Annotated in this window: 46 protein-coding genes and 3 pseudogenes (2 of these 49 only partly in view); 26 read left to right on the top strand and 23 right to left on the bottom strand. The window is 70.0% G+C overall.

From position 1 onward, the window contains the following. Positions 1 to 714 carry the 3' portion of an actin, cytoplasmic 2 gene (locus tag WME89_RS31255; protein WP_438003330.1) on the top strand. Its footprint begins 408 nt before the window's first position, so the window shows 714 of its 1,122 coding nt (coding positions 409-1,122); the start codon falls outside the window, past its left edge; it ends in the stop codon at positions 712 to 714. Positions 715 to 779: 65 nt separating this feature from the next. Here WME89_RS31255 and WME89_RS31250 read toward each other — a convergent pair whose 3' ends face one another. The 3 genes from WME89_RS31250 to WME89_RS31240 all read right to left on the bottom strand — a co-directional run bounded on the left by WME89_RS31250 (position 780) and on the right by WME89_RS31240 (position 4,906). Beyond that, positions 780 to 2,780 (bottom strand): hypothetical protein, encoded by a 2,001-nt coding sequence (locus WME89_RS31250; protein ID WP_438003329.1) that lies wholly within the window; start codon positions 2,778 to 2,780, stop codon positions 780 to 782. A 670-nt stretch (positions 2,781 to 3,450) separates the two neighbouring features. Further along, positions 3,451 to 3,840: a nuclear transport factor 2 family protein gene (locus WME89_RS31245; protein WP_438003328.1), complete on the bottom strand. Its 390-nt coding sequence runs from the start codon at positions 3,838 to 3,840 to the stop codon at positions 3,451 to 3,453. Between the two features lie 142 nt (positions 3,841 to 3,982). Further along, positions 3,983 to 4,906, bottom strand: a complete 924-nt coding sequence (locus tag WME89_RS31240) for a helix-turn-helix domain-containing protein (RefSeq protein ID WP_438003327.1) — start codon at positions 4,904 to 4,906, stop codon at positions 3,983 to 3,985. Between the two features lie 647 nt (positions 4,907 to 5,553). On the opposite strand from WME89_RS31240, the gene WME89_RS31235 reads away from it, so the two are divergent. Further along, entirely contained in the window at positions 5,554 to 6,552 is a 999-nt protein-coding gene (locus tag WME89_RS31235) for a hypothetical protein (RefSeq protein WP_438003326.1), read from the top strand. Positions 6,553 to 6,820: 268 nt separating this feature from the next. Here the strand turns inward: WME89_RS31235 and WME89_RS31230 are convergent, their stop codons facing one another. Beyond that, complete coding sequence (locus tag WME89_RS31230) at positions 6,821 to 9,313, bottom strand: MopE-related protein (RefSeq protein WP_438003325.1); 2,493 nt, start codon at positions 9,311 to 9,313, stop codon at positions 6,821 to 6,823. Positions 9,314 to 10,217: 904 nt separating this feature from the next. On the opposite strand from WME89_RS31230, the gene WME89_RS31225 reads away from it, so the two are divergent. Next, the gene (locus tag WME89_RS31225; RefSeq protein WP_438003324.1) at positions 10,218 to 11,000 is read left to right on the top strand and encodes a Kazal-type serine protease inhibitor family protein; all 783 of its coding nucleotides are present in this window, start codon (positions 10,218 to 10,220) and stop codon (positions 10,998 to 11,000) included. 297 nt (positions 11,001 to 11,297) lie between these two features. Here WME89_RS31225 and WME89_RS31220 read toward each other — a convergent pair whose 3' ends face one another. The 3 genes from WME89_RS31220 to WME89_RS31210 all read right to left on the bottom strand — a co-directional run bounded on the left by WME89_RS31220 (position 11,298) and on the right by WME89_RS31210 (position 13,446). After that, complete coding sequence (locus WME89_RS31220; protein WP_438003323.1) at positions 11,298 to 11,498, bottom strand: hypothetical protein; 201 nt, start codon at positions 11,496 to 11,498, stop codon at positions 11,298 to 11,300. 135 nt (positions 11,499 to 11,633) lie between these two features. Further along, the gene (locus WME89_RS31215; RefSeq protein ID WP_438003322.1) at positions 11,634 to 12,503 is read right to left on the bottom strand and encodes a formate/nitrite transporter family protein; all 870 of its coding nucleotides are present in this window, start codon (positions 12,501 to 12,503) and stop codon (positions 11,634 to 11,636) included. A 448-nt stretch (positions 12,504 to 12,951) separates the two neighbouring features. Continuing rightward, positions 12,952 to 13,446: a hypothetical protein gene (locus WME89_RS31210; RefSeq protein ID WP_438003321.1), complete on the bottom strand. Its 495-nt coding sequence runs from the start codon at positions 13,444 to 13,446 to the stop codon at positions 12,952 to 12,954. Positions 13,447 to 13,823: 377 nt separating this feature from the next. Here WME89_RS31210 and WME89_RS31205 point away from each other — a divergent pair, with 377 nt between their 5' ends. From WME89_RS31205 to WME89_RS31185, 5 genes are all read left to right on the top strand, one after another. Further along, entirely contained in the window at positions 13,824 to 14,792 is a 969-nt protein-coding gene (locus tag WME89_RS31205; protein ID WP_438003320.1) for a FecR domain-containing protein, read from the top strand. Between the two features lie 6 nt (positions 14,793 to 14,798). Then, positions 14,799 to 15,302: a VOC family protein gene (locus WME89_RS31200; RefSeq protein ID WP_438003319.1), complete on the top strand. Its 504-nt coding sequence runs from the start codon at positions 14,799 to 14,801 to the stop codon at positions 15,300 to 15,302. Between the two features lie 10 nt (positions 15,303 to 15,312). Continuing rightward, entirely contained in the window at positions 15,313 to 15,549 is a 237-nt protein-coding gene (locus WME89_RS31195) for a DUF433 domain-containing protein (RefSeq protein WP_438003318.1), read from the top strand. After that, the gene (locus tag WME89_RS31190; protein WP_438003317.1) at positions 15,549 to 15,773 is read left to right on the top strand and encodes a DUF5615 family PIN-like protein; all 225 of its coding nucleotides are present in this window, start codon (positions 15,549 to 15,551) and stop codon (positions 15,771 to 15,773) included. The genes WME89_RS31195 and WME89_RS31190 overlap by 1 nt, the downstream gene beginning before the upstream one ends. 344 nt (positions 15,774 to 16,117) lie before the next feature. After that, entirely contained in the window at positions 16,118 to 18,442 is a 2,325-nt protein-coding gene (locus tag WME89_RS31185) for a hypothetical protein (protein WP_438003316.1), read from the top strand. Positions 18,443 to 18,741: 299 nt separating this feature from the next. Here the strand turns inward: WME89_RS31185 and WME89_RS31180 are convergent, their stop codons facing one another. Then, positions 18,742 to 19,392, bottom strand: a complete 651-nt coding sequence (locus WME89_RS31180; protein ID WP_438003315.1) for a glycoside hydrolase family 11 protein — start codon at positions 19,390 to 19,392, stop codon at positions 18,742 to 18,744. 37 nt (positions 19,393 to 19,429) lie between these two features. Here WME89_RS31180 and WME89_RS31175 point away from each other — a divergent pair, with 37 nt between their 5' ends. Continuing rightward, positions 19,430 to 19,738 (top strand): hypothetical protein, encoded by a 309-nt coding sequence (locus tag WME89_RS31175; RefSeq protein WP_438003314.1) that lies wholly within the window; start codon positions 19,430 to 19,432, stop codon positions 19,736 to 19,738. Positions 19,739 to 19,848: 110 nt separating this feature from the next. On the opposite strand, the gene WME89_RS31170 is transcribed toward WME89_RS31175, so the two are convergent. Then, positions 19,849 to 20,538: a hypothetical protein gene (locus WME89_RS31170; protein ID WP_438003313.1), complete on the bottom strand. Its 690-nt coding sequence runs from the start codon at positions 20,536 to 20,538 to the stop codon at positions 19,849 to 19,851. 456 nt (positions 20,539 to 20,994) lie between these two features. Here WME89_RS31170 and WME89_RS31165 point away from each other — a divergent pair, with 456 nt between their 5' ends. Continuing rightward, positions 20,995 to 21,699: a hypothetical protein gene (locus WME89_RS31165; RefSeq protein ID WP_438003312.1), complete on the top strand. Its 705-nt coding sequence runs from the start codon at positions 20,995 to 20,997 to the stop codon at positions 21,697 to 21,699. A 300-nt stretch (positions 21,700 to 21,999) separates the two neighbouring features. Then, the gene (locus tag WME89_RS31160; protein WP_438003311.1) at positions 22,000 to 23,187 is read left to right on the top strand and encodes a hypothetical protein; all 1,188 of its coding nucleotides are present in this window, start codon (positions 22,000 to 22,002) and stop codon (positions 23,185 to 23,187) included. A gap of 70 nt (positions 23,188 to 23,257) precedes the next feature. Here the strand turns inward: WME89_RS31160 and WME89_RS31155 are convergent, their stop codons facing one another. Together WME89_RS31155 and WME89_RS31150 are read right to left on the bottom strand one after the other, a co-directional pair. Further along, entirely contained in the window at positions 23,258 to 23,458 is a 201-nt protein-coding gene (locus WME89_RS31155; RefSeq protein ID WP_438003310.1) for a hypothetical protein, read from the bottom strand. An 85-nt stretch (positions 23,459 to 23,543) separates the two neighbouring features. Beyond that, positions 23,544 to 24,518, bottom strand: a complete 975-nt coding sequence (locus WME89_RS31150; protein ID WP_438003309.1) for an aldo/keto reductase — start codon at positions 24,516 to 24,518, stop codon at positions 23,544 to 23,546. Positions 24,519 to 24,585: 67 nt separating this feature from the next. On the opposite strand from WME89_RS31150, the gene WME89_RS31145 reads away from it, so the two are divergent. Beyond that, the gene (locus WME89_RS31145) at positions 24,586 to 25,197 is read left to right on the top strand and encodes a TetR/AcrR family transcriptional regulator (RefSeq protein ID WP_438003308.1); all 612 of its coding nucleotides are present in this window, start codon (positions 24,586 to 24,588) and stop codon (positions 25,195 to 25,197) included. Positions 25,198 to 25,288: 91 nt separating this feature from the next. On the opposite strand, the gene WME89_RS31140 is transcribed toward WME89_RS31145, so the two are convergent. Beyond that, on the bottom strand, positions 25,289 to 26,260 hold the full coding sequence (locus WME89_RS31140; RefSeq protein WP_438003307.1) for a LysR family transcriptional regulator: 972 nt from the start codon (positions 26,258 to 26,260) through the stop codon (positions 25,289 to 25,291). A gap of 116 nt (positions 26,261 to 26,376) precedes the next feature. Here WME89_RS31140 and WME89_RS31135 point away from each other — a divergent pair, with 116 nt between their 5' ends. The 5 genes from WME89_RS31135 to WME89_RS31115 all read left to right on the top strand — a co-directional run bounded on the left by WME89_RS31135 (position 26,377) and on the right by WME89_RS31115 (position 30,107). Beyond that, positions 26,377 to 26,844, top strand: coding sequence for a DUF4260 domain-containing protein (locus WME89_RS31135; protein WP_438003306.1), 468 nt, complete (start codon positions 26,377 to 26,379; stop codon positions 26,842 to 26,844). 627 nt (positions 26,845 to 27,471) lie between these two features. Further along, on the top strand, positions 27,472 to 28,419 hold the full coding sequence (locus tag WME89_RS31130) for a cupin domain-containing protein (protein WP_438003305.1): 948 nt from the start codon (positions 27,472 to 27,474) through the stop codon (positions 28,417 to 28,419). An 88-nt stretch (positions 28,420 to 28,507) separates the two neighbouring features. Continuing rightward, on the top strand, positions 28,508 to 29,419 hold the full coding sequence (locus WME89_RS31125) for an SDR family oxidoreductase (RefSeq protein WP_438003304.1): 912 nt from the start codon (positions 28,508 to 28,510) through the stop codon (positions 29,417 to 29,419). Positions 29,420 to 29,602: 183 nt separating this feature from the next. Then, a complete protein-coding gene (locus WME89_RS31120) occupies positions 29,603 to 29,845 on the top strand; it encodes a hypothetical protein (RefSeq protein WP_438003303.1) in 243 nt (80 codons plus the stop codon). Positions 29,846 to 29,951: 106 nt separating this feature from the next. Continuing rightward, a complete protein-coding gene (locus WME89_RS31115) occupies positions 29,952 to 30,107 on the top strand; it encodes a hypothetical protein (RefSeq protein ID WP_438003302.1) in 156 nt (51 codons plus the stop codon). A gap of 249 nt (positions 30,108 to 30,356) precedes the next feature. Here WME89_RS31115 and WME89_RS31110 read toward each other — a convergent pair whose 3' ends face one another. The 3 genes from WME89_RS31110 to WME89_RS31100 all read right to left on the bottom strand — a co-directional run bounded on the left by WME89_RS31110 (position 30,357) and on the right by WME89_RS31100 (position 34,186). Continuing rightward, complete coding sequence (locus tag WME89_RS31110; RefSeq protein ID WP_438003301.1) at positions 30,357 to 31,904, bottom strand: hypothetical protein; 1,548 nt, start codon at positions 31,902 to 31,904, stop codon at positions 30,357 to 30,359. Between the two features lie 38 nt (positions 31,905 to 31,942). After that, positions 31,943 to 33,550, bottom strand: coding sequence for a hypothetical protein (locus tag WME89_RS31105; RefSeq protein WP_438003300.1), 1,608 nt, complete (start codon positions 33,548 to 33,550; stop codon positions 31,943 to 31,945). Positions 33,551 to 33,964: 414 nt separating this feature from the next. Further along, positions 33,965 to 34,186: a hypothetical protein gene (locus WME89_RS31100; protein WP_438012088.1), complete on the bottom strand. Its 222-nt coding sequence runs from the start codon at positions 34,184 to 34,186 to the stop codon at positions 33,965 to 33,967. Here WME89_RS31100 and WME89_RS31095 point away from each other — a divergent pair. After that, positions 34,086 to 34,394, top strand: a pseudogene (locus WME89_RS31095) (HNH endonuclease); the annotation flags it as partial. The gene WME89_RS31100 and the pseudogene WME89_RS31095 overlap by 101 nt on opposite strands. Positions 34,395 to 34,489: 95 nt before the next feature. Here the strand turns inward: WME89_RS31095 and WME89_RS31090 are convergent. From WME89_RS31090 to WME89_RS31075, 4 genes and pseudogenes are all read right to left on the bottom strand, one after another. After that, entirely contained in the window at positions 34,490 to 35,989 is a 1,500-nt protein-coding gene (locus tag WME89_RS31090; RefSeq protein ID WP_438003299.1) for a hypothetical protein, read from the bottom strand. 836 nt (positions 35,990 to 36,825) lie between these two features. After that, a pseudogene (locus tag WME89_RS31085) lies at positions 36,826 to 37,487 on the bottom strand (NAD(P)-dependent oxidoreductase). A 67-nt stretch (positions 37,488 to 37,554) separates the two neighbouring features. Beyond that, positions 37,555 to 38,028 carry an AtaL-like protein gene (locus WME89_RS31080; protein WP_438003298.1) on the bottom strand — a complete coding sequence of 158 codons (474 nt, stop codon included), beginning with the start codon at positions 38,026 to 38,028 and terminating at the stop codon, positions 37,555 to 37,557. A gap of 41 nt (positions 38,029 to 38,069) precedes the next feature. Continuing rightward, the gene (locus tag WME89_RS31075) at positions 38,070 to 38,939 is read right to left on the bottom strand and encodes an NmrA/HSCARG family protein (RefSeq protein WP_438011994.1); all 870 of its coding nucleotides are present in this window, start codon (positions 38,937 to 38,939) and stop codon (positions 38,070 to 38,072) included. 103 nt (positions 38,940 to 39,042) lie between these two features. Here WME89_RS31075 and WME89_RS31070 point away from each other — a divergent pair, with 103 nt between their 5' ends. The 4 genes and pseudogenes from WME89_RS31070 to WME89_RS31055 all read left to right on the top strand — a co-directional run bounded on the left by WME89_RS31070 (position 39,043) and on the right by WME89_RS31055 (position 43,347). Continuing rightward, the gene (locus tag WME89_RS31070; RefSeq protein WP_438003297.1) at positions 39,043 to 39,936 is read left to right on the top strand and encodes a LysR family transcriptional regulator; all 894 of its coding nucleotides are present in this window, start codon (positions 39,043 to 39,045) and stop codon (positions 39,934 to 39,936) included. Positions 39,937 to 40,009: 73 nt separating this feature from the next. Further along, positions 40,010 to 40,333, top strand: a pseudogene (locus WME89_RS31065) (VOC family protein); the annotation flags it as partial. 239 nt (positions 40,334 to 40,572) lie between these two features. Further along, the gene (locus WME89_RS31060; RefSeq protein WP_438003296.1) at positions 40,573 to 41,229 is read left to right on the top strand and encodes an MEDS domain-containing protein; all 657 of its coding nucleotides are present in this window, start codon (positions 40,573 to 40,575) and stop codon (positions 41,227 to 41,229) included. A gap of 273 nt (positions 41,230 to 41,502) precedes the next feature. Beyond that, complete coding sequence (locus WME89_RS31055; RefSeq protein ID WP_438003295.1) at positions 41,503 to 43,347, top strand: IgGFc-binding protein; 1,845 nt, start codon at positions 41,503 to 41,505, stop codon at positions 43,345 to 43,347. Between the two features lie 226 nt (positions 43,348 to 43,573). On the opposite strand, the gene WME89_RS31050 is transcribed toward WME89_RS31055, so the two are convergent. Further along, positions 43,574 to 43,735: a hypothetical protein gene (locus WME89_RS31050; RefSeq protein ID WP_438003294.1), complete on the bottom strand. Its 162-nt coding sequence runs from the start codon at positions 43,733 to 43,735 to the stop codon at positions 43,574 to 43,576. A gap of 175 nt (positions 43,736 to 43,910) precedes the next feature. Here WME89_RS31050 and WME89_RS31045 point away from each other — a divergent pair, with 175 nt between their 5' ends. The 3 genes from WME89_RS31045 to WME89_RS31035 all read left to right on the top strand — a co-directional run bounded on the left by WME89_RS31045 (position 43,911) and on the right by WME89_RS31035 (position 48,952). Beyond that, a complete protein-coding gene (locus WME89_RS31045; protein ID WP_438003293.1) occupies positions 43,911 to 47,306 on the top strand; it encodes a protein kinase domain-containing protein in 3,396 nt (1,131 codons plus the stop codon). Then, positions 47,306 to 47,668: a transposase gene (locus tag WME89_RS31040; protein ID WP_438003292.1), complete on the top strand. Its 363-nt coding sequence runs from the start codon at positions 47,306 to 47,308 to the stop codon at positions 47,666 to 47,668. The genes WME89_RS31045 and WME89_RS31040 overlap by 1 nt, the downstream gene beginning before the upstream one ends. Positions 47,669 to 48,013: 345 nt before the next feature. Next, complete coding sequence (locus WME89_RS31035) at positions 48,014 to 48,952, top strand: sterol desaturase family protein (protein WP_438003291.1); 939 nt, start codon at positions 48,014 to 48,016, stop codon at positions 48,950 to 48,952. Between the two features lie 55 nt (positions 48,953 to 49,007). Here WME89_RS31035 and WME89_RS31030 read toward each other — a convergent pair whose 3' ends face one another. Next, positions 49,008 to 49,895, bottom strand: a complete 888-nt coding sequence (locus WME89_RS31030) for an SDR family oxidoreductase (RefSeq protein WP_438003290.1) — start codon at positions 49,893 to 49,895, stop codon at positions 49,008 to 49,010. Between the two features lie 111 nt (positions 49,896 to 50,006). Here WME89_RS31030 and WME89_RS31025 point away from each other — a divergent pair, with 111 nt between their 5' ends. Next, positions 50,007 to 50,915, top strand: coding sequence for an AraC family transcriptional regulator N-terminal domain-containing protein (locus WME89_RS31025; RefSeq protein ID WP_438003289.1), 909 nt, complete (start codon positions 50,007 to 50,009; stop codon positions 50,913 to 50,915). A 21-nt stretch (positions 50,916 to 50,936) separates the two neighbouring features. On the opposite strand, the gene WME89_RS31020 is transcribed toward WME89_RS31025, so the two are convergent. After that, positions 50,937 to 57,011, bottom strand: coding sequence for an AAA family ATPase (locus WME89_RS31020; RefSeq protein ID WP_438003288.1), 6,075 nt, complete (start codon positions 57,009 to 57,011; stop codon positions 50,937 to 50,939). A 224-nt stretch (positions 57,012 to 57,235) separates the two neighbouring features. Continuing rightward, positions 57,236 to 57,671, bottom strand: partial view of a protein kinase domain-containing protein gene (locus WME89_RS31015; protein ID WP_438003287.1) — the 3' end only. It continues 2,867 nt past the right edge of the window; only the last 436 of its 3,303 coding nucleotides appear in the window; its start codon lies off the right edge, out of view; the stop codon is at positions 57,236 to 57,238.

Below are 57,671 nucleotides of genomic sequence, written 5' to 3'. Positions count from 1 at the left end.
ACGCTCGCGCTCTACGCGGCGGGGCGCACGACCGGGCTCGCGATCGACGTCGGCGAGTTCGTCTCGCAGATCGTTGCCGTCCACGAGGGCTTCGTGCTGCCGAAGGCGAGCGCGCGGCTGGCCTTCGCGGGGCACCTCGTCACCGACTACCTGACGAAGCTCATGGCCAGCTACGGCTACTCGATGACCACCACCGCGGAGCGCGAGATCGTGCGCGACATCAAGGAGAAGCTCGCCTACGTCGCCGAGGACTTCGACGCCGAGATGCAGAGGGCCGCGGCGTCGTCGGAGCTCGAAAGGAACTACGAGCTCCCCGAAGGGCAGGTGGTCACCCTCGGCGACGCGCGCTTCCAGTGCGCGGAGGTGCTGCTCAAGCCGTCGCTCTGCGGTCTCGAGCAGGACGGCCTGCACATCGACACGTACAACGCGATCGGGAAGGCCGGCCCCGAGCTGCGCGCGCAGCTCTACGGCAACATCGTGCTGACGGGCGGCACGTCGATGCTCCCGGGCCTCTGCGAGCGCCTGCAGAAGGACATCGCCTCGCTCGCGCCGTCGTCGGTGAAGGTGAAGGTGGTCGCGCCGGAGAACCGCAGGTACGGCGCCTTCGCCGGCGCCTCGGTGCTGGCGTCGCTGGAGACCTTCCAGTCGACGTGGGTCACGAGGGCGGAGTACGACGAGACCGGCCCCGCGATCGTCGACAAGAAGTGCATCTGAAGAGCCCATGAGCACGAGCGAAACCGAAGACGCCGCCACGCTGGTTGGCGTAGGTCCATGTCGGTTCAGTCGCGCGCCTTGCGGACGCGGGCGAGCTCCTCGAGGATCGAGAACCCCTCCACGCGAAAGGCGGCGCAGGCCGGATCGGTGACCGGACGAGCCACGTCCCCCACCACGCATCGAAGCTCGTCGCAGGCGCCGCCCGTGCACGCGAAACGACCGTCTCTCGCCTGCGCGAAGGCGCCGTCGTCGGGCGTGCCCAGGGTGACCACCAGGGTGCCATCGGGGGCGAAGACATCGATCGTGTCGTGATCGCGCCCGAACATGAAAAAACGACCCTCGGGATCGGCGCCGAAGTCCGGGTACCACCCCAGGGCGGCGAAGGAGTCGTAGCGCGGCGCGGCGCCGCCTTCGGGGATGGTCACCATGGTGACGGAGGCCCGACGGCTGTGCATCAGCATTCCCTCGATCCAGAACCGGCGCTCTTTCTCCACCCAGCCCATGGGCAAGTCCAGGGGGGCCGACGTATCCCAGTCCGGCGCCGGGAAGCTTCGCAGGATCTTTCCCGTGGAGAGCTCGATCTCGGCGAAGGAATTGTTGTACCTGATGCTCTGCAGGCCCAGGTGCATCGTGAAGGCCGTCTTGCGAGCGCTCGACATCACCAGCCCGCGGTAGTCCGTCTCGCCCTTGTCGCTGCAGCGGCCCGGCGGCTCGGCGCCGCCCCCGCAGCTCCGCAGGAGCATTTGCCCCGTCCGCGCGTCGATCCACTGCAGCCCCTCCTTCCCGCCGGCGATCAGGATCCGCGGGCGCCCCGCGTCCTCGAACGAGACGAAGTCAGGGGTGAACTGTGAGACGGCGGAGATCCGTTGCCAGGCGATTCCCTTGCCCGGCTGCCGCTTGCCCAGCAAGAGGCGGAACTTGCTAGCGTCGAGCCCCTGGTAGTTACCGGCCAGGAGGACATCGTCTCGCTGGTTCAGGACATAGCCCGGCGCCGGCGGCGCCGAATCGAGCACGAAGCCGGTCTCCTCCAGATGAAAGAAGCCCTTGTCCGCTTGCGCATACAGATCCGAGCCCGATCCGGAGAGCAGCACGCGCTTTCTCTCCATGCCGGGCGGCGCGGGCAGCGGCCCGGGGAGACCCACGCGGTCGACATCGAGGACGTGCGCCTTGGGCAGCTCGTCCCACTCGAGGCCGCGCTCCGAGCCGCGCTGGGTCAAAGAGCTCCAGACGATCCGGCGTCCCCCGCCGAGCCACCTGAAGCTGCTATGCCGCAGGCTCCGGCTGTTCAGGTGCTCCTCCGCTTCCTTCGATTCCTGCTGCAACTGGCAGGCGCTCGCGTCCTTGATCAGGTTGAAACGGCCGTAGAGGACGGCGTTTTTCTCGAGGGAGCTCTGCTCGTCGATCAGGATCGTGGGCCTCTCCTCCGGGCCGCCCTCCGCGAAGCGAGCGCACGACGCATTCACCCACGCGGCGCGTCGCCCTCGGTCATCGAAGATCAGGAAATAGGGAGAGCTGTTCGTACGACCATCGACGAGGGTGAAGCGCCGCCCTGCCGACGCCTGTTGAAATCGCCCCGTCCACGAGAACCAGGAGTCCGTGTACGAGAGCGTCTCCGTGGGCCCGAGCGCTCCCGTGCGCTCGTCGAGCGCGGCGACGAGGCATCGGGTGTCCCAGGCGGGAGCGCCCACCCTCATGCAGCGGGTCGCGTACAGGCCCTGTGGCCCCAGCGTCACCAGATCGGCGTGGGCCGACGAGTTGCCTCTTTCAGGCAGGTCCGGGAGCGTGCGCGACCAGCGCCGGGTGCGCGTGGCCAGGTTCCACCGCTCCACGACCCGGGTGTGCGGGAGATGCTCGATGCGCCCTTCCCAGGTGGAGGCGACGACCAAGGAGATCGCAATGGCGTCGGCGCCGTCGGGGGTGAGCACGATGCTCCGCGGATAGAGGTTGTTGATGGGGAGCGAGGCGATGGCCGAAGAGCGCCCTTGATCGGCGGACTCCGCCGACGTCTGGCGGCCGAAGAGGGTCAGGTAGTTCTCGTCGCTCCACCACACCTTCCGCTCCGGCAACGCCAGCAGGAATGCTAGCGTCGACCTCGGTTGAAACACGACGCTCACCGGAGGCGCGGCCGGTGGGGCCGGAGCGGTCACGGGAGCGCTCGGTCTGGCCGTCGGGCGGACGCTGCTGCAGCCGATGGCAAGAGCGCCGGCGAAGAGGCCAATCCAGGGCCGAGGGCCGCGAGCACGAAAGGATCGCATGCGATCGTAAACCATGGGGCCGCTGCGCCGGTCAAGGGCGCTTCCCAGCCTGATCCCTGCTGAAACCAGCGCCGGTCGACCCTCGAGCGCGCACCGAACGCCGTCGCGGAAAGAGGGTAGCTGGTAGAGGGTAGGAGGGGAGCGCTTCCAGACGCCTTACGGCGGTCCAGCGCTACCCTGCCCCACATGCCCGTCGACGTGATGCCCGGAGCGCGACGCCGTCTCGGTGCGCCGGAAACATGCACAAATTCGGCGAGTTGGCGGGGCCGATCGGGCCGAGAGGGCATCGGAGTGCGGGTCGCACGCGCAAAGAGAGCGCTCAAGCCCTTGACCTCAGGGCTGCCTCATCGTCGATGCGTAGATAGCAGTCGAGATCCTCTCCCGATGTGTAGCTCATCGGATCTCTGATCGACCTGCGGCTGAATCCACACCTGCACGTTCTCTTTCTGGACGGTGCCTATCAGGGGGCGAGGCGGCGCGCTCAGAACATGGCGCGGGGGTTCGGCGCGTCGGCCGGGATGTCCTGAAGTACGTCCCAGTGCTCGCAGAAGCGCCCGTCGTCGACGCGGAAGATGTCGACCACCGCGACGCCGCGCGGCCGCCGCGGGTTCACGAGCTTGTAGTGCACCACGGCGTAGTCGGCGTCGGCGATCATGCGCTGGATCTCGACCTGCGCGCCGTCGAGCGGCGTCTCGCCGTCGCGGAAATAGGCGATGAAGGCCTCGCAGCCGTTCGCCCCGGGCGCGGCGCGCGCGTCGGGGTTGTGGTCGACGAAGTCGGCGGTCAACAGCGCGCGGACGGCGTCCCAGTGCTTGCCGACCACGGCGTCGTACAGCTCGAGCAGCATCTGCTTGTTGCGTTCGGGGTTCATACGGAGGGGGCGTGCCTTTCTGCGCCGGGGGGCATGGTCGCTCGCCGGTGCGTGCTCACCCTCGCAGCGAAGCGCGCGGCGGGCTTGAATCTGCGCGCCAATCGTCGGCCGCAGCGCGCGCGCGCCGCGCCGTGGGCGCGTGCTAGCGCGTGCGCGCGACCGCGCGGTACGCGCTCGGCGGCAGGCCGGACGCGGCGCGGAACTCGCGCGCCAGGTGGGCCGCGTCGCTGAACCCGCACGCGTGCGCGATCTCGGTGAGCGGCCGAAGCGAGCCGGCGATCGCGACGGTGGCGTCGCGCATGCGCACGCGGCGCGCGAGCGCCGAGGCCGTGGTGCCGTGCGCCGCGAGCCGGCGTTGCAGCGTGCGGACCGACTGGCGCGTGGCGTGCGCGAGGCCCTGCGGCGTCCACGGCGCGTGCGGCTCGCGCGCGATCGCCGCGAGCGTGGCGGCGACCGGGTCGTCCGGGGCGCTCGGTGGGTGCAACGCCTGGCGCGCGGACGGCGCCGGCGCGGTCCGGCGCGACCACGCGAGGCGGAGCGCGACCGGCGGCTCGGCGAGCGACGCGGGCCCGAGCCAGCGGGCGTCGCAGGCGAGCTCGCGCCACGGTCCGCGCGCGGCGCGCGCCGCGACGACGAGCTCGCCGTGGCCCATCCGGCGCAGCAACGCGGCGAGCACCCCGGTGATCATCACGGTCTGGCTCGCGGGGGCGAGCGCGCCGGCGTACGGCTGCGCCGCGAGCTCCAGGGCGCCGGCGCCGTCGAGCGCGAACCGCGTCTGGTGGAGCACGCCCCACGCGCGCTCGAGCGCGCTCCAGCGATGCGCGAGCTGCGCCACGCTCGCGGCGCTCTCGAGCAGGTAGAGCGTCGGCGAGAAGGTCAGCGCGTCGAGCCCGTCGCCCAGCGCGAAGACGGCGCCGAGCCCACCGACGCGTGCGCGCTCCGCGACGAGCGCCCGCAGCGGCGCCGCGGGGCTGAGGGCCTGCAGGGCGGGGTCGGGCGCGTGCGCGTCGGGCGGGCGGACGCGCTGCGCGAGGTGGAGCAGCTGCAGGTTGACGTTCTGCGACACGGTGCGTGGGCGCAGCGACAGGCGTGTGGACGGCCGCGCGAGCTCGAACGCGAGTGTGGCACCTGCGCGCGTGGGCCGCCACGGTCGCGCGCGCGCCCGACCGTGACCCGCGAGGGCGAAGGGCGCGCACGCGCTCACCTCTCCCTCCAGGGCGATCTCTCGCCGCCCGAGCGCGATATCCCCTTCGGCGCGCTCGCGTCGTGGGCGGGTGGCCGGCGAGCAGCTTGTCATCGCTGCCGGCGGGGGCGAGCCCGTCGCCGCTGACTCGCCCTCTCGACCCGGCGCGCCTCGCTGAAGGTGCCAGCCGAACCCCCCCGCGAGGCGCCGGGCGTTGATGAATTCGATCGACGCTGCCCTCGATATGCGGCACGTTCACCGACGGTCGTCTGGGTCCGTCCTCCGGACTCCATGACCCTGAAGACGAGTGGCCCATGAGGGTGAGAACCGGCGTGCAACAGGCCGCGGGCTGCTCGGGCTGCAACTCCGATCACGAGCGACGCGACGTCCCCGAAAGCGAAGGAGATCTCATGAAGAGAGCGGCCAATCGTCCTGCAGCAGGCCTCGGACCCAGCTTGCCGGGGGTAGTCTTGCTGAGCGCCCTCCTCGCAGGGTGCGGTGACGGCGAGGTGAAGCCCAGCTCCTCATCCATGTCTTCAGGCACCGGAGGCAGCGGCGGCGGAGGCACGAGCGGCGGGAGCGGTGGTGGAGCAGGCGGCGGCGACGCGCCAAGCGCCAGGGGCTACCCCGATCGCTTCACCGTCGGCGCGCCCGGCGTGGGCACCTACGCCCAGTCCGATCCAAAGCTCCCGGTGCCGCCCGGGTACACGGAAGTGTGGCCCAGCGACGAACTGAGCAAAGAGTGGGATCTGTACGATTGCGACGGCACCGTCAATCTGGACCACATGTATTTCCACGCGTTCATTTACATCGGCACCGGCTGCCACGGCACGGTCAACATCACCAACTCGATCATCGCGCCGCCGCCCGGCTCCACGAACCGCAGCATTCTGGTCAACGCCGACGAGTCCGCGCCGCTCACGTTGAACATCAGCGATACCACCATTCGCCCCGAGCCGGTCGGTCTCGGCGGTACGAACGCCGCCCTCACCGAGCATGCCGTGAACGCCTGCGCGACGTGCACCATCCGCTTGACCCGGGTGGACGTCGCCAATACCGGTGGAATGTGCCTTTGCGGCCAGAACACCCTCATCGAGCAGAGCTGGTTGCACGACAACTACATCGCGCACCTGGCGGACCCCTCTCTCGCGCATACGGGCGGTGTCTTCCCGTACGGGGGCAGCGGGCCGCTCGAGATCGGCCACAACCGGCTCGAGCCGGGCGTCGACGCCGCCACGGGCAACGAGGTGCCGGACTACTGGCAGGCCATCACCGCCGTGCTCTTCACCCAGAGCGTCGATGGCTCGACGCTGCGGAACTACGATGTCCACGACAACTTCGTCTCGCTCGGCGCCTACGACTTCTACCCCGAGAACGGCGAGGACATGATCCTGCGCAACAACGTCTTCGGCCCGAGCCACTGGGGTTACACGACGTCGTGCGCGACGTGTACGTACGCTGATTGGTCCAACAACGTGGTCGGCGACATCGACGGCAACCCCACGAACGAGGTCGTCCCCCAGCCATGAGGCCGCGCTCCCGGCGCTGGTAGAGCGCTTCGGGGAGGGCGAGGGTGACGGTGGCGGCCAACATCGCGCTGGGGGGGACGCGGGAGGCTTCCGCCGTCTCGGCGCGGGCGTCCACGGGGGGCGCGGCTCACCGGGCTCATCGGGGCCACCTCCGGGCGCGGGGGAGGGGTCGGTCATCGGCGCACGACCCTGGAAGCCGCGCGCCGATGACGGTAGCAGGCATGTCACGCCCGGTAAGCGCCGGGCATCGCCGGCAGAGCGCCGGGCTTCAGGGCACGATGGTCCCGGTCACCGCGACGTCGTCGACCTGCGCGGTCCCGGTGAGTGAGCCGCTCGCCGACGTGGCCGCGACGCCCACGTACACCGTCGAGCTCATGCTGATGGTCGCGCTGCCCACCGAGGTCCAGCTCGCCCCGTCGGTCGAGCGATAGACCTGGAACGTGCTCCCGGTGCGCTGGACCTTCAGCCACCGCGGCGCGGTCTCGCTCTGGGTCGCGGTGGAGCTCGAGGTCGAGCCGCCGCTCGACGTCCTGCGCTGGAAGCGGATCGTGCTGCTCGGCGTCACGGCCACGGTCGCGTGCTTCGCGTTCGTGTTCAGCGTCTCCCGGATGGTCACCCCCGCGAGCGCCGAGGCGCTCGTGTTCTCGAGGCTCACCACGCGCGCGACGATCGTGGCGTCGCCGTTCACCTTGACCCACGAGAAGCGGAATGCGTCCGCCGTGCCCGTGATGCCCGCGCCCGAGCCCTCGATCGCGAAGTTGTCGACCCACCGGCTCGTGCTGCCGGGCGCCGCCGGGGCGCCGACGTCCTGAGAGGTCCACGACAGCGCAGAGACGTTCCGGTGCTGGCTCAGCGGCCACACCGGGAGGACCGATGACGACACGAACTGGGAGCGATACACGAGCTCCTGCGGATCGGTCCCGGCCGGCGCGGACCACGTGAACGAGGTGCCTGCCCCCGTCGTGCCGACCCAGCCGTAACCCGACACCCAGTGCCGCACCTGGAGGCCAGGCACACTCGCGAGCGCCCCGGGCACGGACTGCGCGGGGAACACGTACTGGTTCGCGGACGGGTTCGACACGGCGTCAGGCGTCCAGCTGATCGGCCAGAGGTCGGGGACCGTGACCGGGAACGTCGCGTCCGGCTGCACGATCAGCTCGTAGTTCCCCGCGTCCGCGCCCCAGACGGAGAACTTCCACGTCCCGGGGCCGAGCGTGACCTTCGACACGTTCACGTCGCCGGACCAGATCCAGAACGCGTCCAGCGAGCCGGGGGCGCTCTGGTTGTAGACGTCGAACCAGGCGGCGTACGTGTCCAGGGAGCGGAGCTGGAACCGCACGGTCGTCGTGGAGGCCAGGTTGATCGAGAAGTGATCCCAGTCGTCGCCGCCCGAGGAGCCCCGGATGCGCGCCGGAAACCCGACCGCCTGCGCCGCGGACTGGTCGTTCGGGAAGTCGCCGCTCTCCTGGACGAGCACATCGTCCTTCACGCCGTTGCAGTTGTCGTCGACGTTGTTGACCGTCTCGACGGCGCTCGGCTTGATCGCCGCGTTCGTGTCGTTGCAGTCGCCCTTCTGCCTCGTGAAGCCGTCGGCGTCGGCGTCGCTGCAGTACGGGTTCGTGGCGCCGAACTGGGCCGTCAAGCTCGCCCGCAGGGTCGTGGAGACGGGCCAGTTCCAGGCGTCGTAGAAGCAGGACAGGTTCGCCTGCACGCCCAGGCTGAGCGTCTCCAGCAGGAACTCGCGGCGCTGCTCGGGGGTGAAGCTGTCCCACACATAGCCGCGGCTCTGGACCAGCGATCGCGCCTGCTGCACCCAGGTCCTGAGCGGCTGCTTGACGCCGAACAGCTCGAAGACCCGGAGCGCGATGCCGGACTGCGTGTGCACGGAGAGGCTCTGCGCCGACCAGCCGCCGGCCGGGTCGCAGGCCTGGTTCGCGATGCACGTCTGCCAGCTCGCGCCGGGGAACTCCTCGTAGGGATTCAGCCGCTCCTTGCGCTTGAACGTCATGAACTCGGGGTTCGTCAGCGCCTGCCCGTTGCCGCGCGGGCTGCCGCCGCGCTCCAGGTAGACGTGGGTGGGGTCGTCCAGGACCTCGGTCCAGGCGTGCGCCGAGTCCGCGTTGGTGAACAGGAAGGGGCTCAGCGAGTCGAAGTTGTGGTTCAGCTCGTGGTTGATGACGTTGATGCCGCTCTCGCCCCTCACCGCGTCGGGGACGATCTCGATGCCCTTCGCGTTCACGTACCCGCAGCCGTAACCGCACGTGACGTCGACGACGGCGATCCTCAAGAGCCCTGTCCCGGGGGGCTCTGCGCCCGTGATCTCGGCCTTGGTCTTGTAGAGCAGGTCGGCGTCGTCGATGATCTGCCGGACCCGCGCGAGCCCGATCTCGTCGAGCAGGGCCTGCGACAGGAGCAGCGCGGTGTGCTTGCCGTTGAACTGCCGCAGCGAGTACGAAGCGGAGTCGAAGGCCACATACGTGACGGTGGTCCCGTCGGGGAGGTCCCGCAGGAGGGCGTACGGCGAGGGACCGCCGTCCTCCGGCGGCATGAGGTAGTCCCGGGTGAGGCCGAGCTCCGAGGGGGCGGGCACCGCGCGCTCGGAGGGATCGGCCGGCAGCGACGAGACCTGCTCCTCGGCCGGCGCGGCGCTCCGGTCGGCGCCTGGCTCGCTGATCTCGACGGCGCAGCCGCCGAGCACCAGCAGCCCCGCCGAGAGCGCGGCGCCCCGAGAGGCGATGCTCGCCCACCAGCTGCGCGTCATTTCGCGATTCTGTCGGTTACTATTGGACATTCTGTGACTCCGGTACGTCATGGAGACGCGCGGACGCCGGCGGCGGTGATCGTCGATCCTCGATCGTCGCGCACCGGCCACCGCGCATCGGCTCTACGCAGAGCGACAGGACACATAGAATGCGCGCCTGTTAAGTAGGGTTAAGTAACGTTCAGAAGTGGAGACGCGCGGCTCCTGTGAGCCGGCGCGGACGCGGATACGAACCCTCTTCTATGCTCATTCACAGACTCTCGCCTGTGTCGGCGACCGGGGCGGCGGTGATCGCTCACATGCTGGGCGTGACGCGCTCGACGCCGCTCAAGCCCGAGCAGGCGGCGCGGCTGCGCAAGGGGTTGCCCGGTCATGCGGACATCCTGGGCACCGGGCCCGCCGGGCCCCTTCGTCCCACCTCATGCCGCCCGGGGCGCGCCCTCGTGTCCCGCCTCCACCCGGGCTGGAAGCGACCTGACTGTGCAGGCGCGGAGTGCGGGGCGGGTCAGGTGGCGCCCACGAAGGCTCGGGCGGCGCGCGTGCCCAGCGGCATGACAGGAGCGAGAGCTCTGCGGCTCCCGACGCGCCGTCGATCCCGACAGGTGAATCTCCGCGCACGCCTTGCAAAGTTGAAATATCTCTACGGATGAACAAAAGAAAACTACCGTCCCTCTGGACAGAGGACATTACGTGTCCCACATTGTAACTCAAGGATCCTTTCGCGCTGATTCTTTCCAGAGCGACTGAAAGGCCTTTCTCCGCGTGCTCGCGTGCTCCCATGCCGCGCGTACGGAAGGTCGCTGGGCAGACGTGCGCCACGGACACGTCTTGCTCACCAACCCGCTGGCGTCGACGCACCGCGAGGGTGCAGTCTTTCTCAACAACCGAGGTATCCACACTCGATATGATGTATGTCACGAACAGATCGATCCGGTTCTTTTCATCGCTCTTTCTCGTTGGCGCTGTCGCCCTGAGCGGCTGCGCAGTCGATACCGGCGAGAGCGACGACGCCTCGCAGGTCGAGATGACGACCCAGGCCCTGCATGGATCGAGCATCGGTCCGCAGCTGATCGGCGCCTGGCAGGACAGCGACAGGGCGTTCCCCACGCTGCAGCTCGACGCCGACGGTTCGTATGCGCTCGATACGGGCATCCGCTGCATCAGGACGCCCTGCCCGTCGGGCGAGTCGGGCGTCTGGTTCCTCTACCGCGCAGGCGCTCAATACTATGTCTCGCTGCTCTCCGACGCGTACGACGTGAGCTGGTACCGCGTTCGCCTGGAGCACGGAGCGCCGACGAACCTTGTGGGAGCGTTTGGAACCAGCGGCACCTTCTCGAAGGCGAAGACGTTCTGCGTCGAGTTTCAGACCACCGACGAGACCGGCACCCCGTACCCGTCGTTCTTTGCTCAAAACGTGAAGACCTACGAAGAGGGCAGCGCGATCCTCGCCCCGATCGCGCCTTATCTGATCAATGAAGCCATCCGCGAGGGGACTTGCGTCGATCAGCCCCAGATTTGCACGAGGCAGTACGCGCCCGTCTGCGGCCAGGTCTTCACCGATCCCGAGGAGACGTACGGTAACCTGTGCGAGCTGAAGGTGGCCGTCCGCGGAAGGGCCGGCGTCGATGGGTTTGCCAAGAGTCGCTGGATCGACGGCGCCTGCGCCGCCCCCACCGCGCCGTTCTGAGGCGGCATTGCGGGCGTCGCGTGCCCGGGCCTCGGCTCCTGCGGCGGGTCGGGGGGAGGGGGTACGCCATGATCGACGATGCGAGGAGCGAGCGCGAAGGTGGCCGCTATGTCCCTGCGCACGATGCTCCTGACGCTTGCGGCTTCTTCGCCCTCAGCATGACGATCTCGGCGCGCACGTCGAGGAGACGGTCCACGGCCGGCTGATCGGGCTCACGCCTCGCGGCTGGTTTCACATCCAGCGCCTTCACCTCAACCGCCCGTAGCTCGTCGAGCGGCGCCATCTGCACCGCGTCCTTCAGGCGCAGAAAGCCGATCTCTCGCGGTCGCGGGAGGCGGAGGCGCGTCTGCGGCGGGAGATTGAGGCGCTCCAAGGGGTGACGATGACGTGGGCCGTGAGCGGGACGTGCAGCTCCGAGCCGAGGTGGCGTAGCTCCAGGGTCATCGCTTCGTGCTCGCGGGTCGGCGTCGGGCCGTAGGCATGCTCGCCGATGAGCATGCAGGCGGCCTGCTCGCTGGGCTTTGCCGCCGGGGCCCAGCCGCCGTCGGACGCACGGCCTGTGCTGCCAAGGGCTGCGGACGTGGATTCTGGAGGTGCGCAGCGCCGGGGGCGGGCCGCTTGCTTGCGGGCGCGTCAGGAGGCGGAGCTGGCGGAGGCGCGGAGCGGCTCGGCGGAGAGCTCGCGCTCCCTGGCGGCGGGGACGTGCTTGGGGGCGGTCTTGAGGTGGGTGGCGTACAGGGTGAGGCCCGTGAAGGTGATGCCGCCGAGCATGTTGCCGACGACGGTCGGGATCTCGTTCCACACGATGTAGTCCACGACCGAGAAGTTGCCGCCCATGAGCATGGCCGACGGGAACAGGAACATGTTCACCACGGAGTGCTCGAACGTCATCGCGAAGAACAGCATGATGGGCATCCACATCGCCGTCACCTTGCCGCCGACGGTGTTGGAGATCATCGCGCCGACCACGCCGGTCGAGACCATCCAGTTACAGAGCACGCCGCGCACGAAGAGCGTCAGCATGCCGGCGGCGCCATACTCCTTGTAGCCGAGCGTGCGCGCCTCGCCGATGCCGGAGATGGCCTTGCCGACGGCGTTCGGCTCCGTGGAGAAGCCGAAGGTGAAGACGACCGCCATCATCACGGCGACGGTGACGGCGCCGGCGAAGTTGCCCGTGAAGACCAGGCCCCAGTTGCGCAGGACGCCGCCCAGGGTGACGCCCTTGCGGCGATCGATCAGCGCCAGCGGCGACAGCACGAACACGCCCGTGAGCAGATCGAAGCCCAGCAGGTACAGCATGCAGAAGCCGACCGGGAACAGCATCGCGCCGATGATCGGGTAGCCCGTCTGCTGGGTGACCATCACCGCGAAGACGGCGGCGAGCGCGAGCAGCGCGCCGGCCATGTAGGCTCGGATCAACGTGTCCCGGGTCGACATGAAGACCTTGGACTCGCCCGCATCGACCATCTTGGTGACAAATTCTGTCGGCGCCAAATAGGACATAAGCTTGGCTTTCCTCCGTGAAGACGTGACTGGCGACTGGCGATAGGACTCGAGCTTGGCGCGCCCGCCCCTGGCAGGCCGCGCCGCGCTGGCCGGCGCGGCCTGGGCGGCAGCGCGCACGGATCGCCCCGGCGTGTGCCGGAGCGATCGAGCTCCCACGACGTCACCGCGGAATGTAGACGGGGCTTCGTTTCGTCAATGTTTCCGTTGACGATCGATATAGGATTTATCGAGAAGCGAGGCTTGGGGCCGGCGCCGGGATCCCCTTCCACGCCGCCCCAGGTGGACCAGCCGAAGCGCGTCTGCCCTGTCCTGTCCTGCGAATCGGAATCGTGGATGAAGGGTCCCAGAGGTGGGACTAGACGTCACCGAAACATCTGGACTTCCTCCTCCCCCAGGCGGGAGGGCTGCCGAGGCTCATGAGAAGGGTTCCCGCCGGCCGCGCCGTCTACGGCACGGGCTCGACGTCGAACGTCGCCGTCGAGACCCCCTGTCCGTCATACGAATCGCCGATGACGCGCAGGCGGTAGAGCGCCGTGTGGTCCGCGTTCCACACGAGGAGGCCGAGCCCGATGACGGACGACTGCTCGGTCGTGTGCGTCGTCGCCCCGCTCAGGTACGTCCTCTGCTCCCAGCTGCCCGTGAGCCCCGCCGGGCAGGTGTCGACCTCCGTCGGGACGTCGCCCAGCGCGCTGAAGATCCCCTTCGCGCAGAGGGAGCCCGGCGTGGGCGAGGAGAGCGAGAGCACCATCGCCTGATAGAGGCTCAGGTCGCCGCCGCCCGCGACGATGGCGCCGTCGGCGAGCCGCACGCCGTCGCTCTCGGTCGCGGCCGACGGCGTCACGAGCGTCACCCGCCTCGGTCCCGTCGATTCCTCCGGGACGGCTTCCGTACCACCGCACCCGCCGACGAACAGCAACGACAACGACAGCCATGCGCGCATCGAACGCCTCTCCATGCGATGACCAGCGGAGGAAAGGGGCCCCCGGACAGCCAGGCTAACACGGCGCGCGGCGCGCATGGCGAGCCGCCGGCAGCGGGGCGCTGAGCGCGCTGCCCGAACAGGTCTCGCTGCTCTGGTTCCTCTTCTATCTATGCTCCGCGGGTGGCTCCGCGGCGCTCGACGAAGAAGCGCCCGAAAGACACGCCGGCCGGCCTGGTTTCAGGCCGACCGGCTACAGGAGAGTGCATGGAAACCGTCGAGCGTGCCTCGATCAGCGAGCCCCCGGCTCCGGCTCCTCTCCGCCCCCGGCACCGAACAACCCGCGCCGGCCACCGACGAGGAGAGCCTCCCCACGCCGCTCGACCGCAGGAGCTGCGATGAAGCACGGCGACGTTCACCCCGCCGCGGCGAGCGCGGCCGCGACACCCGAGGTGGCGGCGCTCCTGCAGGCGCTGCTGGCGCAGCCGGTGCCGCCGCTGTCCTGGGCGCAGGAGATGCACCTCCAGCGGCGCGTCGCCTCCCGCATCGATCAGCTCGCCGCCGAGGCCGCGGGGCGTGGTGCCCGCGCCGCCCGACGGCCGCCTCTCCGCGGCCCCGCGACCGCGCTCGCCGCGGTGCTGGCCGCGGTCGTCCTCAGCGAGGTTGTCGTGCTTCGGGCGCGCCCTCCGGCCCCTGCGGCCGCGCGGGTGACCGCCCTCCAGGGCTCGGTCGAGATTGCCTCCGGCGGCGCGACGCGCTCGCCGCCGTCGCTCGCCTTGGTACCGCTCGCGAGCGAGGACGAGCTGCGGACCGGCGAGCAGGCGACGGCGAGCGCGTCGCTGGCGACGGGCGCGACGATCGAGGTCGGGCCTTCGACCCGCGTGAGGTTCACGTCGACGGGCGCCGGGCAGGACCGCTCCGACGACGTCGTCGCCCTGGAGCGCGGCCTGGTCTCGGTCGCGGTGCCGCCGCTCGCGGCGGGCATGACGCTGTCGGTCCGCACCCCGGACACCACCATCACGGTCCACGGCACGCGGTTCTCGGTCGAGCGGCTGGTCGGCCCGGCGGGCGAGCCTGCAGAGACCCGCGTCTCGGTGGTGGAGGGGCGGGTCGCCGTGCGCGACGGCGCGGTCGAGCGCTTCGTCGGCCGGGGCGAGACGTGGTCGTCCCGCGGCGCGGAGCCCGGGGTGGCGCCGCCGGCAGGCGGCGCGGCGAGCGACGGGCAGGCGCCGCCGCGAGGGGCCGAGCCGCAATGGGCCGATCGGGACCAGCCCGCCCGCAACGAGGCCGCGGCGGGCGCGTCGAGCGCCCCGCGCGACCCGCCCGAGGCCCCGGCGGACGCCTCGCTGTCCGCACAGAACCATTAGCGTGTAATGCGTTTCATGACGTTTGCCGCCGTGACCGACAGTTCAGCCGAATCCTCCGCGGGCGTCGTCTGGCATCAGCTCGAACCGCGCGATCCGGACACCGCCGCCATGAACGATTCGGCCCTCTTAGACCGGTCTTTCACCGAGAAAGTCGATCTGGGCCAGCTCCGCCACCACCAACGCTTCGCGTTCGGCGCCGGTGAATCGAGCAGCGGGCTGATCTCGGACGTCGAGGGGCGCCCCGGCGTCCAACCCCACTGGCTCTTCTTCTCCGTCTTTTCCGTCCCGTCCCTCGACATCGCAGTCGACCGTGTGCGCAGGCACGGCGGAATCGTCATCAGGCCCATCGAGCTTCCGAACGGCGTGCGGGTCGCGGCATGTGACGACGCGCAGGGAGCGGCGTTCGGCCTCGTCGAGCCGGAGGATGCGGCGCGACTGGCGAGCATAGCGGCCAAACTCCGCTGGGGGTCGGCAGCAGAGACCGCTGAAGCCGAGCCGAAATTGCGGTAGAGTTCACGTCATGAACCACCGCGACCGAATCGTGCGAGATCCTCTCGTCTGCGGGGGCGAGCCGGTCATCAAGGGAACGCGGGTCACGCTCCGCACGCTGCTCGCCAGCCTGTCGGACGGCGACTCGATCGAGGACATCCTCAGCGACTACCCGACCCTGACCGCGGACGACGTGCGCGCAGTGGTCGCGTTCGCCGCGGATTCCGTCCGGGAAGATCTACCGGCGCCCAAGGTCGTCGGGTTCTGATGCGCATCAAACTGGACGAGAATCTGCCGACTTCCCTGGTCCAGGCGCTTGTGCAGCTCGGCCACGACGCGGACTCGGTGCAGCAAGAGGGGCTTCAGGGGTCGCCAGACGCCGGCGTGTGGGCGGCGGCTCAGGTCGACGACGGGGTCGTCACGCCCGTCCCCTGGCCGGAAGCCCGACGCCGCATCCTGGCGGCTGCAAACGGCCGTCGTGAAGCTCCTTGAGATCCTGCCAGACGCACTCCCGGAAGCCGAGGAGGCAGCGGCCGATGGAGGCCCGGTTCTTTGGTGAAGGCCAGTCCAGGGCATTCGAGGCACTGCGATCCTGGCATGAAGCGGGGCGCCCGTCGGCGTGCGTCGTCCATGGCCCCTCCGGCGCAGGGAAGAGAACGGTCGTTGAACGCTTCTTCCGCTCGATCACGGGTCCTGGCACCCTGAAGCTCCTCGTCCACGCCGGACGCACGTTTGGCGCGGCCTTCGAGGAGGAAGTGCTCGCACAGCTCTCGGCTGGCCCATGGCCCGAAGGCACGGGATTCGACGAGTTTCACTTCGGTGTCCGCACGAGCCTCGTGAACCGCATCGCAAACTGGGACGGAGAGGACGGCCAGCCGCAGCTCTTGATTGGCTTGCTCGCGCCTGAGGCCTGCGTGGACTGGCCGGACGACCCTCGCCGCTCGGTGCTGGACGAGCCAGGCCCCGCCGCGCGTGTGCTGGTGACGGTCTCCGGCGCGCGCGACGTTGCCGAGCGGTGGGCAGCGCGGCTCGGTCTCCGCGCCGCGGACGTGACGTATGTTTCGGTCGACGGATTCCGCCTGGAGGACGTCGAGCCATCTCTCCGCGGCCATCTCGCCTGGGCGGCGGTCGACGGTCCAGGTCCACGCGCCCATGTGGACGCGATCGCGAGATCGCTCCGCGATCGCGGCGCGGCTCCGCTGGAGGAGCTCATGACGACCCTCGCGTGCGCCGTCGCGCCGCTCGACGCGACCGAGCTGGCGCCGCTCCTCGGCGCGCACGTCGCCGAGGTGACCGCCTCTCTCGACACGCACCGCGAGGCCGTGGAGCCGGTTCTCCAGTGGCGTGAAGAGGGTCACCGGATTCGCTTTCGTCATGAAACGCTGCGCGCCGCCTGGGTGGCCGCGCACCCGGAGCACGTCGCGTTCGCTGAGCAGCGGTTCGCCGAGGCTGCCCGGGCGCTCGTTCGCACCTGGGAGAGCCTCGACACAGGCGAGAGGGGCGCGGTCACCTACCTCCGCCGGTACGCCGGCGATCACGTCTTCTCCGCCGGTGCACCGCGCGCCGATCTCCTTCCGCTCGCTGCACCGCGGTGGGCATGGCCGCGCTCGCGCGAGGATCTCGCTGCGCGTCGGGCGGAGCTGGGGCGCGTGCGACGCTCGATGTCGGCGCCGCTTGGCGCCTCCGACGCCAGGGAGATCCCGCCCGACGCGCTGTCGGGCTTCGTGCGGCTCGCGCTCGCGCAGGGCGCGCTCGCGACGCTGCACCGCGCGTGGCCTCCTGAAGTCGACAGGGCTGACGAGGAGGCGTGGAACGACACGGAGCGGGCGCTCGCCGTCTCACTCTTCGCTCTCGCGGCGCGCGCCTCTCCCTCGCTGCGCGCGGACATCGAGGCGCCCGCGCTCGACGTCGTGAGGCGGACAGGCGCGGCATGGCGCGGTGATGGCTGGGAAGATGCGCTCGCATTGCTCACCGCGGCGCGCGCTGCATCGGGCGACGAGGCGTCGACGTTCGCGCGGTGGGCGGTCTCGGCCACGTGGCGGGCGGAAGGAGGGCCCGACAGCACCTTGAGCGCGTGGCTCACGGCGGCCGACTTCCTGCCGCGCGCCGAGGCGGAAGCGCTCGTCCAGCAAGCCGTCGAGCGCGCGCTGTCGAGCGCGAAGCCGGGGCAGGCGCTCGCGCGGCTCGCCACGGCGAAAGGGATGGGGCGGAACCAGGCGCTCGCCCTCCTCGGCGCGGCGCTCCCTCTTCCACCGACGTCCCGCGCCAACGCGCTGGCGCCCCTCTTGCCACTGCTGCCCGATGCGGAGCGGACCCTCGCTGTCTCGATGTCCTTCGATGCGTTTTTTGCCGACCACGACGAGGACGCCGAGCGGCACGACGCCGGCGCGTGCACCGCGGCCCTGCTTCCCTTCCTCGGGCTGGCCGAGCTCTCCAGGCTGCTGGACGAGGCCCTCCCGCCCCCTTCCGCGCTGGCCGTGCGGTTCGTCGAGCTCGGCGATCCGGAACGCGCGCTCGGCATCGTCCGAGAGCTCTGTGGCAGCGGGATCTTCGCCGCTCGTCCGCTGCTCTGCGCCGCAGCGACCGAGGGAGGCCGCTCCCTCGTGCAGGCGGCGCGCGACACGGTGGCCTCGCTGGATCCCCCGTGGGTCGCCGCGGGGCTCGTGTGTGATCACGCGGCCGAAGCGATCCATGTGCTCGGGCTCGAGGCGGCGGTGGCGATCGCCGAAGGTGGCGGCGGAGGTGGCTCGGAAACCGCGCGCATCATGGTTCTCGCGGCGCTCTGTCTCGCCGCCCCCGAGCCGTCGCGCCCCGCGCTCGCGGCGCGCGCCGTCGCTGCTTACCACGACGACCGGGGCACCGAGGCTCTGGAGAGCGTGGTGCGCTGCGCTCCGTGGATGTCGCTCGCGACGGCGGCAAGGCTGTTCGTCGTGAGCCTCGGGGACGCGGCGGAGGACGTCTCGCTCGTCTCGACCCTGAGCCGCTGGGGCGGCGTGGAGCAGCTCGCGCCCCTCATCGCGCGTATCGGCGGAGATGACGCGCTCGCTGCCGCCGCCAGCGTCCTCTCCGAGGCGCTCCGGTGGAAATCGCGGGCGAAGGTCGGATCGAAGGAATGCTCGACGTCCGGGGTCGCGCCCGCGGCGCGCCCAGGGGGCATGTGAGTACTGCCGCCTTCCGAGGGTCAGAGATCTGCGGATCGGGGTGGCCGTCTACACGCGTGCGCTGCCCCATCCTGGTCTCCTCGTTTCGCGGGCTGTGAACACGAAGGGACCACCGCAATGCGGCGGAGTCGATGAGTCAGCGCACTTTTCATGTCCATACACGTGGTCGGGCTAGCCATTCCGACCAGTTGCCCGCCATTCTCATTCCTGCCAGCAAATAGTCGCTCTGGTGCTGTCGTCAGCTCAGCTTGCCCGAATCATTCGGCCCGATTTCCGACGAAGAGCCCCATCTCTTTCGATCAGGGCGTGTCGTCCCAAACGCGACCGGATGCAGTTCCATTGCTACCGGGGTTGAACACCTCGACGGCCATGACCTGATAGGTGGGATCGTCACTCGCATCCAGATTGTTCATGTTCGGAAGAATCCAGCCGGTGTCGGCCCATGCCTTCACGTGATCGGCGAATATGACTTTGTGGTCCTCTCCGAGGGCCTGCGGCCGAGCAGGCTTGCTCCAGTACTGGTAGAAAGTGGAGCGACCATTGATGGATGGCTGCTGCTGCCGCGTTGAGCGGTAAGTGGAATACTCAACCCCATCGCTCACGAAGGTCTTGCCAGGGGTAGCACCCTGGCTGGGATCATAACTCCATCGTTGCAGGATGTAATACTCCACCAGGTGTGCCGCGTCTGAAGCGGGCATGGTCTTGTCGTACCCCCAGCCGTACAAAGCGATATAGCTCGCGCCGCTGTCGCTATTCAACCGGTAGCCGATCACCCTGTTCTCATCTCCGTAATGCCATCCTGGACCACCGACATAGTTATAGCCACCGCCCTGCCAGGTCACGCTGAATTCGCCATTCGGGTCCACGGTCAAAGATGTCGAGCCGCCATCTTTCCAGTGAGTGAAGAAAAAATCACCAACGTGGCCCGTTGCGTGATTTGAAGTGATCACGGTTTTTTCAGTGTATCTCTCAGTATAGGCTGAGTACTTGGACAGATCGGGGACGGGTGTACCCGTTGTATCGCCACCACCACCAGAAGAACTGGAGCTGCTCGAAGACGAACTGGAGCTGCTCGAAGATGCACCAGAGCTGCTCGAAGATGAGCTGGAGCTGGAGCTGGAGCTGGAGCTGGAGGATGAAGAGCCGCTAGAAGACGATGAGCTGCTCGAGGCCCCTGTGGTATTGGTATCATCGCCACAGCCTGCTAGCGCGACTGACGCGAACGCCATTACGAACCAGCGGGAGAATCGATTCTGCTTCAAATTTGTCATAGATGTTTTCCCGATTGCTTGCTGACGATTGTTGTTATATGATGTTTCACGGCTCATGCCTTGGCCCATTCTCTGGCAAACAGTGTGTCCTGGGCCACGCTATCTCTGGAAGATTATGTGGTCCTTCGACTGAATCTATGTGCCATGGAGCGGCCGCGGAAGTTGCCAACAGGTTTGAGGCAGGCCGGACGAGAATCCTAGGAGTGGATCGCGTTGAGAGGCGCGTTCCGGCTCTGGGATGTGAGCGGTTGAGGTCGCGCCGCTGCGGAGGGCGTGGCGCCAGGCTCGGGCGCGTCGCTGGTCGTGCCCGTGTGCGGCGGCGCCGCGGCGGGCGACGGTCTCCGCGAAGAGCTGCTCGGCGAGCTGCGCGCTCTCGCGCTCGACGAGCAGCCAGCCAACGCCCAGAATGGCAGAGGCTTTTTCTTGAAGGCCGATGAGCTTCTCAGCGAGCGCGAGCTTCTCTTCGAGCCGCGCCGAGCGCTTCTCGAGCTCGGGGATGCGCCGGTCCTTCGCGTCCTGCTTCGGCTTGCGGCCGGGCTTGCGCCCCGCGAGAGCCTCGCTGCCTTGGAGGGCGAGCTGCTTGCGCCAGGCCGTCAGGAGGGAGCTGTAGATGCCCTCGCGGCGCAGCGGCGCCTCGATGTGCCCGCGCTGGGTGCACGCGGCCGCCTCGCGAACGATGCGCGGCTCCTCCGCCGCCGAGAGCTTCCGCCGCTTGCCCGGCGTCGGCACGGTCTCGACGGCAACGCCGCTCGGGCGGGAAGCAGTACCCTGCGCCGCTGGGGCAGGGGTGGGATCGACGGATCGGAGATGGGAAGGCTTCGGCACGGGTCAGGTCCATTCTCCGCCCTCTCACCATGGATTTCCAGGGGGCAGCTTGTCTCACCCGACGTTGGCACAGAGGGGCATCACTGTGGCCGAAGATGGCGCCGATGAGGCACTCCTCGAGCACGTCGTCCCGATCGCGCGCGGGCGCGCGGAACCGGGCCAGCATGGCGCGCAGGAGACCGCTCTCGGCGAGGATCGCCTCCGGCGGGATCCGGGTCGGCGGTGGTCGTCTCGGCGCGGTGGGTGGGCGTTTGGCCCCTCCGCGCTTGCGCACCCAGCCCTCCCGCGGTCAGCCGGGTCGGCGGGCGTGCCGGGCAGCTTCCGGGCTCACTGGGCGACCAGGGCGGGCGTTCGGCCCGACTCCACCATGGCGCCGCCACCCCCCTGAGCTGGAGCTCTGCTCCGCATTTCCCCGCCGTTTCGTGCCGGCATGGGGCGTGCTCGAGGCCGAGCGTCATGCCGACGCTCGAGCACAACGCCCTCGTCGAGATGTTCCGCGAGCACCCGGAGCTCGCGCCCCGCTTGCTCGCGACGCTCCTCCACGTCGAGGTGCCGCCGCACGCGGCGGTCGCGGTGGTCGAGTCGTCGCTCGACCAGCCGGAGGCCCAGATCGTCATCGATCGCGTTGAGCGTGCGCTCTCCGCCGGCGACCCGGCCCGCTGGGTCGCCGCTCTGTTCCGCGATGCGAACTGGCGCCCGCACCTCGTTGGAGCCATCGCGCTCCTGCTGGACCAGAGCGAGACGTTGGACCGCAATCTGCTGTGGTGCGCGATCGATGCGGGGAGCTGGGTCACTCCGCAGCTCATCGTCACGGCTGTGTTCGTCGATCCGAGCTTCCCGGAGAAGGCCCGGGTCAGAGTCGACGAGCAGTGTCCGGTGCTCGTCCCCGTTGGCCTGACGCCCGCAGAGCGTCACAGCGCGACGGGGCCGGATGGCCTGCTCGGCCGCAACGCCAAGATGTTGGCCAGTTTACTCGCGGCATCAGCATCGATCCCCAGTCTCGAGCGCTGGGCGTCAGATCTTCAGCGCGACGTCCGCATCGAGCAGCTTCTCAAGGAGGACGCGTGGAACAAGTCGGACGAGATCGTCGCTTCCTGGATGACCAACGTGCGGAGAGCGTTTCTTGAGCGGGGCCGCATCTTGGCCCCGAAAACAACCTGACAAGGGCATGCGGCGGGCGGCGCTTCGCACCGCCGCTGAGGGAGCGACGGCGGAGTAACCCACGCGCAAACCGTCAGGCGGATGGCCCGTCCGGCAGCGCCACCACGCGCCCTGCGTCGGAAGAATCGACGTGCAAGCGCGAAACCGCTAGCGTGGAGCTCGGCTGAACAGGACAGCGGAGGGTGGCCGATGCGACCTGGGGATGATATCGAGCGAGACGACCGTGGTCGCGACGAGGTCGGCCCGGCTCCGCGAGGAGATGGCGCTCCTCGGCATCGGCGCGTTGGCGCGCGCGCCGCGGTGCTCATCCTCGGCACGTTCACGTTGGGCGCCTGCGAGTCCGAGGTCCTCATCGTGGATCCCGGCGGCGGCTCCACGTCGAGCGCCCAGGCCGGCGCGGGCGGCGGGGCGACCTCCGCTGGCGCGGGCGGCGGGGCGACCTCCGCTGGCGCGGGCGGCGGCTCGACGTCGGCTGGCGCTGGCGGCGGGGCGACCTCCGCTGGCGCTGGCGGCGGGGCGACCTCCGCTGGCGCTGGCGGCGGCTCGACCTCCACGGACGCGAGCAGTGGAAGCGGCGGGGCGGGGGGTGCGGTCAGCGCCGGCGGCGGCGGCGGCGGTCCGGGCGACATCAGCGACGTGTTCGAGCCTGCGGAGGTCTACCTGCTGGGGACGGTCCAGCCGGGCTCCAGCGGTCGCGACGCCATGGCCCACTGGAGCGACCCGAACACGGCCGCCGTCGGGTTCATTGGCGCCTACGATGGGTTCAGCGCGCGCCTCCAGGACGGCGGCAAGCTGCTCTACGTGCTCGCAGGATCGGTTCGCGAGTTCGTTTGCGACGCATGTCCCTACGTGGGCACGTACCGCAACGGCTCGGACGCGAACGACCTCGTCCTGCCGACGGCACCATGCGTCCCCCACGATTGGATCGAGGACATCAAGGTGGGGCCCGGGGGATCGTGGATACACAGCTGCTCCGGCGACGGGAACAAGCGCTGGTACGACGCGAACGGCGTCATGGTGTACGGCGACGAGCAGGACATGCTCGTCCACCTCGGCTACTCGAACCTCGCGCTCACTCAGAGCCGTGTCGTCGATCTCGCCAGCGCGAGCTCGGTGCCGATCGTCGGCCTGCCGGACGCTCCGCTGCTCGCCGTGCGCGCGCTCGCGCCGGACTCGTTTCGCGTCGCGATCGCCACGGGCCCCGGTAGCGGGGCAGTCGAGCTCTGGCAGATCGACGCGACCGGGACGGCGACGCTCATCGGCTCGTATCCACCGGTGCCCGCGGGGTACACGGTGCAGCCCGTCTTTCCCCACCGGCATCACGCGCTGGAGGCGACGGGCGCGCTGCTGCAGTTCGGAGAGGGGCCGATGACGTTTCAGGACGTGATCGTCCGACGCGAGATCGGAGGCTCGAGTGAGGTGGTATACGACGAGGCGGATGGTCCGCTCGTACAGATCCACATCTCGGGTCTCGTGACGGGGCCGTGACGATCCGCCGAGCGCCCCAGCGTTCTGTGCTCTTTCCTCATCATCCTTGGGCTGCTCGCTGCGGCCCAACTCACGCTGCACGCCGACCCAGCTCGACCGGCTTGCCACCGTCGTTGGCGTAGGTCGAGATCGTGCCGCGCGTCCGCAGCACGGCCAGGTCCAGCGCGAGGTTCGCGCCGAGCGCCACCTCGGCGACGAGGTCGACGCCGGCCGGGGCGAGCTTGCGGATCTCGGCGGCCGGGTCGCCCTCTCGATGGCCTTCATGATCCATCCTTGAAGCCTGGTAATAAGGGGTCTCCCGGCGCGGCCGGGCGTTCCGCCAGGGTGTCCGGCGTGGGGTCCGCGACCCGCGTCGCTCAGCGCGCCGCGTGCTTCATGACGAACGAGGGGTACCGATCGCCGACGATCGCGCCCGGCGCGAACGCAGCGTCGAGCTGCGCGAGCTCGTCCTGGGAGACGCGCACGTCGAGCGCCAGGAGGCTCTCGTCGAGCCGCGCGCGCCGGCTGATGCCGACGAGCGGCACGATGTCGTCGCCGCGTGCGCGCAGCCACGCGATGGCCAGCTGGGCTGGCGTGCAGCGCTTCCGGGCGGCCATGTCGACGAGCGGGCGAGCGGCGCGGACATTCTGCTCCAGGGCGTGTCCCTCCATCCGCGGCGCCACGAAGTGCGCGCCAGGGCTCGGCGCCGTCGCGCCGCTGAGCAGCCCATCGGCGAGCACGCGGTAGGCGACGATGCCGATCCCCAGCTCGCGCGCGGTCGGCAAGATCTCTGCTTCGATGAAGCGGCAAGCGAGCGAATACTCGATCTCGAGCGCGGTGATGGGGTGCACGGCGTGCGCGCGGCGCAGGAGCTCTGCGCCGACCTCGGACACGCCGACGTGACGGACCTTGCCCTCGCGCACGAGGTCGGCGATGGCGCCGATCGTCTCCTCGAAGGGCACGTCGGGATCGGGTCGCCCTGGCTGGTAGAGGTCGATCTCGTCGACGCCGAGGCGCTGGAGCGAGTAGGCCGCGAACGTCTTCACCGTGGCCGGGCGGCCGTCCATCCCGAGGAACTTCCCGCCCGGGGTGCGCAGCATGCCGAACTTCACGCTCACGAAGGCCCGGTCGCGCCGGCCCTCGATGGCGCGTCCGATGAGCGCCTCGTTGTGCCCCATACCGTAGAAGTCGGCGGTGTCGAGGAGGTTCATCCCGGCGTCGAGCGCCGCCTGGATCGTGGCGATGCTCTCGGCGTCGCTGCCGGCGCCGCGGCTGGGCGACATCCCGCCGCAGCCGAGGCCCAGCGCCCCCACGAGCGGACCGTTCTTGCCGAGATGCGTGCGCGGTACCATGGGCATCGTTCAACCCCTCTCCGACCCCCTCAATGTTAGAGCGAACGCTCTAACATTGAGATCGCCCATGCGCACTGTCAACCCCGACCAGCACGAGAAGAAGCGTCGCGAGCTCCTGCGCGCGGCCCAGCGCCGCTTCGAAGCCGAGGGCGTGCAGGCCTCCATCGCGAGCATCTGCGCCGAGGCGGGCGTCAGCCCTGGGCACCTCTACCACTACTTCCCGAGCAAGGAGGCCATCCTCGAGGGCCTCTTCCAGCTCGTGCTCGACGAGGCGGCCACGCACCTGTCGGGTGACGTGCAGGGTGGGCGCGACCTCCCCGCGCTCGTGGCCGACCTCTACAGCGGCAAGGGGCCGTCCCTCCTCTTCGACCTGCTCGCCGAGTCGCAGCGCAACGCCGCGATCGCGGATCGGCTCCGGCGCCACAGCGCCGAGATGAAGCAGCTCCTCGCGAGCGCGATCGCGCGCGGACAGGCAGCCGGCCTCGTCGACGACACGCTGCCGGCGGCGGCCCTCGCGACCATGCTGCTCGCGGTGCTGGACGGCAGCAAGGCGATCCGGCTACGCGATCCAGCCGTCGACCGCGGCCACGCGCGCGAGATGCTGCTCGCGCTCGTGTCGCGCGTGCTCGGCAACCGCCCCACGTCGAAGGCCGCAAGCTCCGCGACGGCAGAGGAGTGACCGCGCGCGCTCGCGCTCGCGCAGCGCAGGTTCGCCGAAGGGATCGAGGCAGCATTGACCCGAATTGCGGGGGCGCCGGACCGCTGGCCCTCTACCCGTCACGGGACGCGTCGGGTGCGTTTGACACGGTTTCCCTGTCTCGTCGTGTACCGGGACGACGTGTCTCGCGTGCCTGGGTCACGTAGGCACCAAGCTGCGCGACGAGGTGCTCGAAGACGAGGCGGACGCGGCGCACGGCGCGCAGATCCTCGTGCATGACGACCCAGACGTCCAGGTGGAAGGCGAGCGCGGGCAGCACGCGCACGAGCGGCACCGGCCGCCGGCTGAGCGGGATCTGGCACACCCCGATGCCGAGGCCGGCGCGCACCGCGGCGAGCTTCGCGATGTCGCTGTCGCTGCGGAACGCATAATCGCGCGGCGTGGTGACGAGCCCGGCGGCGGCGAGCGCGTCGATGATGGCGCGGGAGCCGTCGGCGCCGATGAGGGCGTGGTCCGGGACGAGCCCCGCGAGCGACGTCGGGGCAGCGCGCGCGGCGAGGTACGCCTTGGTGGCGAAGAGGCCGATCTCGACGCGCCCGGCGCAGCGCCTCACCAGGCCGGCCTGCGTCGGCTCCACCATGCGCACGGCGACATCGGCGTCGCGGCGCAGGAGATCCTCGGTGCGATTCGTGGCGACGAGCTCGATCTGAAGGCGCGGATGAGCAACGAGGAGGGCGGCGAGCATCGGGGGAAGCACCTCGGCGCCAACGACCTCGCTGCACGTGACGCGCACGGTGCCGCGGTCGGCAGCGGTGGGGCTCGACACGGCGCGCACGAGGGCGCGCGCGCTCGCGGCGATGGACTCGGCGTAGGGCAGCGTGGCGAGCGCGAGCTCGGTCGGCACCAGGCCGTTCGGCGCGCGGGTGAAAAGCACGACGCCGAGCTGCGACTCGAGCTGCTCGATCTGGCGGCGCACGGTGGGCTGCGCGACGTCGAGGGCACGCGCGGCGGCGGAGAGGCTGCCGGTGCGCATGACGGCAAGGAAGGCGCCGTAGAGGTCCCACGAGGGCTCGGCTGGGCTCATCAAAAGATGATGAGCGGCTGGACGCATTTGTACAATGTTCATGAGCACCCGCAGCGGCCATGCTCTCCACGTCGCCGGCACCCGCGCCGGTACGCACGACGAGGAGGAGAACGACCATGACCACCGCCGCGACGCTCCCTGAGCTCGACCTTGCTCCCTCTACCCGCCGCCCCGTGCCGCAGCCCACCTGCGAGGTCTCGGCAGGCGGGGCCAAGGGCATGCCGCGCGCGCTCCTGCGCCTCGAGGGCGCGCTCGTGCTCGGAGCAGCGCTGCTCGCCTACGCGCACCTGGGCGGGAGCTGGAGATGGTTCGCGGCGTTGTTCTTCCTGCCCGACCTGTCGCTGCTCGGCTACCTTGCGGGCCCGCGCGTGGGCGCGGTGGTCTACAACGCGGGGCACAGCCATCTGGCTCCGGCGCTGCTCGCGGCCGCGTCGGTCGCGCTTGGCTCGCCGGCGCTGCTGCTCGGCGCGGCGATCTGGGTCGGGCACATCGGCTTCGATCGGATGCTGGGCTATGGGCTCAAGTACGGGACGGCGTTCGGCGACACGCACCTCGGCCGCGTGGGCTCGAAGCGCGCGGCGTGAGAGCATCTACTCGCGCTTGACGGAGCAGGAGAGCCGAGCGGCTGTCGGCGGCTCCGCGTGCTCCAGTTCGTTGTGCGGCTGCACTGCCGTGCGCGCCCAGCACGCCGCCGATGTCGCGGCCGGCGCCGGCTGGGTGGCCTTCCTCGACGCCCTTGACCGCAAGTCTGTTAACCGGCTGCTGAGTGATAAGGTCGTCAGCGGTCGTCGGCCGACGCCAAGGCTCGGAGCTGGGTGATGGCTTCGTAGACTCCCAAGCCGATGCCTCTGCTGAGCTGGTCCCGCTCGGACCATGGTGTGTGCCAGAAAAATCAGCACCGAGCTGTCGTTGGCGTCCGCGCGCCACCAGCCTCCGAAGCCGCCTGGCCAACCGACTGCACCCTTGCGGCCCCCACACACCGTGGGCTCGGCCTTCTCCGACGCGAGATCGGAGGCTCGAGTGGGGTGGTATACGACGAGGCGAATGGTCCGCTCGTACAGATCCACATCTCGGGTCTCGTGACGGGGCCGCGACGACCCGCCGAGCGCCTCAGCGTTCTGTGATCTTTCCTCATCATCATCCTCCTTGGGCTGCTCCCTTGAACGATCGCGCGGTAGTCTCGCCTGGCAGCATGCGCCATAGTGCGACGTGTGTCGCTCGACGCTGTCATCCACTCCCTTGCCGGCGATCCGCTCACCGACATCCTGCGGCTCACCCAGGCCACGTCGGTCATGGCCGGAGGCATCGCCGCCGGTGGCCGCTGGGCCGTCCACTTCCCGCCGCCCGGCGAGATGAAGATCTCGGTCGTCGCCAAGGGCGGCTGCTGGTTCCGCCTGGACGGCCACAAGAAGGCGATCCGTGGTGAGCCGGGGGACGCGTTCCTCCTGCCCGGGGGGAGGGGGTTCCTCGTCGGCAGCGACCTCTCGGCCCCACCCCTGGACGTGATGTGCCTGCTGGCCCAGAAGCGCCACCTCTTCTCAACCCTCGGTGACGGCTCCGAGGTGCTGCTCCTCGCCGGCGGCGTGACCCTCGATCCGCGCCACGCCGACCTCGTGCAGGGCGCGCTTCCCCCTTTTCTGCACGTGCGCGCGACCGCACCCCAGGCAGCCTCCATCCGCTGGCTCATCGAGCAGCTGCTGGCGGAGCAGACCGCGCGCGGCGCGCCGGGCGCCTTCCTCTCGGCATCGATGCTGGCGCAGCTGCTGTTCGTCCAGATCCTGCGCGCCCACCTGGCCACGGCGCCACGCCTGCCCGCGGGCTGGCTGCGGGTCATCCGCGACGAGCGGCTGGCGGCGGCGCTGCGCCTCCTCCACGGCGAGCCGGCGCGCGACTGGAAGCTCGAGGAGCTGGCCCGCGCCGCGGCCATGTCGCGCACCACCTTCGCCGTGCGCTTCAAGGAGGCCGCAGGGGTGGCGCCGCTCCAGTACCTCACGGCGTGGCGCATCCGGCTGGCGGAGCGGCGGCTGCGGGACGAGACAGCGCCCATCTCGCAGATCGCCGCCGCGCTCGGCTACTCGTCGGAGAGCGCCTTCAGCCAGGCCTTCAAGCGTGTCACCGGCAAGCGGCCGCGGGACTACCGCAACGAAGCGCGCGGCTGAAGCTCGTCCGCTCGTCTCGTACGCTCGCGACAGTGATCGGCACGCTTGCGCATGGTGCGTTCGACAGGCCATCGCTATCGATGAGGACATGCGAACCGTGCTCGTCCTCGGCGGCACCGGGCTCACCGGCCGCCGTCTCGTCGAAGCGCTGCTCCAGGAAGGGTTCCTGGTCCGCTGCGCCGTGCGCAACCTCGACGCCGCCCGCGCGAGGCTACCCGCCGCCGCCGAGCTCGTGCGCGGCGACATCGCCGACCGCGCCTCCATCGAGGCAGCGGTTCGCGGCTGCGAGGCCGTGTTCAACTGCGTGCACACGCTCTCGCCGCAGAAGGGCGCCGCGCCCGGCGAGACCTTCGTGGACACCGAGCTGCGCGGCCTGGAGAACGTGGTGGCAGCCTGCCGGATCCACGGCGTGCGGCGCGTGCTCTACGTGACCTTCCTGGGCATCACGCCCGACACGCCCTCGATCTGGGCACGCGGTCGCTGGAAGGCCGAGCAGATGCTGCTCGGCAGCGGGCTCGACGTGACCATCCTGCGGCCGGGTCAGATCGTCGGGCGCGGCGGCTTCGGCTTCGAGACCACGCTGGCCAACGCGCGGCGGCGCGTGGCGCTGATCCTCGGCAGCGGCCGGAGCCGCATGCAGAACATCGCGCTCGACGATCTCGTCCATTACCTCGTGCGCAGCCTCGACGAGCCGCGCACCTTCGGCCGGGCCTTCGACGTGGGCGGCGACGAGGCGTTCACCACCGACGAGATGGTCGACGTGGCGGCCCGCGTGCTCGGCCGGCGCCCGCCGTGGAAGCTGCACCTCCTGCCCTGGCTGCTGGCGCCGTTCGCCGGGCTCTTCGAGCGCCTGGCTGGCCTGCCCCGCGGCGCCTTCGCCGACCTGCTGCTGGGCCTAAACGCCGACCTCGTCGGCGATGTGGGGCCGATCCGCGCCATCATCCCGCTCACGCCCATGCCCTACGCGCAGGCCGTCGAACGGGCGCTCGCCGACTCGTAGGCTGGACCCCGCTGAAGAGAAGCACGGATCACTCCGCGAAGTTCCAGGCCCGAGGCAGCTCCCCATCGCAGGCGTCGCACGGGAAGACCTCCTCGAGGAAATATGCCGAGATGGTGGCTTCGAGCCTCCGAACATCTGCACGCCTCTGGAGCTCGTGGAGGAGCGGCCCGGAGAAGCATCGGCATGCCGGCACCATCGCCTGTTCTGGTCCGCGAGCAGACCAGCCTCGCGCCGGTGCGGCGGCCCATCGAGCTCGAGGCCGCCGCCGTGCGTGGCGGACCCGAGCCATGCTATAGTTTCCCTATGTCCACCGAGGAGCTTCTCGCGCAGGTGCTGCTGTTGCCCCGCCACGAGCGGGCCCGGCTGGCAGAAGAAGTGCTCTCCAGCCTTGAGGAGCCCGACGCCGAGGAGGTCGCAGCAGCGTGAGCGGGTGAGCTGACGCGCCGAGCGCGCGAGGTAGCGGAGGGTAAGGTCCAGACGGTCGACTGGGGCACCGCGCGGGCGGAGATCCTCAAGGAACTCGGGGACCGGCGTGCGGGTCGAGCTTCATCCTGAGGCGCGCGCCGAGCTTCGTGCGGCGGCCATCTGGTACGATGAGAAGCGCCCGGGGCTGGGCGACGAGTTCATCACCGAGGTCTCGTCGATGCTCGATAAGGTTGGAGAGGCCCCGACATCTTTTCAGATCTAGCCAGGGACTTCTCCTGCACCACTGAGCATTCGCAGAGCGATCGTCGACCGATTTCCGTACGTTATTGCGTTTGAGGCGCACCCCGAGCACACTCTCGTGCTCGCCATCGCGCATGCAAAACGACGTCCGCTGTACTGGCTCACTCGTGCCTTGTGAATGGCCCGCCCACCACGGCAATGCACCCCACGCCGATTCGCGCTGAAGGTGATTGTCAAGGCGTTGCGCGGGCGCGGGCGAGCTCCACTCCAGCTATTCAGCAAACCGGCGCGTCTCCACGGCGACGCCGTCCTCGCCCGAGAGCATCTTGCCCTCCTCGTCCCAGCTGACGCCGCCCTTGCCCGGCGGCCCCAGCGTGAAGGTGACGCCCTCGACGGTGAGCCGGTCCTCGTCGAGGTAGGCGATGCCGATCGAGTCGCCGCCGCGCCCCGGGCCGCCGTAGCCGCCCTCGCCGCCGTAGCCCCCGGGGCCGCCGTCGCAGGAGTAGGCCGAGCGGTCCTCCAGCACGCCGCCCGGTGCGCCCCGGCCGCCTCGTCCGCCTCGCTGGGGCTCGCCGCCGTCGCCGCCGTCGCCGCCTCTGGACGCCTCGATCTCGGTGTCGCGCACGGTCACCCTGGCGTGCAGCGCGACGATGCCGATGCTCGGGTAGCCGTTTCCGGCCCCCTTGCCGCCTCGACCACCGCAGCCGCCGGCCCCGCCCGAGCCTCCCCCGGCGCCCCCCTTGGTCGCCGCGCCGCACACGCCGAGCCCGCCCCTGCGGCCGCCGCCTCCGCCGCCACCCTGGCCCGGCGTGCCCCAGCCGCCGTCGCCGGCCCGGTCCGCTTCCCAGCCTGCCTCGCTGAGGCGCCCGATGCCCTGGCCGGGTGCGCCGACCGTGCCTCGCGCGCCGTAGATCCCATAGTCGCCGTCCGTGCAGCCCACGTCGGCCACGTCCCCGAGTCCTCGCCGTCCGTAGTTGTTGGGGTTCGGCGCCGGGGTCGGCTCGCCGTCGCCCCCGTCCTCCGCGCCGTCGGGCAATCCGTCACCGCCCTTGCCGCCGACGCTCGGGAGCCCGCCCTCGCACGGGTTCACCACGGCAGCCCCGCCGGCCACGGTCTCCGCCGAGCACGCGTCGCCGCCGTACATCCCATCGGGGCCGTCGGGGGCGTCGCTCGGCTCGGGCAAGTCCTCGCCGTGATGCCCCCCCCAGCCGGCGGCGGCGCGAAGCCAGCCTCGGAGCATCTCGACCTCGGTGTTCGACTGGACGAGCACGCCAATCGGCTCCGATGAAGTGATGCCCATGTCGACGATTCTCGATACCCCGTCAGCGGCGCCCGTGTCCTCGACGGTCGCCGGTACGACGGTCAGGGCAATCGCTCGATCGTGGGTGGTCTGAAGCTGGGAGATGCTCCCTGCCTGACGCTTCCACTGAAAGCAATGGAACCCTCCGAGGAGATCGACCCCGGAGGGCAGCACCAGCGGACCGAAGAACCCGTCGGCACAGACGAACACGCGCCCGCGCCCGGTGCGCGCGAGCTCGACAGCGCGCTGGAGCGTGCGCACCGGCTTCTCTTTCGTCGTGCCGGGGTTCGCGTCGTCACCGCCTCCGAATTCGTTGGTCACGAACACGCCGCAGCCGTCCACCAGCTCATCGGCGGCGAGGCGCTCGAGACAGACCGACTCCAGCGGCGCGTCGTCGTGACATGCCGCGGAGCCGTCGCACGGTGCTCCGCCGGCGTCGCTCGCGGCCGGTGCGGTGCCGCACCCGGCCACGACGAACAGCAGTGCAAGAACCGGGCAGGTCGTTCGGATCGTTCTCATGGTCCTCTCTCGGCGCCGCGCGGCGCGCACCGCCACGGTCAATTGGGGGGTCCTGGAGCGGGCGCATCGAACGGACGGTAGGCCATGCCGTCGCCAGGCTCGCCCCGGCCTCGGTCGTCGCCAGGAGCCGCATTACCACCGGGCCCGCCCTGAGCTCCCTGTCCGAACTGGACGAACACGTCTGGATCGAGGCTCAAGGCGGCACCGACGAACGCGACGCCGTAGGAAGAGCCCCCGATGCCACCGCCGGCGTCCCCGCCGCGGCCGCCATCGCCTCCCCGCCCTCCGGGGCACGCGGGCAACATGTTCGTTTCCGTGTGAGTCCCGCCGGCGCCGCCCCCCCAACCGCCGCCCCCCAGCTGGCCCCTTCCACCGGCACCTCCCTGACCCCCGTTCCCCGTGGTGATCTCGGTCGCCTCGAGCGTGAGCGCGCTCCCCTGCAACGCGACGATGCCGATGCTCGATCCGCCGTAGCCGCCCCCCTTGCCTCCCCGACCTCCGCAACCGCCGCTCCCGCCCGATCCGCCGGCCGCGCCGCCCTGCGGTCTGCCTGCGCGGCACGCGATCGTGCCGTCTCGCCCTTTGCCGCCGCCCCCGCCGCCTCCCCCTTGGCCGACGTCACCCCTCTTGCCGTCCTCGCCCCGGACGCCGATCCATCCATCGCGGCCAAGGTGGCCCGCGCCCACCGCGCCGGCAGCGCGCCCGCCGTCGGCACCTTCGGCGCCGTCCTTCCCCGGTGTGCACGGGCTGCTGCCCGCGCCGGTCCCCGCGAGGCCTTTGCCTCCCGGATCCACCGCCGGCATCGGCTGCCCCGGCTCGCCGTTGCCCCCCGCGTCCAGCCAGCCGTCGCCCCCGTAGCCTCCAACGGACTCGGTTCCATCGTCGCACACGGTCACGACCGGAAGAGCACCCGTGGAGAGGTCCGCCGTGCAGGCGTGCGCGCCGTGGTTTCCCGGCGCCCCGTCGGTCGCCCGCTCGCTGGGCGCGTCCTCTCCCGGCTCCCCGTCCTTGCCGTTGCCCGCGACGATCGCGCTATCCCGCACGATCGCCCGGGTCCCCGCGCTCAAGATCATCGCGATCGACGACTTGCCATCCGGCGCCGAGGCGTCCGCCGCCACGGCGCGCACGCCGAAGACCATGGATGCCGCGTCGTTCCCCGGGATGGCCCGTAGATCGTCCCCCTCGACGATCCGCAGCGGGATCCCGTCGGGCGGCGCGATGACGGTGGGCTCGTCCGGCCGGCCGAACGACCACACGTACGACCAGTCGCCGTCCTCGCAGTGACGGCCGCCCCAGAGATCGACCCCGGAGGGCAGCGCGATCGTCTCGTCGAACGCTTCGCCGCACGCGTACACGCGCCGGGGCGGCGGCTTGCCGTCGCCTCGTCCGTGCGCGGCGAGCCCGATCGCGTGTTGCAAGGTCTTCACCGGCGCGCCCTTCGTGCCAGGGTTCCCGTCGTCGCCTGACGACGCGCTGACGAACACCCCGCACCCGTCCTTCGCCGGGGCCGCCGCAGGATCGCCGTCGCAGGGCGACGCCGGCAGCACCGGCGGCTTCTCGCCGGGGAGCGGCTCGCACGTGTACGACCTCGCGCAGCTCTCGTCGTAGGAGCACCCGGACACGCCGGCGGCTCCCAAGGCGCTCAACGCGAGGACCGCGAGGCAACGAGCAAGCCGGAGGCGTCGACTCTCGAGCCGACGACGCACGAGCTCCCCTCCGCCTCGCCTCACGCCTCGGCGGAGCAGCCCTGGATGCTCGCGGACCGCCACCGGAACGGCGCGGAGGTCCTCGGCGGCCGGCGCGCTCCCGCCGAGCGTCAGGCAGCCGTCCAGCGCTGTTTCGACGACACGCATGTACAGACGGTACGTACGCAAGCCGCACGGCGTCAACGGGGTAGAAACCGCCACGAACCGACGCTTCAACGAGAAAAGACGGTTTGATGACGTAATGTGTTGCCTGTCCCTGGTATCGGAGACCTGCGAGCGCGTCGGGGTGCCTCGCGCTCGTCGTCGCGACCAGCCAGGCGCCCCCCCTCGACGCGCCGCCGCGGCCTGGGGCGATTACCGCTCGTCCTCGTCCTCGTCCTCGCCTTCGCCCGGCTCGCCGTCTTCCGTTCCGCGCTCCTCGGACGTGTCGCCTTCCGGTTCCGGCGCGCCCTCCTCGGACGCGTCGCCTTCCTCCGTGGTGGCCTCGCTTTCCTCTTCATCTCCGGTGGACGCGGCGCCGCGGGAGACGGGGAGGGGCGCATCGTCCCGCTTGAACGACAGGCTCAGCCTTCTCAAGCTCGAGGCCGAGGAGCTCTGTGACGATGCGCGCCGCTTCGTGAAGCTCTCGAACGATGTGCGGGAGACGGTACAACGGCGCGCCCAAGGCGCGTGTGAGCACTGCCGGCTCCCTCAAGAAGCTTCAATCCTCGCCCATCAAGTCGACCACATCATCGTGAGGCAACGTCGTGGACTCGACGACATTGCCAATCTGTGTCTCTGCTGTATTCATTGCAATCTGCCGCGCCAGAGCCCGCCAGCAGGGAGCGGCGCCTACCGCGGGGTCGATTTCCGCTGGCGAAAGGGGAGTGGCCCGCCCGCTCATGCATCAGGGACGGCGGTGATCTCTCCGGTCGTGTACAGCGCCGAAGTGTCCCAGGCGAGCCCTGGGGCGAGCGGCAGGGCGATATTCACGGCAGCGAACGTCCCCGTGAGATCACCGAGCCAACCGAGCAGAACGATGGTGTCCCCGGCCTGGAACGACACGGAGCCATCGGCCGGCCGGACCTCCAGCGCCCCGTCGAGATCGATATCCCCATCTACCTGGAGGAGCGGCAAGGAGCTCGATCCTGCGACAGCGATGCTGAGGGCGGCGCCCGTCCCCTGGCTGTAGCTGCCGGCGATGGAGGTCGAAGGGTGAACCTCTCCGACGGAGAGCTCGCCGGCCTGCAAGTTGACGAGATCGCCCACGAAGCTGCTGGTTTCGAGGCGCCCGCCGGCGAAGTCGAACTCGCCCTCCGCGACCTCCATCGCGCCCGCGATGAGGTCGCCGTCCGCGAGACGCACAGAGGGCCCCAGATAGGGATAGACGTAGGGGACGCTGGCCGGCTGCGCAGTCCGGAGAACGCCGCCGATGCTCACGAAGGCGCCGTCGTCGACGAGGATCGACGGAGACTGATTGCCTATGGCAGAGACGGTGACGTCGCCGCTGTTGAGCCACGATGCATAGACATCGTTCACCTTGATGAAGCCCCCGGCGAGCTCGGAGTGGATCTCGGTGTCTTCCGTCACGAGGGTCCCATAAGCCCCGACGGTGAGCGTGCCGTATCCACGCTTTGCCCCCACGCGCAGGAGCCCCTGGTTGCTCCACGTGCCGCCCCAGCCGCTCACGCTCGCGTGGCTGTTCCGGAAGTCATCGCCGTCGATGCGCGCGCCCACGGTGAAGAGCTGGCCGCGGTGGATGTTCAGCAAGCTGCCAGTCTTCACGCCCAGGATGAACTCCCCCGTGCTCACCCATGTCGTCGCGGAACCCGTGATGGCGACTTCGCCCCCGCAGATCGTGCAGCTGCCGACTCCGCCAATGTACACGTTATGTGAGAAGATGCTCGCTCCCTGCTTGAGCTCGACGTGGCCTTGCCCAGTATAGCCGATGGAGATGTTCGTCCTGCTCGTCAGGGTGGCGTCGTACCCCTCGACGAGCACAAAACCATCACCCAGCGAGCCTCTGGCGCCCACCGTGAGATCATCGGTGGTCACCTCGGCGCCTCTCCGGACGACGAGCCAGCCCTCGTTAAGGCTTCTGCCGAGCACGATCGATCCATGATTGACCCAGGTCGAGCCATACCCGTCGACCCGGATTATACCGAACCCGTCACCCCCTCCTTCCACGGATGCGCCGGGGCTGATCAACGTCCCGCCATGGGTCACCTCGACCGTCCCAGCTCTCACGATGAGCTGGCTCAGCCCGAGGTCCCACGGGTCGCTTGGAGCCGTGGGCGTCACATTTCCCGAGACGGTCACGTCTGCATAGGCCGGCCCCGCCGCGCCCACCGAGGCTGCTACGAGTAATGCCGAGAACGCGGTTCGAGCTTGCTTGTCCATGTATCGTACCTCATCGAAATAAATTTTGCTTCACACGGGATCGTCCCTCGTCCCGCGCCCCTCGACACAGGGGCGCCGGTGGACGCGGTGCCCCGCAGCGCGAGCTCATTGGGTAGGCGCCCCCTACCTTGGTGAGCACGCATCCTGCAGGGCATCATCGGTGCGCGGCGTGCCTGTCCTGGTAGGCTCTGATCGAGAGGCGCTACTCGGTCATGCGGTGCACCTGCTAACCTTGAGCAGAAGAGAACGTCCGCAATAGACAACGAAGGCCCGGTGGGCCATGCAAGAGCACCCCCTGGCGACTCACGTCGCACGCTATGGTGCGACGGCCAACAGGAGCATTCATCATGAACGTGCTTTTTGTGGGCCCCCGGATGTGCGCGCTGGATGGACAGCCGGCCCGGACTGTAGTGGCCACGCCGTGCAGTGGGTCTGCTCTGTTCCGGTGTTGCTGTTCTTGCGTCCGGTACTCAGCCGCCCACCGAGTGCCGGCCATCGGCCTCCTCGATGATCACATCCGCCACCTCAGCCTCCTGCCGCGCGCGCTCCAGCACCTCGCACGCCACGTCGCAGACCGACCCCCGGCGACGTCGTACCAGTCGAAGGACGTCGGGCGGAACAGCATGCCCTGTGAGGAGCCACGGAAGCCGAAGCGCTGCTCGTTCATGCCGTCATCGCCAGGAGTGCCCTCGACGGCACGCTCCTGGATTCTGCATGAGGACGCCTGTCGCATCGATGGTGATAGCGGCTGCGCGCGTGATCGCCTCTGCACGGCCGTGAGCATCAGCGCCCGCGAGCACGCCGACGCTCGGCAGCGGCTCGCGGCTGAGTTGCTTTCACCAGGTGATCAGCGGGGAACGACGCACCCAGGCGTCGTCGCGCACCTGGTCCAGGACAAAGCTCGCGACATCTGCTCGCGATATGGTTCCGCCGTGGAAGCCGGAGAGATCCGTGAGCGCGCGGACTGCGTTGCGGCTGGGCTTGTCGTTGAGGACCGAGGGGCGAACGAGAACCCAGTCGAGCCCGCTCTCTCTGACGATGGTCTCCTGCCGATCCTTGTCGGTGTACACCTTGCGCAAGAGAAGCGGGAAAATCAGGTTATCGAAGAGAAAGCCGCCGTGCCCAGCGCTGTCACCGGCGCCAATCCCCGTGATGCAGACCAGACGTGGGACGTGCTCGATCTTCATCGCGCTCACGAGCGCGCGCGTCGCGGACGAGAGAAGGGTCACCTCACGGAACGGGCTCGCGGGTGTGCCGAGCGCGCTGACCACGGCGTCCCGGCCTTCGAGCGCCTGGCGCAGGACCTTCTCGTCGCGGGCGTCTCCGACGATGAGCTTTCGAGGTCGCTCGCCTTCTCGGCAGAACGCACGAGCACGGTGACATCGTGCCCTCGCGCCACCGCCTGGCTGACGATCAGGCGGCCGGTGGCGCCGGTCGCTCCAAGGACCAGTATCTTCGGTTGGGCAGTCCGGGTGTCGTCGGTCACGGAGTTCTGCATGGCAGCTACCTCGGAAAGCGGGACGCCTCCCGAGAGGCAGTCCCGTCGTTCATGTCCCTCGTGGTGATCAGAGCCGGCCCTCCGCGAGCAGCTCGCGGGTGCGCTTCAGCGTCGACAGCAAGGCGCTCTTGTAGCCCTTGTCGCTGTTCATCCACTCCTGCTCGGCCTGCTCCTCGGGGCCGTTCGGCGCTTTGCCGCGCAGGCCGAGGTAGCAGTAGAAGCGGAGCTGGAGCGTGCCGTCGGCGTCCTCGAACAGCTCGTTGACGATCGCGCCCTCGCGGGGACCGGTGGCCTGGAAGAAAGTCACCTTGCTCTGTGGCTCGAACGTGATGATCTCGCGCAGGTCGTCGCCTGCGATCGTGGCTTCACGCACGATGTGAGAACCGCTCTCCTCGACGACGTCGCAACGGGTGCAGAGGCCGGGCGGGAGGAACAGGCGGGCGTCGCGGGCCTTGAGGACCAGGCCCTCCCATGCCTGCGCGCGGGTCAGCGCGGTCTCGCCTTCCGGGTTCACGGCGACGGTGGCGGTCGAATAGATCATGAGGATGTTCCTTGTCGTGAGTGTTGAGGTTCGCTCGGCCGTCAGGCCGAGGTCGCGATCTCGGCGGCGAAGCTGCGGTAGGAGCGCAGGGGACGTCCCAGGAGCGCGGTGAGACGCGCCACATCGCCGGCCTCGGGGAGCATGCCCTCGGTGAGGAAGCGCTCGCTCATCAGGCGCATGTCGAAGGCCATCCAGCTCGGCATGAGCCGCCGGAGGTTCTGCTCGAACCCGGCGGTGTCATCGCCAGGATAGGCGATCGGGCGCCCCAGGACCTCCGTCCAGATGGCCGCGGCATCCGCGCCGGTCAGCGTGTCGGGACCGACGAGGTTGATCCGGTCGAGGGGAAGCGGGGCGGCGGCCTGCTCGCGGCGGAGCAGCTCGATGGCCGCGATCTCGCCGATGTCGCGCGCGTCGATCATGGCGAGCCCCTTGCCGCCGATCGGCATCGGGTAGACGCCGTATCCGGTCACCACGTCCTTGATCGTGAGATCGTTGTTCATGAAGTACGCGGGACGCAGGATGGTGGCGCTCAAGCCCATCTGCTCGATCATGCGCTCGACGGCGAACTTGCCCGCGAAGTGCGGCACGTTCACGTAGAGGTCGCTGTGGATCACCGACAGGTAGACGATACGCTCGACGCCGGCCGCGCGGGCGACGTTGAGCGCGATCAGGGCCTGGGTGAATTCGTCAGGCACCACGGCGTTGAGCAGGAAGAGCGTGGAGACGCCCGAGAAGGCGCTCCGCAGCGAGTCGACGTCGAGCAGGTCGCCCTGCGCGACGGCGACGCCCGCCGGGAAGTCAGCTTTGGCGGGATCGCGGACGAGAGCGCGCACGTCGGCGCCGCGCTTCGCGAGCTGCTCGACGACTTGGCGGCCGACTGTGCCGGTCGCGCCGGTAACGAGGATGGTCATGGAGGTCACTCCGGTTGGGGTCAAACGACACCGTGTAAATTGGTGATGTACATTCCTGGCGATAGACGTTATCTTGGGACAGACCGTCTCACTGGTGGAACGCATGGATCTGCTTGCTCTCGCTGACTTCAGCCTCGTCGCCCGGCACGGAGGCTTCGGACGAGCCGCACGCGCCGCTGGGCGCCCGAAAGCGACCCTGTCCCGCCGGGTCGCGGAGCTGGAGGCCGCCCTCGACTTGCGGCTCTTCGAGCGCGGGGGGCGCACGCTGAAGCTCACCGAGGAGGGACGGGCGCTCTTCGAGCGAACGGGGGCATTGCTCACCGAGCTCGACGAGACTGCGGCAGCGATCGCCTCGGGTGGGGACCGGCCGCGAGGCAAGCTGCGAATCAGCGCGCCTTTGCTCTTCTCGCAGATCGCGATGGGTAAGCTCGCGGCCGGGTTCGCGCTGAAATATCCGGAGGTCCGGCTCGAGGTCACGACGGAAGATCGGGCCGTCGACATGGTAGAGGAAGGTTATGACCTGGTGATCCGGGTCAATCCGGCTCCGGATGAGAGCCTTGTCGGACGGATCTTGCTGCGCGATCGGCTCGTCGTCGTCGCGAGCCCGGGCCTCGCTCGACCGGCGGACAATCTCGCTGTTCCGGCCGTCGTGCGGGGGGCAGGCGACCGGACTGCAGCCTGGGATGTCATGGCGCCAGCTGGGAGATCACGCATCATGGTCGATCCAGTCCTGCGCCTATCGTCGCTCGTCATGGTCCGCGATGCTGTCCGAGCGGGCGTCGGCGCCGGACGCCTCCCAATCTCACTTGTCAGTCACGATCTGGCCGCTGGAGCTCTGGTGCATTGGGGCGATGTGGACGGCCCAGACATCGTCCTGTGGACGCTCTATCCGTCCCGGCGGCTGCTGAGCGCTCGTGTATCCGCCTTCCTCGACTATTTGAAGGAAGCCTTTCCTATGGGAACGCCTGACGAGCTGGCGGCCTATGTCCGGGCATGAGGCGGCCAACCCCGCTGGCTTCTACGCTACGGCACTTAGGCCTCGCGCAGGTCCACACACTTCAGGAGAACTCATGTTCGATCACGTTAAATTCGGAGTCAGCGACTATGCAGCGAGCAAAGCGTTCTTCCTCAAGGCGCTCGAGCCGCTCGGCGTAGCTGTCGTCTCGGAGGGGCCGCCGACGTACGGTGTCGAGCTCAGCGCAAAGGGTGAGGCTTCATTGTGCCTGTACCAGACCGAGGAGAAGCCGGCGCATCTTCACTTGGCGTTCACGGCCGAGAATCGCCAGCAATTCCAAGCTTTCCATCGCGCGGCTCTGGAGGCGGGTGGCAAAGACAATGGCGCGCCTGGTCTGCGCCCGAACTACCACGCGAGCTACTATGCAGCTTTCGTCATTGCCCGGCTCGACTCGAGTCAGGCGGAGAACGCGCTGAACAGCACGATCGCCTACACGGACCGGGCGCGACGGTCCCCGGCAGAGCCGGGAGCTCTCGGCGCGGTCTCCCGAGGAGCCTGCCCTGCGGAGCTCGGTATCCGCCCGGAGACTGACGAGCCCGGCACCTGCACGCTCGCACGATTCGTCGCCGGCATGCTATGGTGCGTCGGCGGTAGACGTACGCGTTCCAGGAGTGCAGCATGGCGCAGGTAAGTACCCGAAAAGTGAGTCTCTGCGGCAAGGAGCTGCATGGCCTGCAGCACATCTGCGCGTTCTTCGATTCGCGCAAGGAGATGTACGACATCCTCAATCCGTACTTCCGGGAAGGCATCGACGTCGGCGACGAGGTGGTGACCATCCTTGAGTCGAGCGCGCATGACGACCATGTGGAACGGATGCGAAACGGCGGCGTGCCCGTGCAGGATGCGATTCAGCGTGGCCAGCTCAAGGTCGTGCCTTCCGAGGAGACGTACATCCAGGACAACGTCTTCGTCGTGGACCGCATGTACTCGACCCTCGAGGGCGTGCTCAAGGGCGCAGCCGAAGGCGAGTTCAAGTCCGTTCGCACCTGCGGCGACATGGAATGGGCGCTGAAGAACCTGCCGGGCACCGATGACCTGATGGTCTACGAAGCAAAGGTGAACACGCTGGCCCCCAAGCACGACTGCACGCTTCTTTGCTGCTACGATGTCAATCGCTTCAGCGGCCGGGTGATCGCCGATGTGCTCGCCACGCACTCACACGTGATCATCGGCGGCCACGTGCACGAGAATCCGTACTACCTCGACCCGGTGACGTTCCTGCACAAGCTCGCGTTGCGGCGGTCGTCGCCGGCGCCGCTCGCGAGCGAGAGCTGAGCCTCACGCTTCCCGCTGGTCCGCGTCACGCCGCAGACGCCCGCGGCGCGGCGCGCTGCGGCGCTCGACGTCCCTTGACTCCCCTGGGGGGCCATGCGCTCGTTATCGACCCGTTCTTCTGACGGGGTTTCTGACACGCGAAACTAGCTGGAACCACCCTCCAGCATGCCTGTCCTGAGCCCACCAAGAAGCTTGACGGCGCTGTCGAGCCCGCCACCGGCTCTCGGCCGGGCAGCGCTTGACAGGTCCCCGGCAGCACGATGACCTCGGGAGATGAGCGTCTCCCACATCCACCTGCTTTTCGCGCTGCTGCCCCCTGCCTTGCTCGCGGCCGCTTGCCCCGCCGCGCCGGACCCGCACAAGGTGCCTCCCGCGGCGTCCGGCGCCGGCGCGACAGGGGCGGGCGCCTCGGAGCCCGATGGCATGGATCTCGGCGGCGGGCGCGGCAGCGGCGGGACCGGGAGCGCCTGCTCCGCGGACATGAGAGAGGTCCTCGACGACGAGGGGAATGTCGTCGCGGCGTGCCCGCCCGAGCTGGGGTGTTACCAGGGGCAGTGTATCCCCGCCTGCGACGCAGCGGAGAAGGCGGGCGGCTCCATCGGTTGCGACTACCTCGCGCCGTCGCCGCCGTTCTTCGGGAACGAGCTGGTCAGCTCCGGCTACAGCGGCGCGTGCCACGCTGTCTTCCTCGCGAACACCTGGGCTCGCCACGCCAGGCTCCGTGTCGAGCTCGGCGGCGAGGCGCTCGATCCGGCCGACTTCGCCTACCTCCCGGGCGGCATCGGCCCGAGCACCACGTACACGCCGCTGCCCGAGGCGGGGATCCCGCCCGGCGAGGTGGCGGTGCTGTTCCTCTCTCACCAGCCGGGGGCGGGGACCAGGTACGGCACCCTCGAGTGCCCGCGGCCGCCCGCCGTGCTCGCCGACGTCGCCGTCCACGACAGCGGCGCCGGCCTCGCCTTCGAGGTCGCGTCGGACACGCCCGTTTCCGCGTACGACATCCTGCCTTATGGCGGGGCGGCCAGCTTCCTCCCGAGCGCGTCGCTCCTGCTCCCGCGCAGCACGTGGGGGACCAGCTACCAGGTCCTCGCGCCGCACGCGCGGGGCGCCGGGGTCCTGTGGATGAGCGTCGTCGCCGCCGAGGACGACACCACCGTCGATCTCGTCCCCCGCGCGTCCCTGCCCGGCGGCGCCGGCGTCCCGCTCGCCCCGGCCGGCGTCGCCACGCAGCTCACGCTCGGCGCCGGCGAGGTGGCGCAGTGGATGGGCGCGGACCCGAGCGGCGCGGTGCTCCGGTCGACCAAGCCCGTCGGCGTCTGGACCGGCAGCACCAACCTGGAAGTGGCCACCGCCACCTCGCCGGGCGCGGGCGGGCAGGACGCCGCCCACCAGCAGATCGCGCCGATCAGCGCCCTCGGCAGCGAGTACGTCGGCGCGGGCGTCGTCTCGCGGCTGCGCGACAAGGAGCCCGAGAGCGTCGTCTACCGCCTGCTCGGCGTGGCGAACGGCACGACGCTCGCCTGGGATCCGACGCCGCCCGAGGAGGCGCCGACGACCCTGGACGCGGGCGAGGTCAGGGAGCTCGAGACGACCTCGCTGTTCTCGGTGCGCTCGCAGGACGACGAGCACCCCTTCCTGCTCACGCAGTACATGCCCGGCGCTCCCGCCGTCACGCGCCCCGGCTGCGTGGAGGAGATCCCGCTCCCTGGCCAGCGGTGCGCGCTCGGGGACGAGGAGTGGGTCGTCCAGCTCCCGCCCGAGCAGTTCCTCGAGCGCTATGTGTTCTTCACCGATCCCACCTACGGCACGACCAACCTGGTGATCACCCGCGTCCGCGGCCCGGACGGCTTCGCGGAGGTGCACCTGAGCTGCCTCGGCCCGGTGACCGGGTGGCAGCCCGTCGGGACCGCCGGGGACTTCGAGGTGGCCCACGTGGATCTCAGCCGGGGCTTCGTGGGCGCGACCCCCGCGTGCGAGACGAGCCAGCACGAGGCGAGCAGCGCGGGCGCCTTCGGCATCACCGTCTGGGGCACCGACTTCTACGCTTCCTATGGCTACCCCGCCGGCGGCAACGTCGCGAGCATCAACGACGTCGTGGTCCCGCCGGTCCCGCGGTAGTACCTCGTCGCCCGAGGAACGAAGTCGCGGCGGCGACGGCGCGATCCGTCGAGATGGGGTCGGGTCGGGGCCTTCATGGGGCTGGTTCGAGAGAAGGCCGGAGATTCGCCAGCTGCTCAAACACGGCGGCGCCGGCGAGCGGCATGACATCCTCGTTGATACCGGCCGAGTTGACCGCGCAGTCCAGGCGACCCCGGCGCGCCGCGGCCTCCGCGACGGTCGGGGATCAGGACATCGACGCGCGCGAAGGCGGCCGCGCCGCCGCGGGCCTTCCCTCGTCCACCAGCTCGCGGCACTCCGCTTCACGGCGGGCGGCCACGACCACCTTCGCGCCGGCCGCGGCGAGCGCGAGCGCCGCGCCCGGCCCGATTCCCGAGCTGCCGCTCACTACCAGCGAGCGCGACCTCGTTGTTAAACGTCATGGACATGCATTCTCTCCGCTCGCGGACACACCCTCCTGGAACGGAGCCGGTCGAGGGCGGGACGGAGGGCCCCCCGTGGTAAGCTGCCCAGGCCGCCCTTGCTCCGGCCTCTCACGAGTCCACTGCAGCCGCCACCGCCCCATGCTCCACCAGGCTAGCCATCTCGTCCTCAGCGGCCGCTACCGTCTCCTGCACGAGATCGGCCGCGGCGGGTCGGGCGTGGTCCACGTGGCGGACGACCTCGAAGGCGGCGGCCAGGTCGCGGTGAAGGTCCTGCTCTGGCCGGATGGAACCGGCCCGGCGGCCGCGCGCTTCGAGCGGGAGATCCGGGCCATGAGGCTCCTCGACGCTCCCGGGTTCGTGCGCATACTCGACGCCGGCGTCGCCCGCGAGCTCAACGACGCGCCCTTCATGGTGATGGAGCTGCTCCGGGGCCACGACTTCGAGCACCTCGTCACCACGTACGGCATGCGCTCGCCCGGCGAGGTGCAGCGCTGCCTCGGCGAGGTCGCCGAGGCGCTCGAGCTCGCCCACGCGCAGGGCCTGTCCCACCGTGATCTCAAGCCCGCGAACCTCTTCCTTGCGGTGGGCGAGGATGGGCGGGAGCGCGTGAAGATCCTCGATCTCGGGCTGGTCAAGGAGCTCGCCCCCGGCGGGCTCGGCGTGTCGGGCGGGCTCACTTCCATGGGCGCGACCCTCGGCACGCCCCTCTACATGGCGCCCGAGCAGGCGCGCGGGCGCCCGGACCTGGTCGGCCCCGCGGCGGACGTGTGGGCGATCGGGCTCATCGCCGTGCGCCTCCTGACCGGCGACATCTACTGGACCTCGAACAGCATGGCCGAGCTGATGGCGGCGCTCTTGGTCATGCAGCTCTACGCGCCGTCGACGCGCTGGCGGTGGCTCCCGCCCGCGTTCGACGCCTGGTTCCTGCGGTCGTGCGACCGCGATCCGGCCCAGCGCTTCCCCTCGGTCCGCGAGCAGAGCCGCGCGCTGCGCGCCGCGCTCGAGGGGCACAGCGCGCCCGCCGGGCCGCCTGGCGCCGAGGGGCCGGAGTCGGCCGAAGGCCGCGCGCCGGCGAGCATGCTCAGCTCCAGGACCATCGAGTGCGCGCTCACGATCGAGGTCCCCTCGCAGGCCGTCCCCCACACCGCCCCCCGCGGCCCAGATCACCGCTCGCCGCCGCCCGGGACCTCACCGGCGCTCGGCGCATCGCCCCCGCTCGGCTCGTCATCGCCGCTCAGCTCGTCATCGCCGCTCAGCTCGCCATCGCCGCTCAGCTCGCCACCGCCGTTCAGCATCCCGCCCCCGCCCGAGCGGCCGCGTCACAACCTGCCGGTCCAGCGCACGACCTTCGTGGGCCGCGCCCGCGAGCGCGCCGAGGTCGCCGCGCTCCTGCTCGACCCGGACGCGGGCCTGCTCACGCTCACCGGCGTCGGCGGCACCGGCAAGACCCGGCTCGCGCTCCAGGTCGCGGAAGACCTCGTCTCGGCCTTCCCCGACGGCGTCTGCTTCGTGCCGCTCGCGTCGCTGCGCGATCCGGCGCTCGTGCCCTCGGCGATCGCGCAGGCGCTCTGCCTCGGCGAGGACGGCGCGCGGCCGGATCTGGAGCGCGTCGTCCACTTCCTCCGCGACCGCCGCCTGCTGCTCCTGCTCGACAACATCGAGCACCTGATGGCCGCCGCGCCGGTCGTCGCGCACCTCGCCGCGAGCTGCCCGCGCCTGTCGCTGCTCGTGACGAGCCGCGCGGTGCTGAACCTCTCGGGCGAGCGGCGCTACGTGGTGCCGCCGCTGTCGCTGCCGGAGCCGCGCGAGGTCACGGTCGATACCGCGCAGGCGAGCGCGGCGGTGAGCCTGTTCTGCCGCCGCGCCTCCGCGATGAAGCCCGGGTTCCAGCTCGGCCCCGGCAACGTCGCCGAGGTCGTGGAGATCTGCGCGCGCCTCGACGGATTGCCGCTCGCCATCGAGCTCGCCGCGTCGCGCCTGCGGGCCCTCACCCCCGCGGCGCTGCTCGCGCGCCTGCGCGACCGCGGGTCGACCGGGCGCGCCTCGGCGCTCGCGGGCTCGTTCCGCCTGCTCACCGGCGGCGCGCGCGATCTGCCCGAGCGCCAGCAGACGATGCGCGCCGCCATCGACTGGAGCTACGGCCTGCTCGAGCCGGAGGAGCAGCTCGTGTTCCGCACGCTCGCGGTGTTCCCGGGCAGCTTCTCGCTGCCCGCGGCGGACGGGATGTGCGCCTTCCGCGACCCGGCGCTCGACACGTTCGGGATCCTCGAGTCGCTGGTCGACAAGAGCCTGCTGCTCCCGGTCGCGGGCGAGGAGCCCCGGTTCCAGATGCTCGCGATCCTGCGCGAGTACGGCCTCGAGCGGCTCGAGCAGGAGGGCGCCGCCGCGTCGTGCCACCGGCGCTTCGTCGAGCTCTCGCTGGCGCTCGCCGAGCGCGCGGCCGAGGCGCTCAGCGGGCCCGAGCAGGCCGCCGGGCTCGCGGAGTTCGAGCTTGAGCACGACAACCTCCGCCTCGCGCTCGCGCTCGCGCTCGAGGGGGGCAACGGCGACGCGGGCGTCGCGGTGCGCCTCGCCGCGGCGCTGGCGCGGTTCTGGCACATCCACGGGCACTACCAGGAGGGGCGCGCGTGGCTCGACCGGGCGCTCGCGGGCGCGGCGGGCGTCGCGCCCGAGCTCGTGACGCCGGCGCTCCTGGGAGCGGGGACGCTCGCGCTGCTCCAGTGCGACTACCGCGAGGCGCGCGCGCTGCTCGAGCGGGGCGCGGCGCTCTACCGCGACCTCGGGGACGAGCGCGGGCTCGTCTCGGTGATCCAGATCCTCGGCAGCGTCGCGCGCGAGCAGGGCGACTACGAGCGCGCTCTCTCGCTGCACGGCGAGAGCCTCGCGCTGGCCACCCGGCGCGGCGACACGGTCGAGGCGGCGCGCGCGCTCGGCTACTCGGGCTTCGCGGCGTGGCTCTCGGGCGACACCGCGCGCGCGGAGAGCGCGTGCCGGCTCGCGCTCGCGGAGCTCCGCCGCGCGGGCGATCGCGAGGGGACCGCGACGGCGCTGCTGTACCTCGGGTGCACGGCATTTTACCGCGGGGATCTCCGCGAGGCGGTCCGCCTCTGCGAGGAGAGCGAGGGCCTGTCGAGGAAGGTGAAGTTCAAGGAGGGGATCGCCTGGACGAGCAACATCCTGGGCCTGATCGCGATCGAGCGTGGCGACGTTCGCGTCGCCGGGCGGCACCTCCGCGCGAGCCTCCGTCTGCACCGGGAGCTCGGCGATCTCTGGCGCTCGGCGAGCGTCATCGAGGCGCTCGCGTGCGCGGCGGTGCGGGCGGGGAAGGCGGAGCGCGCCGCCCGCCTCCTCGGCGGCGCGGCGGCGCTGCGCGAGGCGCTCGGCACGCCGGTGCCGCCCGTCGAGCAACCTGCGCTCGCGGCGTGCGTCGAGGCTGCGCGCGCGGCGCTGGGCGATCCCGCGCATGACGCGCTCATCGCGGAAGGCCGCGGCGCCGGGCTCGACGCGGCGATGGCGGCGGCGCTCTCGGAGTGATGCGCTGCGTCGCCGCGAGGAGCGCAGCGTACCCGGTGCAGGTCGGCGCGCGGCACCTCGCGCTGGCCAACCCCGCTGCCTTCGCTGCGCTCCTCGACGCTCTCTACCGCAAGCCCTGGGCGGTCCACGCCGAGCCACCCTTCGCTGGGCCCGAGCCGGTCTTTGCCTACCTCGGTCGTTCTACCCACCGTGTCGGGCTGTCCAATCACCGGATGCGGTCGATGGATGAGCGCGGCGTGTGCTTCCGGCCCCGCGGAGACAAGACCGTGACGCTCTCCGCAGAGGAGCTTGTTTGGGGGACTGCGCCGGGACACCGCCGCCACCGATGCTCCGGCGCAGTCCCCCAAACGTCTAGTCGTTGAGCCGACCGGAGCCGTCCTCGGCCTCGGCGGCGAAACGGGCGGAAACCATGGAACTTACTGCTGTTTTCGGCGACCGCTCGCCATCGACCGGTCTTGCTGGCGGGACTTCTGACCCCCGATACCAGAACGAAGTCGACAGCCAGCGATTGTGCGGAGAAGGGCGATAAAACGGCGTGTCCCCCGAGAATGTGCTTGACGATGCGCGCCGCCGACATGTCTAGATCAGGGCACAGGCATTTTGGGCTGAGCGTTGATGACCCTGCTCGACGCTCCGGAGGCCTCTTCGCCCCTCACACCCAGGCTGTTCCACGCACACTGTCCACGCACGCTGACCGAGGTAAGCTCATGCACGCCACGACGACTGCAGCGCCTGACACCGGAGAGGACGGCTCCGGGCGATCGCTGCTCAAGACGGCGTTCGCGTACGCCTTTCACCCCACGATCATCCTCCTGGCCCTGCTGGCCTGCCACTACCTCCACCGGAGCCCGGAGCTGTTTCTGCCGATCGGGATCGGCTTCACCTTCCTCATGGCCGCGCTGGAGCAGCTCATGCCCGCGAGGCGGGAGTGGAGGCCGCTGTCGAGCTTCAAGCAGGCCGCTATCAATTTCGCGTTCTGGATGGTGGGATATTTCTTCGTCTGGGGAGCCGCCGTCGCCACGTTCTATGACCGGGCGCTCACGCCGAGGCTGATCGGCGCGCGAGAGCGCCTGGGGCTGCCGGAGCTATGGCCGAGCAGCTGGCCCGTCGTGGCGAAGCTCTGCCTGGCCTGGCTCATCGCGGACTTCATCTCGTACTGGTTCCATCGCGCACAACACCGGTGGGGAGCCGTGTGGCGCGTGACCGCTCATGGCGTGCACCACTCGCCGACGGAGATGTACTCGATCAAGGCGGCGGTGAACCACCCCTTCGAGTTCTTGATCTTGCTCCTCCCGATACCCATCCTGATGAGCCTCGGCGCCGGCCCGGAGGAGATCGGCTGCCTCACGTTCATGATCTGGATACAGATCCACTTCACGCACTGCAACCTGCCGCTGAAGCACCGGGCGACCGGGTGGATCCTGCAAACGGGCCAGTACCACCTGCAGCACCACTCGGTCGTCCATGAGGAGCAGAACACCAACTACGGCTGCTGCATGAGCCTCTGGGATCGCCTCTTCGGCACGCTCCGAGAGCCCGGCCACATCGCGTCGACCGGGGTCGCGCCCGGCGCGTCGCTGGGGCTCGGGCAGCAGCTCCTGTTTCCCATCCGGCCCGTGTACTCGGCCCCGTCCCCCAGGCCGTGATCCCGGCGCGACGAGCGCCGCCGCCTCACGCGAACAGCGCAATCGCCGTACCCAGCTATGCGCGCGCGAAGTACGTGCCGTGCTCCATGTCGGCGAGCAGGCCCGGCTGCTCGGGCTTCCAGCCGAACCGCGCCTGCGTGAGCGCGCTCGTCGCGGGGGTGTCGAGCGCGAAGAACCCGCCGAGCCAGCCGAAGTGCTCCTTCGGGACCGGCTCGACCGGCAGGCCGAGCTTGCGACCGATCACGCCGGCGATGTCGCGGGTCGGGATCCCCTCGTCGCCGACAGCGTGGAGCCGCGCGCCGGCCGGCGCCTTCTCGAGCGCGAGGAGGAACAGCCGCGCGGCGTCGAGCAGATGCACGGCGGGCCACCGGTTTGCGCCGTCACCGATGTACCCGGAGCGCCCTGTCTTGCGCGCGATGTCGATCAGCATCGGGACGAACCCGTAGTCACCATCCCCGTGGACAGATGGCGGCAGCCGCAGCGAGGACACGCGCACACCGCGGCTCGCGAACGAGAAGGCGAGCTGCTCGGAGGCGGCCCGCAGGCCGCCTGTCGACGCGTCGGGCGTCTCGTCCTCGGTGCCGACGCGGCCCGGCGTGAAGCGCGCGGTGGCGGCGGTGATGACGAGCGGGCGCTCGGAGCCTGCGAGCGCGCTGCCGAGCGCCTCGATCGCGCCGCGGTCCTTCTCGCAGTTGCGGGCGTAGTCGTTGAAGTCGTCGTGGGAGAACGCGCAGTGGATCACCCCGTCGCAGGCGGCGGCGCCGCGGCGGAGGCTGTCGAGATCCGTGAGCGTGCCGCGGTGCACGTCGACGCCGGCGGCGGCGAGTTTCTCGGCGGACGCGTCGGAGCGCGCGAGCCCCAGCACGCGGTGGCCGGCGCGGACGAGCTCGGGGACGATGGCTGAGCCGATGAAGCCGCTGGCTCCAGTGAGGAAGACACGCATAGAAGAACTCTCCTTGGTTCGCCATCCACCATGGCACCGCCGCGGCGCACGCGAAATACACGGCCGTCTCCAGTTCTTGCCCGATCGTCCACGCGGGGCTACGCTGTCACCGTGATCCCCGGGCGCGACCAGCTGAAGGACCTCATCGCGCAGTGGTGCCCCGGCGACGGCGTGCACGCCTCGCCGGTGCCCGGGATTTCTTGCATCAAAATCTCGCGCTCGCAGCAACGCGCGAAGCGGCACTGGCGCGCTTCGTTCTGCATCGTCGTGCAGGGCACGAAGGAGATCCTGCTCGAGGGGCATGTCTATCGCGAGCGCGAGCCGCACTACATCGTCAGCCCGATCGACCTGCCGGTGACGAGCCGGGTCGTGGGCGTGTCGCCGGCGCAGCCGCTCCTGTGCCTGAAGATGGACTTCGATGCTGTCGCGCTGCGCGAGGTCGCGGCGCAGCTCGACCGCGCGCGGCCGGACGACCTCGAGCACCCGGGGCGCGCGATCTTCATCGGCAAGGCGAGCGACCGTATGCTCGACGCCGCGACCCGGCTCGGCGCGCTGCTCGCGACGCCCGACGACGCGACGGTGCTCGCGCCGCTCGTGAGGAAAGAGCTGATCTTCCACCTGCTGAAAGGCCCCGACGGCCCGGCGATCCGCCAGCTCGTGCGCGCGGGCAGCCAGGCGCACCGCATCGCCGAGGCGGTCTATCGCCTGCAAGCATCGCTCGACGAGGACGTCGATATCGCCGCGCTCGCGCGCGCCGCAGGGATGAGCCGGGCGGCGTTCTTCAAGCGGTTCAAGGAGGCCACCGCGATGAGCCCGCTGCAGTACCAGAAGCGCCTGCGCCTGCTCGAGGCGCGCCGCCTGATGGTCGAGGAGGGCGTGGGCGCCGAGGGCTCGGCGTTCCGCGTCGGCTACACGAGCGCCTCGCAGTTCAGCCGCGAGTATTCGCGCATGTTCGGCAACTCGCCGCTGCGCGACGCCCGCGCGCTGAAGCAGACGGCGGCGATCGTTCAGGACATGTAGTCCGCCCGCGTCATGGTCCGACTAGCCGCCGAACACGGCGGGCTGTGCGGAAGAGGGGCCAGGGGCTGGGGGCTCGCCGGAGCGGGAGGCGACCGCGCTTTTCGGCATGAGGAGGACCAGCATGAACGGCCGGTGGCCATCGCGCTCTTCCCCGGTGAAGCGCACCAGCGCGTCGCCGCCGCGGGCCCGGAGGCTCGCGCGCACGATGTCGAGCCCGACACCTCGTCCGGCTACTTGACCGATCGTCTCTGCGGTCGAGACGCCGGACAGGAAGATCTGGTCGGCCAGGGCTTCATCGGGCAGCGCATGATTGCCCGCCCGCTGATGCAGCCTCTCGAGTGAAAGTCCGACGCCATCGTCGAAGATCTGCAGCTCGAGCGCGCTCGGTCCGCTCCGCACGCGAACATGGATGCGGCCCTGCGCCGGTTTGCCGGCGAGCTCTCGCGCGTCGGGCATCTCGATGCCGTGATAGAGGGAGTTGCGAAAGCACTGAACCAGGATGTCTTTCACGAGCCCCGTCCAGTCGCTGGAGAGCTGCGCCTCGGCGTGCTCCGTGAGCACCATGGGCGCGGGCTTCCCGAGCTCGGCGGCCAAGCTCGGCAACATCTCGCGCGTCTCGTCGACCACGCGCGCCACCGACGTGTGGTCGAGACGCGCGAGGATCCCACGCAGCTCGCGCGCCAGCTCTCGGGCCGCGTCGGTGGAGGTCGCCGTCGCGACGAGGCCCCGGATGTCGCGAAGGACGCTCTCGCTTCGTTCATCCGGCTTCTTGACCACGGCCGTCAGCTTCTGCTGGCAAACCGACTCGTATTCGGCGACCGTCCGCTCGACGGCATCCAGGTGCTCCAGCAGCTCGTGCCTGTCGATCGGCTGCTCTGGCTCCCGGCGCGACGCCTGGTAGGCGTTCTCCGCAGAGTGCAGGCAGTCCACCAGGTGCGTGAAGCCGTGCAGGCGAGCGTTGCCTTTCAGGGTGTGGAGGTTGCGGAGCGCGTCGCTGAGCTGCTCGGGCAGCTCGACGTCCGGCCCGAGCGCCGCGCGATTCGCGGCCAAAAGCTCGCGACAGCTCACGCAGAACGCTCGTGTGGCGTCGACCCCGCGATCGAGCGCCTGCACGATGATGTCGACCTCGCGCTCCTTGCTGCGCGCCGCTTGTCTCAAGCTGCGCAGCAAGGTCACGTCACGAACCGTGACCAGCATGCGCTCCACCAGACCTGCCTCCGACGCGATGAAGTTCCAGGAGATCTCCAGGAACTGGGGTTTGCCGCCGGGACCGGTGCGCTCCACTTCACGGATCAGGTGGTCGGCGTTCAGCGCCGCCAGCCACGGTTCTTGATCGAAGGCGCAGCAGAGCGCTGCCTCTGCCGCGCTCCACGCGTCCGGCCGCGCCCTGGAGCCGTCCAGCAACAGCGCGAGGCAGTCCCGACCGACCAGCTCGGCGCTGCCGAGGATCTCCGCCAGGCGTCGTGAGTACCCCGGCTCGACGCGCCTGTCTCGGTCGATGGTGAAGACGCCCTCGTCCAGATTGTCGAGCATCGAAGCGATCTGACGGTTCTTGAGCGCCAGCTCCTCGGTGCGCTGGGCCACGCGCCGCTCCAGGTCCTCGTAGAGCTGTGCGTTGTAGATCGAGATCGCCGCCTGACTGGCGATCACCTGCAACGCAGCCAGTCGCTCGCGCGTGAAAGCATACGCGCTGACGTTGTTCTCCACGTACAGCGCGCCGAGGACGTCTCCCTTGCGCATGATGGGGGCGCACAGCACCGAACGTACGCCGCGCGCTCGAATCTGCGGGTCCGCCCGGAAGGCGCCGGCCTTCGACGCGTCGTCCAGCGTGACGGCCTCTCCCGTGCGCAGCACGTAGCTGACGACGCTGGGGCACAAGAACTCGGCTTCCGGGTACGCCACGCGCCGCGAGAGGCTCGCGAACGGGCGCTCCACGTGGGCGCGCGCCTCCACGTAGTACGTGCGATCGGCGTCGTCTCGCAGGACGAGGCAGCCGTGCTCCGCGCCGGCGTTCTCGATCAACGTGGCCATCAGCGCGGCGAACAGCCGCTCGGGATCGACCTCGACGAAGATGCTCTGCGTCGCCTTGAGCAGGGACGCGCTGTCGAAGCCCTGGCCGGCCGCCAGCGCGCCGCGCGGCGTCGCGATCTCTCCTCGGACGATATCCGCCAGCAACGCGGGGTGCTCGCGCGCCAGCGATTCGAGCTTCGCCGTGGCGCCCCAGTCATCGTAGAGCCGGTAAGCCGCCTCCAGGCACGTCCTGGCGTGAAGGGGCTCGTCCAGCGATAGCCACATCTCGGCCTGGTGCTCGTGGGCGAGCGCCCGCAAGTGGATGAACCCGTCTCCGGCCGTCCTGATCGCGTCGCGGTAGCGAGCGAGCACGACTTGCAGCGGCTGCCCCGTCAGGCGCGCGCGCTCGGCGGCGAGGAGGTGATATTTGTGAGCGAAGTTCTCCGAGCACAGGCGGGACCAGGCCTCGAGCTGCCCCAGGTTCTCCTCGATGACGGCGAGCAGAGCCTCCCGCGCCTCCGGGCCCCCTTCGCGGCACGCGCGCGCCGCCAGCAGCCCTTCGAAGAGCTTGTATTCGGGGAGCGAGAACTGCCCCGCCGCGATGATCAAGAACTCCCGGGTGAACTCCATCCACTGCCGCGCCGAGGCGAAGTCGCCCAGGATGAAGCTCGTCGTCATCTGGGCTTGCCCGTAGGCGTAGCAGTACTGGGTGCTCTTCTCGGCGACCACCACGGCGGTCGCTTCGCGGTCGGCCGCGGCGACTGCCTCCTTCTCCGACTCGCGCGCCGTCAATCGCGCGACGGCTCGGTCGGCGACCAGCGCGTCGACCTGCTGACCTGCCGCCGCGATGTGCGTCAGATACCGCTTCACTTCCGCGACCTGCTCGCGGCAGGCCCGCAGCCGCACGCCGACAAGGAACGAGCGCTGGGCGCGATCGTTCTTGGCGTAGGCGACGTGCTGCAGGTCACCGAGCATGAGCCCGCTCTTCTCCGCTCGGTCGTAAACCGCGAACTGATCTCGGTACGTCGCCTTCCAGTGCGCGAGGAAGCCCGCGTACACGAAGCACACGCCCGACTCGACCGGGGTCGGCGAGAAGCGCTTCAAGAGCTCGAAGGCAGCCAGGCCCATGCGATGGGCGGCATCGTAGTCGCCCAGCACCGCGAGGAGGATGATGCCGCAGTCGACGAAGTTCTTGCACGAGACCGCGTCGACGCCGCGGCTCAGCGAGAGGTCGAACATGATGAGCTCCGCCAGGAAGAACAGGGGCGGATAGGTCTGGAACGCCGGAGAGATCACCCGCGACAAGAGCTCGAGGACCAGGCGCGATTCGGCGTCCTCCGCGCACGGGAGCGCCGGGAGGCCCTCGATCGTCACGCGCGCCAGGTGCGCTTGCAGCTTGCCGATGCCCTCACCGATGCCCTGGTTGATCTCGTCGGGCGCCTCCGGCAAGCGCACGCCGAACTCGCCCAGCGCCGCGCGCACCTGGACCACGGCGTCCGCCATTCGCCCGCCGTGGTCGAGGATCCGGGTCTTCAAGACGTGAACCCGGCCGCGCGCCAGGCGGTCGGGGGCGAGCCTGAACGCCTCCTCGCAGAACGCCTCGACACGCGGATCAGCCAGGACGAAAGCTGTCTCGGCGCGCGCGACGATCGCTCGGAAGGCCAGATCCGGCGGACGCTCGCCCTCGCAGCTGGCCAGGAGCTCGACGGCGATCTCGGTGTGGGTCCCCGCGATGCTCCACGCGCCGCTCTGCAGGGCCTGGTTGCTCGCGGTCAAGTTGAGCTCCACGAGGTCGAGGCGCTCCTCCCGGTCGTGGATCGCGCCGCGGGCGGCGTTCAGATGATGGAGCACCTCGAAGATCCGGCTCGGCGCGCGCTCGCCCCGCAGGCGCTCGCGCAGGAGCCGCCCGATGCGCGCGTGGAGCCCCACGCGCTCCGCGTCGCCGGCGCGTGAGAGCGCCGCCTGCTGCACGCGCGAGTGCTCGAAGGAATACGATGCGGACGCGTGGCTCCGGACAGGCGCTGACGGATCCGTTCGACCTTCGACCGAGACCTCGGACAGGAGACGATGGGCCAGCATCTCCCGGACGAGCTCGGAGCAGGCCGCGAGCGGTCGGCCCACGGCCTCCGACAAGGTTTGCAGATCGAAACGCATGCCGAAGCACGCTGCGGCAGACAGCAGCCTCGCCGCGTCGGGGCCGAGGTTCTCGAGGCGCTCCGCCATCAACGCGCCGACATTGTCGCAAGCGGGGTGCGCCTCCGCGCGCTCCAGGTCGGCGGACCATCGGCCGCGCTCGACCTCCAGGCGCAGGATGCCCTGTCGATGCAAGGAGACGAGCAGCTGACCGATGAAGAACGGGTTCCCGTCGGTCTTGCGCCTCACGATCTCCGCGAGCCCACGGACCTCAGCGACAGGCGCGCGCAGCGAGCGCGCCACGATCTCCGCCACCGCGTCGGAGGACAGCGGCGCGAGCGGCAGCGTCAGCACGACCTCGTTCGCCTGGCGCAGCGCCTTCTGCAGGCTCAGGAGCGTCGGGACGTCGCGGACATCGCCGCCGCGGAACGCGGCCAGCACCATCACGTGGCTCGAATCGGGATCCGTCAGAATGGCAGACAGCACTTCGGTGGAGGCGGCGTCGAGCCACTGAGCGTCGTCGAGCACGAAGGCGAGAGGGCGCTCCGGCGTGGCGAAGACACGGATGAAGGAGAGGAAGACATGCTTCACCCGGCGCTGCGCCTCGATGGGATTCAACGCCACGACGGACGTGGAGGGACCGGTGACGCAGGAGAGCGCCGGCACCAGCTCGGCCATGATACCTGCGTTGTGCCCCAGGGCCGCGGTCACGCGCTGCCTGAGCTCGGTCAGCTCGGTCTCGGAGAGCGACAGCAGCTCCCCGGCCAGGCCTCGCAGCGCCTGCGCCAGGCCAGACAGCGGCACTGCCTGGAGCCGCTCTTCGAACGCCGTCGACAACAGGCGCGCCGGCGCTCCGCCGTGCTGTTGCAGGAACTCCGCGAGCACGGCGGACTTCCCGGCGCCCACGGCCCCTGGCATGAGCACGAGCAGCCTCTTGCCGGAGCGCACGTCGTGGAGGGCGCCTCCCAGGGCCGACAGCTCGGCGTCGCGTCCCTGGACGTCGCGACTGACCATGAACTCACTGGGAGCGTCGTTCGCCCCCAGGACCAGGGCAGGGAGGGCCTGCGTCCGCTGGAAGCTCTCGCAGAGCGTGGTCAGGTCGCTCAGCAGCCCATGGTCGCTCTGGTAGCGTTCGTCAGGGTTCTTCGCGAGCAGCTTGGACACGAGCTGGGCCACGACCGGCGGCACGTCGGGCGACAGCTCGGTGACGAGCGGAGCGCGCCTGGACACGTGCGCGTGCGCCCAGCCGATGGCATCGCTCGCCGCGAACGGCAGCTGGCCCGTCAGCAGCTGGAAGAGCGTGACGCCCAGAGAGTAATAGTCTGCTCGGTGATCGGGGCGACGGTTGAGTCGGCCCGTCCGCTCCGGCGCGACGTGGGCGAGCGAGGGCGCGGCCTCGGAGGCGGCGCCGCCTGCCGCGTCCTCGGAGACCGCCAGGAGATCGGCAAACTCGACACGGCGCGTCGCGAGGTTGACCAGGAAGCTGCCATGGCTCACGTCCTCGTGGAGCAACCCTTGCTCGTGCAAGCGACGCAGCAAGCGAGACATGCCGAGCGCGAGCTCCAGGCACGCTCCGAGCTCCAGACCCCCCGCGGGGACGGCGAGCGGCGCGCCCCCGAAGTCCTCCACGATCAGCGAGAGCTCGCCGTCGACCTCGCGCACGTCGCCCTCGATCGCGAGCGTGCCGATCCGACGCCATCTCTGCAGCTCGAGCTCCAGGACCCGACGCGGCTGCGCGACCCCGTTTCGGAGCGAATGCAGCAGCACGCTCGCGCCGGACGTCGCGTGGCGCGCGCGCCGCCAGATGCTGCGCGGCAATACGGCCACGGTCTCCGTGACGTGATAAGCGTCTTCGCCGAGGTGCGCTTGACTATTTCGGATCATTGAATCGTGTTCCCGTTCGCTTTCGTCGACCGACGCTGGTTCTGCCGTGTGCTCGAGGACGGCGCTCATCCTGAAGGCATGAGGGACGCGCAGCGCTTCGCGACCCCCCTGGCGGCGAGCCGCTCACCCCACGCGCCCCTGCGTCGCCTCCCGCTCTCCTCCTGGCACGCAGCGCCGACCCTGGCGCCCCCCGAGGGAGAAGAAAATCCAAACGCGCTGGAAACGTCAAGCCCCAACTCCCTGCGGCACGCTGGAGACCCGGGCGGGCGAAAGGATCGGGGTCGCGCTGCCGCTCAGGGCAGGCGCTGGTCCCAGCCGAGCATCACGCGCATGTGGGTCACCTGCGTCCTCGGCGGCGCGGGCGCGACGAGCAAGATCCTCCCGTCCGGCGCCACGGTGTAGCTCTGGAGATCCGGATCGGCCTGCCCGAACGGCCTGTCGTGGATCACGACGGGCGGCCCGACAGGGCGGGCGTCGACGGGGGAGACGGGCGCCGCGTACAGCTTGCCCTCGGCGCGGTAGTAGATCCGCGCGCCGTCGGGGGCCCAGGCGGGCTCGGTGCCCTCGCGGGGCGAGATCTGCCGCTTCACCCTGCCGTCAGGGAAGGAGACCACATAGACCTGGCGCACCCCGGCCTCGTCGGATGTGTACGCGAGCCAGCGGCCGTCCCGCGAGAAGCGGGGATACCGATCGTCGGCCGGGCCGGCGATGAGCTCCCGCGCCTGGATG

It is taken from the genome of Sorangium sp. So ce321 (genome assembly GCF_051530195.1).
GTDB lineage: Bacteria > Myxococcota_A > Polyangia > Polyangiales > Polyangiaceae > Sorangium.
The sequence above is the reverse complement of the archived record's forward strand: the minus strand, read 5'-3'. Positions and strand labels throughout refer to the sequence as shown.

Coding starts and splice junctions, on each gene's coding strand:
- WME89_RS31220 (WP_438003323.1), bottom strand. CDS start 11,498: ATGCTCATCGGCGAGCATGCCTACGGCCCGACGCCGACCCGCGAGCAC.
- WME89_RS31020 (WP_438003288.1), bottom strand. CDS start 57,011: ATGAGCGCCGTCCTCGAGCACACGGCAGAACCAGCGTCGGTCGACGAA.
- WME89_RS31245 (WP_438003328.1), bottom strand. CDS start 3,840: ATGAACCCCGAACGCAACAAGCAGATGCTGCTCGAGCTGTACGACGCC.
- WME89_RS31155 (WP_438003310.1), bottom strand. CDS start 23,458: ATGGATCATGAAGGCCATCGAGAGGGCGACCCGGCCGCCGAGATCCGC.
- WME89_RS31070 (WP_438003297.1), top strand. CDS start 39,043: ATGGATCTGCTTGCTCTCGCTGACTTCAGCCTCGTCGCCCGGCACGGA.
- WME89_RS31145 (WP_438003308.1), top strand. CDS start 24,586: ATGCGCACTGTCAACCCCGACCAGCACGAGAAGAAGCGTCGCGAGCTC.
- WME89_RS31210 (WP_438003321.1), bottom strand. CDS start 13,446: ATGCGCGCATGGCTGTCGTTGTCGTTGCTGTTCGTCGGCGGGTGCGGT.
- WME89_RS31235 (WP_438003326.1), top strand. CDS start 5,554: ATGTCTTCAGGCACCGGAGGCAGCGGCGGCGGAGGCACGAGCGGCGGG.
- WME89_RS31110 (WP_438003301.1), bottom strand. CDS start 31,904: ATGAGAACGATCCGAACGACCTGCCCGGTTCTTGCACTGCTGTTCGTC.
- WME89_RS31150 (WP_438003309.1), bottom strand. CDS start 24,518: ATGGTACCGCGCACGCATCTCGGCAAGAACGGTCCGCTCGTGGGGGCG.
- WME89_RS31060 (WP_438003296.1), top strand. CDS start 40,573: ATGGCGCAGGTAAGTACCCGAAAAGTGAGTCTCTGCGGCAAGGAGCTG.
- WME89_RS31200 (WP_438003319.1), top strand. CDS start 14,799: ATGCGTTTCATGACGTTTGCCGCCGTGACCGACAGTTCAGCCGAATCC.
- WME89_RS31075 (WP_438011994.1), bottom strand. CDS start 38,939: ATGACCATCCTCGTTACCGGCGCGACCGGCACAGTCGGCCGCCAAGTC.
- WME89_RS31120 (WP_438003303.1), top strand. CDS start 29,603: ATGCCGGCACCATCGCCTGTTCTGGTCCGCGAGCAGACCAGCCTCGCG.
- WME89_RS31190 (WP_438003317.1), top strand. CDS start 15,549: ATGCGCATCAAACTGGACGAGAATCTGCCGACTTCCCTGGTCCAGGCG.
- WME89_RS31125 (WP_438003304.1), top strand. CDS start 28,508: ATGCGAACCGTGCTCGTCCTCGGCGGCACCGGGCTCACCGGCCGCCGT.
- WME89_RS31215 (WP_438003322.1), bottom strand. CDS start 12,503: ATGTCCTATTTGGCGCCGACAGAATTTGTCACCAAGATGGTCGATGCG.
- WME89_RS31195 (WP_438003318.1), top strand. CDS start 15,313: ATGAACCACCGCGACCGAATCGTGCGAGATCCTCTCGTCTGCGGGGGC.
- WME89_RS31040 (WP_438003292.1), top strand. CDS start 47,306: ATGCGCTGCGTCGCCGCGAGGAGCGCAGCGTACCCGGTGCAGGTCGGC.
- WME89_RS31225 (WP_438003324.1), top strand. CDS start 10,218: ATGATGTATGTCACGAACAGATCGATCCGGTTCTTTTCATCGCTCTTT.
- WME89_RS31035 (WP_438003291.1), top strand. CDS start 48,014: ATGCACGCCACGACGACTGCAGCGCCTGACACCGGAGAGGACGGCTCC.
- WME89_RS31135 (WP_438003306.1), top strand. CDS start 26,377: ATGACCACCGCCGCGACGCTCCCTGAGCTCGACCTTGCTCCCTCTACC.
- WME89_RS31055 (WP_438003295.1), top strand. CDS start 41,503: ATGAGCGTCTCCCACATCCACCTGCTTTTCGCGCTGCTGCCCCCTGCC.
- WME89_RS31045 (WP_438003293.1), top strand. CDS start 43,911: ATGCTCCACCAGGCTAGCCATCTCGTCCTCAGCGGCCGCTACCGTCTC.
- WME89_RS31140 (WP_438003307.1), bottom strand. CDS start 26,260: ATGAGCCCAGCCGAGCCCTCGTGGGACCTCTACGGCGCCTTCCTTGCC.
- WME89_RS31030 (WP_438003290.1), bottom strand. CDS start 49,895: ATGCGTGTCTTCCTCACTGGAGCCAGCGGCTTCATCGGCTCAGCCATC.
- WME89_RS31165 (WP_438003312.1), top strand. CDS start 20,995: ATGCCGACGCTCGAGCACAACGCCCTCGTCGAGATGTTCCGCGAGCAC.
- WME89_RS31090 (WP_438003299.1), bottom strand. CDS start 35,989: ATGGACAAGCAAGCTCGAACCGCGTTCTCGGCATTACTCGTAGCAGCC.
- WME89_RS31205 (WP_438003320.1), top strand. CDS start 13,824: ATGAAGCACGGCGACGTTCACCCCGCCGCGGCGAGCGCGGCCGCGACA.
- WME89_RS31230 (WP_438003325.1), bottom strand. CDS start 9,313: ATGACGCGCAGCTGGTGGGCGAGCATCGCCTCTCGGGGCGCCGCGCTC.
- WME89_RS31080 (WP_438003298.1), bottom strand. CDS start 38,028: ATGATCTATTCGACCGCCACCGTCGCCGTGAACCCGGAAGGCGAGACC.